The 57,671-nt window shown below is 31.9% G+C and carries 49 protein-coding genes and 9 pseudogenes (1 of these 58 running past the window's edge); 43 read left to right on the forward strand and 15 right to left on the reverse strand.

The genetic code is table 11. The features are described from left to right. The 5 genes and pseudogenes from U860_RS0113880 to U860_RS0113900 all read left to right on the forward strand — a co-directional run. Window positions 1-257, forward strand: a pseudogene (locus U860_RS0113880) (hypothetical protein); the annotation flags it as partial. A 91-nt stretch (window positions 258-348) separates the two neighbouring features. After that, window positions 349-876: a GNAT family protein gene (locus tag U860_RS0113885; protein WP_025148997.1), complete on the forward strand. Its 528-nt coding sequence runs from the start codon at window positions 349-351 to the stop codon at window positions 874-876. A 60-nt stretch (window positions 877-936) separates the two neighbouring features. Then, window positions 937-1,497, forward strand: coding sequence for an AAA family ATPase (locus tag U860_RS0113890; protein WP_025148998.1), 561 nt, complete (start codon window positions 937-939; stop codon window positions 1,495-1,497). Further along, window positions 1,490-2,254 (forward strand): alpha/beta fold hydrolase, encoded by a 765-nt coding sequence (locus U860_RS0113895; RefSeq protein WP_025148999.1) that lies wholly within the window; start codon window positions 1,490-1,492, stop codon window positions 2,252-2,254. Before U860_RS0113890 ends, U860_RS0113895 begins: the two co-directional genes overlap by 8 nt. Next, window positions 2,232-2,690 carry a DinB family protein gene (locus tag U860_RS0113900; protein ID WP_025149000.1) on the forward strand — a complete coding sequence of 153 codons (459 nt, stop codon included), beginning with the start codon at window positions 2,232-2,234 and terminating at the stop codon, window positions 2,688-2,690. The genes U860_RS0113895 and U860_RS0113900 overlap by 23 nt, the downstream gene beginning before the upstream one ends. Before the next feature lie 54 nt (window positions 2,691-2,744). Here U860_RS0113900 and U860_RS0113905 read toward each other — a convergent pair whose 3' ends face one another. From U860_RS0113905 to U860_RS0113915, 3 genes are all read right to left on the reverse strand, one after another. Next, the gene (locus tag U860_RS0113905; RefSeq protein ID WP_025149001.1) at window positions 2,745-3,761 is read right to left on the reverse strand and encodes a D-alanyl-D-alanine carboxypeptidase family protein; all 1,017 of its coding nucleotides are present in this window, start codon (window positions 3,759-3,761) and stop codon (window positions 2,745-2,747) included. A gap of 181 nt (window positions 3,762-3,942) precedes the next feature. Continuing rightward, window positions 3,943-5,100, reverse strand: a complete 1,158-nt coding sequence (locus U860_RS0113910; RefSeq protein ID WP_025149002.1) for a HAMP domain-containing sensor histidine kinase — start codon at window positions 5,098-5,100, stop codon at window positions 3,943-3,945. Further along, window positions 5,090-5,785: a response regulator transcription factor gene (locus U860_RS0113915; protein WP_002172052.1), complete on the reverse strand. Its 696-nt coding sequence runs from the start codon at window positions 5,783-5,785 to the stop codon at window positions 5,090-5,092. Before U860_RS0113915 ends, U860_RS0113910 begins: the two co-directional genes overlap by 11 nt. Before the next feature lie 198 nt (window positions 5,786-5,983). Between U860_RS0113915 and yqeK the strand changes: the two genes are divergently transcribed. The 13 genes and pseudogenes from yqeK (at window position 5,984) to U860_RS0113975 (ending at window position 17,849) form a co-directional block, all read left to right on the forward strand. Then, window positions 5,984-6,538 carry a bis(5'-nucleosyl)-tetraphosphatase (symmetrical) YqeK gene (gene yqeK, locus U860_RS31515; protein WP_025149003.1) on the forward strand — a complete coding sequence of 185 codons (555 nt, stop codon included), beginning with the start codon at window positions 5,984-5,986 and terminating at the stop codon, window positions 6,536-6,538. Next, window positions 6,505-6,996: pseudogene (locus U860_RS35115) on the forward strand (DUF3885 domain-containing protein); the annotation flags it as partial. The gene yqeK and the pseudogene U860_RS35115, both read left to right, overlap by 34 nt. A gap of 18 nt (window positions 6,997-7,014) precedes the next feature. Then, entirely contained in the window at window positions 7,015-7,725 is a 711-nt protein-coding gene (gene mtnN / locus U860_RS0113930) for a 5'-methylthioadenosine/S-adenosylhomocysteine nucleosidase (RefSeq protein ID WP_025149005.1), read from the forward strand. 36 nt (window positions 7,726-7,761) lie between these two features. Next, a pseudogene (locus U860_RS35120) lies at window positions 7,762-7,842 on the forward strand (NADH-flavin reductase); the annotation flags it as partial. A 14-nt stretch (window positions 7,843-7,856) separates the two neighbouring features. After that, window positions 7,857-8,597, forward strand: a complete 741-nt coding sequence (locus tag U860_RS0113935; protein ID WP_025149006.1) for a class I SAM-dependent methyltransferase — start codon at window positions 7,857-7,859, stop codon at window positions 8,595-8,597. Window positions 8,598-8,624: 27 nt separating this feature from the next. Then, a complete protein-coding gene (locus U860_RS0113940; protein WP_025149007.1) occupies window positions 8,625-9,473 on the forward strand; it encodes a GNAT family N-acetyltransferase in 849 nt (282 codons plus the stop codon). Between the two features lie 53 nt (window positions 9,474-9,526). After that, the gene (locus U860_RS0113945; RefSeq protein ID WP_025149008.1) at window positions 9,527-10,264 is read left to right on the forward strand and encodes a hypothetical protein; all 738 of its coding nucleotides are present in this window, start codon (window positions 9,527-9,529) and stop codon (window positions 10,262-10,264) included. Between the two features lie 98 nt (window positions 10,265-10,362). Further along, complete coding sequence (locus U860_RS0113950) at window positions 10,363-10,845, forward strand: SRPBCC family protein (protein WP_025149009.1); 483 nt, start codon at window positions 10,363-10,365, stop codon at window positions 10,843-10,845. A gap of 76 nt (window positions 10,846-10,921) precedes the next feature. Continuing rightward, window positions 10,922-14,092, forward strand: coding sequence for an ATP-binding cassette domain-containing protein (locus U860_RS0113955; protein WP_025149010.1), 3,171 nt, complete (start codon window positions 10,922-10,924; stop codon window positions 14,090-14,092). Between the two features lie 556 nt (window positions 14,093-14,648). Next, window positions 14,649-14,954, forward strand: coding sequence for a PadR family transcriptional regulator (locus U860_RS0113960; RefSeq protein ID WP_327909238.1), 306 nt, complete (start codon window positions 14,649-14,651; stop codon window positions 14,952-14,954). Then, a complete protein-coding gene (locus tag U860_RS0113965) occupies window positions 14,951-15,466 on the forward strand; it encodes a hypothetical protein (RefSeq protein WP_025149012.1) in 516 nt (171 codons plus the stop codon). Before U860_RS0113960 ends, U860_RS0113965 begins: the two co-directional genes overlap by 4 nt. Before the next feature lies 1 nt (window position 15,467). Next, window positions 15,468-16,919, forward strand: coding sequence for a serine hydrolase domain-containing protein (locus U860_RS0113970; RefSeq protein ID WP_025149013.1), 1,452 nt, complete (start codon window positions 15,468-15,470; stop codon window positions 16,917-16,919). A 117-nt stretch (window positions 16,920-17,036) separates the two neighbouring features. Further along, a complete protein-coding gene (locus U860_RS0113975) occupies window positions 17,037-17,849 on the forward strand; it encodes a MerR family transcriptional regulator (protein WP_025149014.1) in 813 nt (270 codons plus the stop codon). Between the two features lie 118 nt (window positions 17,850-17,967). On the opposite strand, the gene U860_RS0113980 is transcribed toward U860_RS0113975, so the two are convergent. Beyond that, complete coding sequence (locus tag U860_RS0113980; RefSeq protein WP_025149015.1) at window positions 17,968-19,194, reverse strand: MFS transporter; 1,227 nt, start codon at window positions 19,192-19,194, stop codon at window positions 17,968-17,970. Window positions 19,195-19,480: 286 nt separating this feature from the next. Here U860_RS0113980 and U860_RS0113985 point away from each other — a divergent pair. From U860_RS0113985 to U860_RS31525, 4 genes and pseudogenes are all read left to right on the forward strand, one after another. Then, window positions 19,481-19,909: pseudogene (locus U860_RS0113985) on the forward strand (NUDIX domain-containing protein); the annotation flags it as partial. Between the two features lie 48 nt (window positions 19,910-19,957). Then, a pseudogene (locus U860_RS31520) lies at window positions 19,958-20,296 on the forward strand (helix-turn-helix domain-containing protein). Between the two features lie 292 nt (window positions 20,297-20,588). Beyond that, window positions 20,589-21,341, forward strand: a complete 753-nt coding sequence (locus U860_RS0113990; RefSeq protein ID WP_025149016.1) for a class I SAM-dependent methyltransferase — start codon at window positions 20,589-20,591, stop codon at window positions 21,339-21,341. A 228-nt stretch (window positions 21,342-21,569) separates the two neighbouring features. Continuing rightward, window positions 21,570-21,812, forward strand: a pseudogene (locus U860_RS31525) (IS4 family transposase); the annotation flags it as partial. 199 nt (window positions 21,813-22,011) lie between these two features. On the opposite strand, the pseudogene U860_RS31530 reads toward U860_RS31525, so the two are convergent. Then, window positions 22,012-22,959, reverse strand: a pseudogene (locus tag U860_RS31530) (nucleoside hydrolase). A 440-nt stretch (window positions 22,960-23,399) separates the two neighbouring features. Between U860_RS31530 and U860_RS0114005 the strand changes: the two are divergent. From U860_RS0114005 to U860_RS0114020, 4 genes are all read left to right on the forward strand, one after another. Continuing rightward, window positions 23,400-24,194: a glyoxalase gene (locus tag U860_RS0114005; protein WP_025149018.1), complete on the forward strand. Its 795-nt coding sequence runs from the start codon at window positions 23,400-23,402 to the stop codon at window positions 24,192-24,194. Between the two features lie 116 nt (window positions 24,195-24,310). Then, window positions 24,311-25,063, forward strand: coding sequence for an aminoglycoside phosphotransferase family protein (locus U860_RS0114010; protein ID WP_025149019.1), 753 nt, complete (start codon window positions 24,311-24,313; stop codon window positions 25,061-25,063). Between the two features lie 118 nt (window positions 25,064-25,181). Further along, on the forward strand, window positions 25,182-25,982 hold the full coding sequence (locus U860_RS0114015) for an ABC transporter ATP-binding protein (protein ID WP_025149020.1): 801 nt from the start codon (window positions 25,182-25,184) through the stop codon (window positions 25,980-25,982). Continuing rightward, entirely contained in the window at window positions 25,967-27,850 is a 1,884-nt protein-coding gene (locus U860_RS0114020) for a hypothetical protein (RefSeq protein WP_025149021.1), read from the forward strand. The genes U860_RS0114015 and U860_RS0114020 overlap by 16 nt, the downstream gene beginning before the upstream one ends. 76 nt (window positions 27,851-27,926) lie before the next feature. On the opposite strand, the gene U860_RS0114025 is transcribed toward U860_RS0114020, so the two are convergent. Continuing rightward, window positions 27,927-28,874, reverse strand: a complete 948-nt coding sequence (locus tag U860_RS0114025) for a phosphotransferase (protein ID WP_025149022.1) — start codon at window positions 28,872-28,874, stop codon at window positions 27,927-27,929. Between the two features lie 297 nt (window positions 28,875-29,171). Between U860_RS0114025 and U860_RS0114030 the strand changes: the two genes are divergently transcribed. Beyond that, window positions 29,172-30,248: an AraC family transcriptional regulator gene (locus U860_RS0114030; RefSeq protein WP_025149023.1), complete on the forward strand. Its 1,077-nt coding sequence runs from the start codon at window positions 29,172-29,174 to the stop codon at window positions 30,246-30,248. A 69-nt stretch (window positions 30,249-30,317) separates the two neighbouring features. Here the strand turns inward: U860_RS0114030 and U860_RS0114035 are convergent, their stop codons facing one another. Together U860_RS0114035 and U860_RS0114040 are read right to left on the reverse strand one after the other, a co-directional pair. Then, a complete protein-coding gene (locus tag U860_RS0114035; RefSeq protein ID WP_025149024.1) occupies window positions 30,318-32,009 on the reverse strand; it encodes a M3 family oligoendopeptidase in 1,692 nt (563 codons plus the stop codon). A gap of 17 nt (window positions 32,010-32,026) precedes the next feature. Next, window positions 32,027-32,965, reverse strand: a complete 939-nt coding sequence (locus U860_RS0114040) for a DMT family transporter (RefSeq protein ID WP_025149025.1) — start codon at window positions 32,963-32,965, stop codon at window positions 32,027-32,029. Window positions 32,966-33,092: 127 nt separating this feature from the next. Here U860_RS0114040 and U860_RS0114045 point away from each other — a divergent pair, with 127 nt between their 5' ends. The 4 genes from U860_RS0114045 to U860_RS0114060 all read left to right on the forward strand — a co-directional run bounded on the left by U860_RS0114045 (window position 33,093) and on the right by U860_RS0114060 (window position 36,067). Next, window positions 33,093-34,463 carry a PLP-dependent aminotransferase family protein gene (locus tag U860_RS0114045; RefSeq protein WP_025149026.1) on the forward strand — a complete coding sequence of 457 codons (1,371 nt, stop codon included), beginning with the start codon at window positions 33,093-33,095 and terminating at the stop codon, window positions 34,461-34,463. A 20-nt stretch (window positions 34,464-34,483) separates the two neighbouring features. Continuing rightward, entirely contained in the window at window positions 34,484-34,831 is a 348-nt protein-coding gene (locus tag U860_RS0114050; protein ID WP_029952986.1) for a hypothetical protein, read from the forward strand. Between the two features lie 10 nt (window positions 34,832-34,841). Continuing rightward, the gene (locus U860_RS0114055) at window positions 34,842-35,720 is read left to right on the forward strand and encodes an SDR family oxidoreductase (protein WP_025149027.1); all 879 of its coding nucleotides are present in this window, start codon (window positions 34,842-34,844) and stop codon (window positions 35,718-35,720) included. Between the two features lie 143 nt (window positions 35,721-35,863). Beyond that, window positions 35,864-36,067 carry a hypothetical protein gene (locus tag U860_RS0114060; RefSeq protein WP_002172077.1) on the forward strand — a complete coding sequence of 68 codons (204 nt, stop codon included), beginning with the start codon at window positions 35,864-35,866 and terminating at the stop codon, window positions 36,065-36,067. A gap of 35 nt (window positions 36,068-36,102) precedes the next feature. Here the strand turns inward: U860_RS0114060 and U860_RS0114065 are convergent, their stop codons facing one another. Then, window positions 36,103-36,345: a hypothetical protein gene (locus tag U860_RS0114065; RefSeq protein ID WP_025149028.1), complete on the reverse strand. Its 243-nt coding sequence runs from the start codon at window positions 36,343-36,345 to the stop codon at window positions 36,103-36,105. A gap of 122 nt (window positions 36,346-36,467) precedes the next feature. On the opposite strand from U860_RS0114065, the gene U860_RS0114070 reads away from it, so the two are divergent. From U860_RS0114070 to U860_RS0114080, 3 genes are all read left to right on the forward strand, one after another. After that, entirely contained in the window at window positions 36,468-37,394 is a 927-nt protein-coding gene (locus tag U860_RS0114070; RefSeq protein WP_025149029.1) for a zinc-binding alcohol dehydrogenase, read from the forward strand. An 81-nt stretch (window positions 37,395-37,475) separates the two neighbouring features. Continuing rightward, window positions 37,476-38,333, forward strand: a complete 858-nt coding sequence (locus tag U860_RS0114075; RefSeq protein WP_025149030.1) for an NAD(P)-dependent oxidoreductase — start codon at window positions 37,476-37,478, stop codon at window positions 38,331-38,333. Window positions 38,334-38,399: 66 nt separating this feature from the next. Further along, window positions 38,400-38,897, forward strand: coding sequence for a YetF domain-containing protein (locus U860_RS0114080; protein WP_025149031.1), 498 nt, complete (start codon window positions 38,400-38,402; stop codon window positions 38,895-38,897). Window positions 38,898-39,894: 997 nt separating this feature from the next. Here U860_RS0114080 and U860_RS0114085 read toward each other — a convergent pair. After that, on the reverse strand, window positions 39,895-40,095 hold the full coding sequence (locus U860_RS0114085; RefSeq protein WP_025149032.1) for a DUF2187 domain-containing protein: 201 nt from the start codon (window positions 40,093-40,095) through the stop codon (window positions 39,895-39,897). A gap of 256 nt (window positions 40,096-40,351) precedes the next feature. Here U860_RS0114085 and U860_RS33330 point away from each other — a divergent pair. The 3 genes and pseudogenes from U860_RS33330 to U860_RS35130 form a co-directional block, all read left to right on the forward strand. After that, window positions 40,352-40,516, forward strand: a pseudogene (locus tag U860_RS33330) (SAM-dependent methyltransferase); the annotation flags it as partial. Between the two features lie 325 nt (window positions 40,517-40,841). Further along, entirely contained in the window at window positions 40,842-41,477 is a 636-nt protein-coding gene (locus U860_RS0114095; RefSeq protein ID WP_025149033.1) for a type 1 glutamine amidotransferase family protein, read from the forward strand. Between the two features lie 152 nt (window positions 41,478-41,629). Then, a pseudogene (locus U860_RS35130) lies at window positions 41,630-41,722 on the forward strand (HAD family hydrolase); the annotation flags it as partial. A gap of 157 nt (window positions 41,723-41,879) precedes the next feature. On the opposite strand, the gene U860_RS0114100 reads toward U860_RS35130, so the two are convergent. Further along, the gene (locus U860_RS0114100; RefSeq protein ID WP_025149034.1) at window positions 41,880-43,310 is read right to left on the reverse strand and encodes a PLP-dependent aminotransferase family protein; all 1,431 of its coding nucleotides are present in this window, start codon (window positions 43,308-43,310) and stop codon (window positions 41,880-41,882) included. A gap of 148 nt (window positions 43,311-43,458) precedes the next feature. Here U860_RS0114100 and U860_RS0114105 point away from each other — a divergent pair, with 148 nt between their 5' ends. Beyond that, window positions 43,459-44,376, forward strand: a complete 918-nt coding sequence (locus U860_RS0114105) for an EamA family transporter (protein ID WP_025149035.1) — start codon at window positions 43,459-43,461, stop codon at window positions 44,374-44,376. 71 nt (window positions 44,377-44,447) lie between these two features. Here the strand turns inward: U860_RS0114105 and secY are convergent, their stop codons facing one another. Continuing rightward, window positions 44,448-45,752, reverse strand: a complete 1,305-nt coding sequence (gene secY / locus U860_RS0114110; RefSeq protein ID WP_002172094.1) for a preprotein translocase subunit SecY — start codon at window positions 45,750-45,752, stop codon at window positions 44,448-44,450. Window positions 45,753-46,248: 496 nt separating this feature from the next. Here secY and U860_RS0114120 point away from each other — a divergent pair, with 496 nt between their 5' ends. Continuing rightward, window positions 46,249-46,563 (forward strand): hypothetical protein, encoded by a 315-nt coding sequence (locus U860_RS0114120; protein ID WP_162791000.1) that lies wholly within the window; start codon window positions 46,249-46,251, stop codon window positions 46,561-46,563. Between the two features lie 575 nt (window positions 46,564-47,138). Continuing rightward, window positions 47,139-49,709, forward strand: coding sequence for a type I pullulanase (pulA, locus tag U860_RS0114125; RefSeq protein WP_025149037.1), 2,571 nt, complete (start codon window positions 47,139-47,141; stop codon window positions 49,707-49,709). A gap of 717 nt (window positions 49,710-50,426) precedes the next feature. Here the strand turns inward: pulA and U860_RS0114130 are convergent. Beyond that, the gene (locus U860_RS0114130) at window positions 50,427-51,428 is read right to left on the reverse strand and encodes an alpha/beta hydrolase (protein WP_025149038.1); all 1,002 of its coding nucleotides are present in this window, start codon (window positions 51,426-51,428) and stop codon (window positions 50,427-50,429) included. A 659-nt stretch (window positions 51,429-52,087) separates the two neighbouring features. Here U860_RS0114130 and U860_RS0114135 point away from each other — a divergent pair. After that, entirely contained in the window at window positions 52,088-53,512 is a 1,425-nt protein-coding gene (locus U860_RS0114135) for an ABC transporter permease (RefSeq protein WP_025149039.1), read from the forward strand. Between the two features lie 11 nt (window positions 53,513-53,523). After that, the gene (locus U860_RS0114140; RefSeq protein WP_025149040.1) at window positions 53,524-54,201 is read left to right on the forward strand and encodes an ABC transporter ATP-binding protein; all 678 of its coding nucleotides are present in this window, start codon (window positions 53,524-53,526) and stop codon (window positions 54,199-54,201) included. A gap of 296 nt (window positions 54,202-54,497) precedes the next feature. Here U860_RS0114140 and U860_RS0114145 read toward each other — a convergent pair whose 3' ends face one another. Next, complete coding sequence (locus U860_RS0114145; RefSeq protein WP_025149041.1) at window positions 54,498-54,680, reverse strand: hypothetical protein; 183 nt, start codon at window positions 54,678-54,680, stop codon at window positions 54,498-54,500. A gap of 326 nt (window positions 54,681-55,006) precedes the next feature. Continuing rightward, the gene (bla, locus tag U860_RS0114150; RefSeq protein ID WP_025149042.1) at window positions 55,007-55,942 is read right to left on the reverse strand and encodes a class A beta-lactamase; all 936 of its coding nucleotides are present in this window, start codon (window positions 55,940-55,942) and stop codon (window positions 55,007-55,009) included. A gap of 469 nt (window positions 55,943-56,411) precedes the next feature. Between bla and U860_RS0114155 the strand changes: the two genes are divergently transcribed. Further along, window positions 56,412-57,671: the 5' portion of a hypothetical protein gene (locus U860_RS0114155; RefSeq protein ID WP_025149043.1), read on the forward strand. Its footprint extends 33 nt past the window's final position; 1,260 of the gene's 1,293 nt are visible here — the first part of the coding sequence; its start codon is at window positions 56,412-56,414; its stop codon lies beyond the right edge, outside the window.

The raw sequence follows: 57,671 nt of genomic DNA on the forward strand, positions 1-57,671 counted from the left end.
GAGGTCAGTTTTTATATTTTTCTCGCTTTGCAATTAATACAGAAGGACGTACTTATGTAGGTACTTTTTCTTCGGTAACTTGTGATGTTGTGAAACTTGCTGCTATACCTGGTTCAGTTGCAGTAATTATTTCTGTATGTAAAATTGAAGCAATTTTACCACCTGCTACAACTGATACTGCGGAGTTTGATTTAAATGGTGTTGACGTAGCGAATAAAGCATATTTATGCTTTATTTATGTAAAGCCATTCTTGTGAATGGCTTTTTATTTTATACAAGAGGAAATATATTTTTTATATAGAAATAAGTTTGAGGGTATATAGAAGGGTGTACGAAAGGAGAATAGGAATGATTAAACTAGAAAACTTTACAAGAAATGATTTTAACCAATTAATAAATTGGATCGATTCCAAAGAATTTTTAATACAATGGTCAGGAAATGCATTTACATATCCATTAAATGAACAGCAATTAAACAGATATATCGAAAGTGCTAATTGTGAGAATGCAAATACGCTCGCTTTTAAAGTAATAGATGAAGAAACTAAAAACGTTATTGGGCACATTTCGCTTGGACAAATAGACAATGTAAATAAGTCTGCTAGAATTGGAAAAGTATTAGTCGGTGATACAAATATGAGAGGACGTTCTATAGGGAAGCAAATGATGAAGGCTGTAATATATATTGCTTTTAATGAATTAAAACTGCATCGAGTTACACTTGGCGTTTTTGATTTTAATACTTCAGCCATTACATGTTATGAAAAAATGGGATTTGTAAAAGAAGGGTTATTAAGAGATGCTAGAAAAGTAGGAGATACGTATTGGAATTTATGGGAAATGAGTATGTTAGAATATGAATGGAACAATAAATAACAATAGTTTTTTATAATTATATTATGTTAACAATGATGAAAAGGGTTTGGTGGGAAAATTATGAACGGGAAAACAAAGATAATTACAATTGCAGCTGTTTCAGGGGGTGGGAAAACAACAATTACAGAAAGATTAGCTCGGGAGTTAAAAAATTCAAAGGCTCTATATTTTGATAGTTATAAGTTTAATAACTGCCCGGCAGACATTTGTAAATGGATAGATGATGGGGCCGATTATGATGAATGGGTACTAACACCATTGATTACTGATATTCAGCAACTCCGACAAAATAGTAATATAGACTATATTATTGTAGATTATCCGTTTGCCTACTTAAATAGTAGCATGCGGGATTTAATTGATGTAACTATTTATGTTGACACTCCTTTAGATATTGCGATGGCTAGACGGATTATAAGGGACTTTAAAGATGAACCAATTATTGAACTGCATAAAGATTTGAATCATTATATAACGCATGCGAGAAAAGCTTATGTAGAGGCAAGTAATACTGTTAAGCCAAATTCGGATATCGTTTTAGATGGATCATTATCTGTAAGTGAAATAATTGATCGAATAGTAGAGGAACTTAATCGAAGAGAAGTGATTGTGAATGGTTAAGTGTATAGAGGAATATGTAAAAGTTGATGACTTTAAAATATATACGAAAATATTCCAAGGAGAGAAGCTGCAGCCTGTTATTATAATGGAAGCAGGTTATGGTGATTATTCAAAGGCATGGGATCATATTGCGGAAGGGCTGACTGAATATGGGACGGTACTTACATATGATCGAGCTGGATTAGGGAAAAGTGGGAAGAGTTCCAAGCAACGTATTAGTTCTGAAATGGTAAAAGAATTAAGAGATTGCTTAAAGCAATCACAACTTAAGCCACCCTATATTTTTGTAGGACATTCCTTTGGGGGGATAAATGTACGTTTATTTACGGCTTTTTATCCTGAAGATACGATGGGAGTAGTTTTAGTTGATTCGACACCAGAAAATTATAAAGAGGATTTTTTGCCAATAATGTCTTCTGAATTTCAAGAAGCTTACTATAAGCAATTTATATATGAAAGCCCATACGAAGAGTTCATGTATAGTTTAGGTGAAGCAGGTAAACATTGTAAGTCAATGAGAGATATTCCACTTGTCGTGTTAGCTGCTGGTAAAAAAGCTTTTTATTCGCAAGATGCACAAATGAAATGGTTACAATTGCAAGAAGAATTATTACAATTATCAACCAATAATAAATTTATAATTGCAGAAAATAGTGGTCACCATATTCAAAAAGATGAGCCACATTATGTAATAGATGCTGTAAAGTGGATAATAGATATGGAGAGTGATAAATGTGCTAGTTTTATTTCGGTATAACTGGCAAGTAAGAGAGGATTGGTTTAAGTGGTGTGAGCAACTTACTGAGGAAGAATTGCTTCGCAAACGTGTTGGTGGTGTAGGGAGTATTTTAGAAACACTATTTCATATTGTAGATGTAGAGTATAGCTGGATTAGTGCTCCTCAAGGAAATGAAGATAGAGTACCGCAGTTTAAAGATTATCAATCAATCCAAAAAGTGAAAGCATTATCTGATTTATATCGACGTGAATTAGAAGAGTTTTTGCAAGTATGGTCTGTTGATTTAGAATGTAAAATATTAAAAGCTTCATGGACAGACAAAACATATACATACGGAGAAGTTTTACGACATGTAATTGTACATGAGATTCATCATATAGGGCAAATATCTGTATGGGCAAGAGAGTTAAACCTTCAGCCCGTTTCAGCAAATTTAATTGGAAGGGGATTATAGATTTAGAACCGACTTGCTAAATGCAAGTCGGCTTTTTTATATAAAAGAGAACTTTTAGTTGAAATCCTCTGATTTTTTTTGACGTATATGTAAAAACATTAAAATTGTAATGATGAAAAAGATCATAATCGTTTGTATAATTAAATTTTTAAACTGAAGCAATATTGTCCAAGATGTAACAGCGTCTTTGAAAGCTTGTAGTGCAGAATAGGAGGAAGGTTCAAAACCGTATTGAAGTAATTTTTTTGTTTCAACAAAAGCCGTGTTTTCTTCATTAGCGTCTAAAACTATAGAAATAAACCTTGTATCTCCTTGTTTTGCTGTGCCGACAAAACTATAATTACCGTTAGTTGAAAAACTTGTTTGTAAGCCATCAACACCTTTGAATTTAATGTTTTCATCAAGGGAATAAATCATTTTATTTGTGTTGAAAACTTGGAAATTTTTGAAGGTAAATTGGTAAGAGGTTAGTTTAGTAATATTTAATACATCTGGATAATCTTTTATTAATTGCGCTGTTATTTCAGCTGCGTCTATTGCTGTTGTAATCGATTGTTTATTATTCTCGTTATTTATTCCAGTAGAATTTAAAAATGGAGATTGTTGTGATACCTTTAGCTGTTTTGCTTTTTCATTCATTAACGTTGTAAAATTATCCTCATTTCCAGCAATGTGTTCTGCTAGTGCAAGTGCAGATCGATTATTTCCTGTTAAAAGCAATGCATGAAGTAAGTCACGAACGGTTGTTTTATCCCTCGATGTTACTTGTATGGGACTTGTTTCTGTTTGAAAAACTTCGTTACTTATTTTCACAGATTCATCTAATTGTATTTTGCCGTCATGAAGTTGTTCCAATACGATATACTCTGTCATTAGTTTAGTTAAAGTGGGTGACTGAATAGGAGTTCTTTCATTTTTTTTATAAACAACTTCACCTGAATTAGCATCTATTAAAATGGCTGATTTAGCCTGGATAATTGGACCATTAACATATAAATAAAAATATAAAACAATAATTGCTGTGATAAGAAAAGATAAAAATAAAATTGCTATTTTCTTAAAGAATTGCATACGCGATCCTCCTTCAATTACATCAATAACATTATTGTAAGTAGGAATGCTTAAATAGGAAGAAAGAAAAGGTAAAGAATTTCTAAAGAATTTTAAGGAATTATTAAATTTTGGATATTGATGGAAAATAAAAGGTTCAATTTCTTATCATATAAGAAATTGAACCTTAAAAGATGTAGTATTAACTTTTATATGGAAGTAATTTTACAGTGAAAGTTGTCTTTTTATCATCACTATATACTTCAATTGTTCCTTTATGCAGTTCGACAATACTTTTCGCAATTGCTAATCCGAGCCCAGATCCGCCTGTGTTTGTTGAACGTGATTTCTCTACGCGATAAAAACGTTCAAAAATATGAGGTAAATCAGTACTTGGAATAGGTTGCCCGTAATTTGTAATATCAATTGCAATCATACTATTGCTTTCATAAGTTGTAATGTCTATATGATCTCCATCATTTCCATAAGTAATAGCATTTATGATTAGATTTTCAAACACACGTACTAATTTATCTCCATCAGCTTGTACCATTAGCTTTTGCGATGGGAAAGATGGGCGACATTCAATATTTGCTTCTTGGAGCTGTATCCGGAATTGGACAGTTAATTGCCCAAGTAGTTCTACAATATCAATGGGAACAGAATTTAAACTTAACTCTTTATTTTGAACACGTGTATATTCAAACAAATCATTCATTAATGTGTTTAGACGAGTTACTTTATCGTAAATGACTTGTATATAATGACGTAATTCCACTTCGTCCCTATAATTATCATGCTGGATTAAATTCACATATCCAACTATAGATGTAAGGGGAGTTCGTAAGTCATGTGATACATTTGTAATAAGTTCGCTTTTTGCTTGCTCTGCCTGTCTTTCTTCATCAATTGACACTTTTAACTGTTCAACAATTTGATTGACCCCAGTAGCTAACTCTTCTAAATAATTATGATGTACAATCGATACTTTATGATTAAAGTGTCCGCTCGCAATATAACGAATTTCCGCAATCATTTTTTTTATACAAGTTTCATAGTAAAGCTTCTTTTCGTGACGATAAAAAACGTAAAGGTAGGATGTGAAAATGGAAAATAAAAACAAATAAGAAACGATCATCATCCATAAAGATTCCTTTAATCCTTTATATTTTTCATACCCAAAGATTCTAATAAATTCTTTGCCAAGTTCACTTAGAGTAAGTGAACTATCAATTACACTTGTAACGAGGCGATATATAATTAATTCGGTAATAGGTGTTAGTGTAATAGCCAATGAGAGCCAAAAAATTATTTTCCATTTTGGAACATCTTTCAGAATATCAAATGCTTCATTTCTCAATTTTATAGCCCACTCCCCAAACAGTATGAATAAATTTATCTCCATTCATTACAGTTTCAAGTTTATCTCGTAAATTACTAATGTGTACCATTACTGTTTTATTAGAACCATAACCATCTTCATTCCAAACGCGTTCAAATATTTCTTCAGAACTAAATACTCTTCCCGTATTACTTGCAAGTAAATATAAAATATCAAATTCAATAGATGTGAGTTTAATATATTCACCATTTACCTTAACAGTATGATTATGTTTATGTATTTCAACTGTGCGAATACGAATGTTGCCGTCTTCTTTCCTTTGTGTAGAGGCGTTTTGGAAAGAGGATCTTCGTAACAAAGCTTTCACTCTAGCGACTAATTCTAGTGGATTAAACGGTTTGATCATATAATCATCTGCACCGGTCATTAGGCCCAATATTTTATCCATATCTTCAGCTTTGGCACTAAGCATAAGAATAGGTACAGTATTATTTTCTCTTACCTCCTGGCAAACTTCTAATCCGTTTCGTTTTGGCATCATAATATCTAAAATCATAAGGTCAACTTCATATGTAGAGACCATTTGTAATGCTTCATCACCATCATAAGCTTTATAGATGTTGTAACCTTCATTTCGCAAATAAACTGCAAGCAATTCTACAATTTCTTTATCGTCATCAATTATTAATATGTTCTTATTCATTATATAGTTAATTCCTTTCCTTACAATTAATCAACATTACTATAATATCAAACATTCATGTGTTTTGTAGTAAAGATTCCATATAAAATTTCATGTAACGTATTAAAAAGGTATAAAAACATTTATAACGAATATAAAATAGAAGGGTTATTTAAATTTCACATTATATTGAAAAATAGTAATCAGGAGGATATTAACGTGCTATATAATGAAATATATACATTTACTCCAACTGGAAAAATAGAAAACGATATAAATTCATTTCTATTAAAATATAATAAAGAAATTACATATAAACACTCTATTCGTGTAGCAAATGAAGCACGAAAAATTGCAGAAATGTTTCATGAAAACGAAGAAAAAGTAGCTATTGCAGCATATTTACATGACATTAGCGCAATCTTTCCGAATGAGGAGCGGATAGCAGTTGCTGAAGAATTTGGAATAGAAATTTTACAAGAAGAACGAAAATTCCCGATGATCATTCATCAAAAACTATCGAGATTAATCGCGAAAGAGGTATTTAAAGTGGAAGACGAAGAAGTATTGAATGCAATTAGTTGCCACACTACTTTACGTAAAAATGCAACGAAGATGGATTTAATACTGTTTATTGCGGATAAAATTGAATGGGATCAAAAAGGAACGCCACCATACATATTAAAAGTGAAAATGGACTGGAAAAATCATTGGAACATGCTGCTTCCGCATATATCTCATATTTATGGGAAAGAAAAGATACACTGCTTTTAGTGACAAATGTTTATCGATTTAAAAAGGAAAATATAAAAAACCCGCAGAAAATAAATGTATACAACCGATTTATTAAGAATATGGATTTGAAGTTCCATATAAGACAAGAAACATTACCTTTTCTATTTGAAGATGAAGAAGCTGACTTGTATTGTACATATCAATTTTCTTTAAAATGCCTTGCGGAGGATATAAAACCTGTACCACTAATTAAAGCTGCTAATCATGAAGATTTTCCAGGGCTTTATCCACGTTTTGGGCGTAAGAAAGAAATTTCTTATCCGGATGTATTTCTCATAAACACAACGAAAGATATTGTCATGTTTATTTATGATGATAGAGGATGTGGAGTAATTACGAAGAATAAAGAAATGACACGGGATTTATATGAGAAATATAAAGAGTGGATTCTAGATTATGAACGAGAAAGTATAAATGATTTATTTAGACGAAAATAGGAGGAAGTGAAGTATGTAATGAAACGTATTGCAATTGTATCTGCATGGGAACCAGAACTTACGTATTTGCATCAACATTATCCAAGTGAGCGTGTAGAAAAGAGAGCAGCTTGGGAGTTTCATTTTCATTTTATTAATGAATTAGAAGTGATTTCAGTCGTAACTGGCGTCGGTAAAGTAAGTTGTGCTAGTTGTGTGCAACTATTAATAAGCGAATTCAAACCAGACCAGTTATTTATGACAGGAATTTGCGGAAGCTTATCAGATAAAGTGAAAAATGGGCACATCGTTGTAGCTCTTAATACTTTACAGCACGATGTTACTGCGGCTGGTTCAGGAGAAGATATTTTTAATCTATATGATGGTAGAACAGCACCTATTGAAACAACTAAATTGCTCGTAAAACGAATGAAGAAATTGCGTTCGTATGACCCAGTTCATTTTGGTACTTTTTTGTCAGGGGATCAGCGTATTCGTAGTTCAGAAATGAGATATTTACTGCATACTGTATACGGAGCTTTAGCCGTTGATCAAGAAGTGGCAGCATTCGCTTATGTGTGTCATGTAAATAAAAAACCATTTTTATGTTTAAAAGCTGCTTCAGATCAAGCGAATGACAAAACGAAAGAAGAACAAAAGATTTTTAAAATGTTAGCATGTGAACGGGCATGTGAGCATTTAATTGCTTTTTTACGTGTTTATGAAATTACTGTAGTAAACAATGGATAATAAGAGGAGTATAGTGATGGAAGCTACAAATAAAATAATGGGGATATTGCACCGTTTGTTATAAAACAAATAAATAGTGAGAAATATGTAGGGAAATGTCCACGTATTTCAAATTAAGAGGTGAATTACAAGTGCTTACGTATTATGGTGAACTTTGTACAAAGATTTATGAAAGTGACAAATCAATTGCGAGTGGAAAAGAATTGGATTTTTATCTTTCTTTTGCAAAAGACAAAAACATGACAGTGTTAGAACCGATGTGCGGAAATGGTAGAATGTTAATTCCTTTTATGCAAAATGGTGTGAATATAGAAGGATTTGATATTTCGACAGATATGCTTAAGGTGTGCAAAGATAAAGCAGAAAAACTAAACTTAAAACCGGTTGTGTTACAAGGAAGAATAGAAAAATTCCATAGTGATAACAAATACGATCTTATTATGATTCCTATTGGATCATTCTCTCTTTTACCAAATAATTTAGTAGATATTAGTCTTCAAAATATGAAAAATAACTTAAAAGAAGATGGAAAATTACTTCTTACTGTTGTACAAGGTGGAAATGAAACAGAACAAATTCTAGATTGGATAGAGACAAATAGAAAAGAAATTAACAATGAATTAATTGTTGAGTATAGAAAAGTATCATATGATGAGGCGCAAAAACTTCTAAATATTAAACTGAAATATGAAGTCATTCAAGATGAGAAAATAGTAGAAACTGAGATTATGGATTTTCCCATAAGACTATATAATTTAAAAGAATTTGAAAATATACTAATTACTAATGGATTTAGTCAAATTGTTGTTCATGAAATAAAGGATGGATATGGTGAAGGGAATTCATTTCATGTGTTTGAATGTAGTATATAACAAGTCATAGCGGAGGATTATACTTATATGATTCAATACAAAAGATGTAGTGAAGTAAGTATAGATTTAGTATATGAAGCTTTTAAGGACGGATTTTCAGATTATATTATTAAAATGGATGTTTCAAAAGAAGATTTTATAAAAAGGTTTTTTGGACCAGAAGGGAATTCACTGAAGCACTCCTTTCTTGCTTTAGATGATGATAAATCTGTTGGGGTAATACTTGGTGGTATAAAGATTTACGAAAGTATAAAAACAATGCGCTGCGGAACGTTAGCTGTACATCCAAATTATCGCGGCGTTGGTATTAGTCAAAAGTTATTTGAACTTCATAAAGAAGAGGCGATTCAAAATGAATGTAAGCAACTTTTTCTTGAAGTCATTGTAGGTAACGATCGAGCAATTAATTTTTATAATAAATTAGGTTATGAAAAAGTGTATGACCTTTCTTATTATAGTTTAAATGATTTTACTATAATAACTAATAAAGACTTTAAAAATATTGAAATAAAACAATTGAAATTTCAAAAATTTAAAGTTGAAATTCAGAAATGGCTTAACTTCCATATAAATTGGCAAAATGATATTGATTATATCGAAAAAACAAATAATACATATTACAGTGCATATGTTGATAATGATTTAAAAGGTACTGTATGTATAAATGAACAAGGTAAAATTAGCTTTATATTCGTAGCCAAGGAATGTAGAAATATTGGTATAGCGACGAGATTATTACAAGTCGCACGTGAAGAATTGAAATTATCAAGTTTATCAATTGGGTTTCCTAATAATAGCTCACTTCAGGGGTATTTGAAGAAATGTGGATTTGAAAAAAACTCTTTAGCACAATATGAAATGTACCATTTATTATAAAAGCAGAAGAATAATTCTTACTGCTTTTTATTTTGTCAGGAGGAGAATATATTATGGAATCTGTAAAACAAGTAGCATTAACATGTATTACCCATGATCCATCAGGGGGCTTGTTACCTACTATAAAAGAACTAAAAGAGGAATTGCTAAATTTAAATTATGACCAAAAATATATAACAATCAGTAATGTAACTCCAAGAGAGATTGTAAAAGAACTAGAGGAATGTAATTTTCATATAAATATAGTCGAAAAATCAGGAGTAGGGAATGCCCGAAGAGATTCTCTAGGATTTGTTGGTAACTATGATCATGATTACTATCACTATTGTGATTTTGATCGTTTACTAACTTGGATTACAGAATATCCAGAGGAGCATTATGCTTTCATCCAGAATATAGTGGATGTAGATTATTTAATCATCGGAAGAACGGAGGCAGCTTTTCATACCCACCCTGAGGAATGGCAAGTTACAGAAACAGTATCAAATAAAATTATGTCATTACAATTAGGTAAAGAAGTAGATATTACGGCTGGTTCATGTGTGTTATCAAAACGAGCAATAGATTACATAATAAAACATTCTAAATGCAGAATGACTGATGGAGAATGGCCGATGATTATAAACACTTTTACAGATTTTAATATTGATTACGTAGCAGTGGACGGTTTAAAATATGTGAACAAACTTAATCAAGACAATATTATTGATCCAATAAAATCATGGTCAATTAGATTAGAGCTCTCGTATATAATAAGTCAATCAATTTTGGAGCTAACAAAAACTTCTTAAATTAATTGAAGTGTAATAGAGATTTCTTTTTCAAATGAAATCATGTAAAATAAATACAGAACGTACATTCGTTTTGGTGAAAAGGAGGTTAATTAATAATGTTAGCTGTAATAAATAAACAAAGTAATGAATACGTAGTACAATTTGATCGTCATTTTCCATATACGATAGAAGAAGTTTGGTCTGTATTAACAGATAATAATAATTTAAAAAAGTGGATGTCTAATTTGCAAATAGAAGACCTTAGTACAGGTGGAATTATAAAGTTTGATATGATGGATGGCACATTTATAAACATTGATATTTTAGAATGTCAAATAAATTTAGTACTAGAATTCACATGGGGTAAAGATCGTGTCCGATTTGAAATACATAAAAAAGAAAATGGATGCCTTTTACTACTTAAAGAATTTATTCATGAATTAACAGATCATACACCGAAAGATATAGCAGGATGGCATATTTGTTTTGACCTTTTTTCTTCTGTTTTAGAAGGGGAAGAAAAAGAGTTTTCAAAAGATGAGTGGGAATATTGGTTTAATAAATATAAGGTGAAGATCGATGAATTGAAAGGGTATTGATTATGCAATTCGAATTTATTGTGTAATTATTATCTTATAAAAGTGGTTTTTAAAAACGATAGGAATAGAGGTTAATATGAAAGTAAATCAATTAATTGCGAACAATATAAAAAAATTAGACGCAGAAATACCAGTAAATAAATCGTTTGGAATTGCTGGTTTATCTGGATCTGGTAAAACAACTTTTTGTCAAACAATTGGTGAAGAATCCAAGAAGCGTCTTGTTTCGTTATTGCCAAAAGCTGAATATCAATATTTATTTCCTAATATTATGAAAACAAATTTTAGTGCTATTAAAATGGAAGAAATGCCTTTAGTACTTTTTCTAGGTAAATCATCGATTTCTTCCAATCCACGTTCTACAATTGGTACCCATACGGGCGTATTTAAAGAGATTCGTGAGAGGCTTGCTGGAAAATTTGATCTTTCTCCAGAGGTCTTTTCATTTAATAATCCGTTAGGTTGGTGTCCTGGTTGTAAAGGACGCGGTACTACTAAAAATATTGAGTGTAAAAAATGTGAGGGCAAACGATATAGTCAAGAGGTTGAACAATATACAATTGAATTGTTTGATAATCCACATACTATTTCCGATATTAATGATTTAAGCATTGAATCTATTCTTTCGTTAGCAGTGGTTTTAAATATTAGTGAAGCGAAACAGCATATTCTTCAAAACATTGTCAATATGAATATTGGTTACTTAACATTAAATCGAATAATGGGTACACTGTCAGGTGGAGAATTAACACGACTTTACTTGGCTGAATTTATGGCAGTAAGTGAAAATACAGTAATAATTATTGATGAAATCTCAGTAGGGCTTGATCATCAAACACTATTGAAGATATTAGAAGAGATTAAACAATTAGGATGTAAGAATCAAATTTGGCTCATTGATCATTCAGATACAGTGCTTGATACAACTGATGAACAATTGTTCTTTGGACCAGGTAGCGGGAAATATGGCGGGAAAATTGTTGAAGAATCACCAAGGCCAGAGCCAATACATTGGGAACGTAATCAGGAAATGCCAACAGAATATTATGCATTCCGTGATTTATATTGCCGTAATATTCAAATGGCTGAGTTTCAGATTCCTAAAAATAGACTAGTAACTGTTACGGGTGAATCCGGTTGTGGTAAATCTACACTTGTCAATGAATGTATAGCTAAAGATTTCTTGAAACGATATCTAAAAGATAAACTAGTTATGGTAGGTCAAGATCGAAACCAATCAATTACAAGTCGATCAACTGTTGCAACTTTTCTTGATATTAAAAAGAAACTTACGAAATATAGTGAAGATATCGATGATATTTTTGAGCGTTCGATTGAAGATATTATTGATGAACTTCCAAATGAAGATATCGCTTATAAACGCTTGAGTCTATTAATCAAACTTGGACTTGGCTATTTGACATTAGAAAGAAAAACACAAACTTTATCAACTGGTGAGTTTCAATGTGTTCATTTAGTTTCAGAGCTTTTTGCGAACTCAAGAAACCCACATACACTATTTATTTTTGACGAGCCTTCAAAAGGTTTATCACAAAATATTTTAAATCAATTTATTGATAGTGTTAGAGGTATTTTACAAGATGATTCAGTCTCAATCATAATGATTGAACATAATGGTTATATGCTTGAAAGCTCTGATTTTATCGTTGATTTTGGTAAAAGACAGCTTGAATCTGTAGAGTACCTTGATGTTGTGAAACATGATGAGTATTATCGTCAAAAAAATGATGTTGAGAAAGTTGCTCCATTGCAAATTCCTTCTACACTTAATCAACAAAATGGAATTAAATATTTAGAAGAAAATCATATTGGTTATTTTAAAAATGCAGAAAACATCTATAAGGGTGGCATTTTAAAAAGTTTATCTTCAATGGCACGATTAATTTACGGCGAATACGAATCTGATATAATTGCACCTGTTGTCGCTATTGATCTTGAAAGACATTTATATAGTCAGTATAGCTTCCTATATGAAATTGGTGGATTGATCAATCATATTGTGGCTGCACATCCAACTAATAAAGATACGAAAAGCTTCGATTTCTATTCTCAAGATAATTATTGTCCATCATGCTCAGGACGACTTAAAATTGATATCTTTGATAAAGAGACTGTAATCCAAGATAAAAACGTTCCATTTTGGGATGGTTTATTCTATCCAGAAATAATGAAAGTTTTAAAATTTTATCAATATGAAAAAGTAGAGTTTTTATTTGAAGAAATTAAAAATGAGCTTGGACATGATTTGACGAAAAGTTATAATGATATGTCTGATGAAGAAAAACATACATTTTGGTACGGGTATTTTGAAAAGTCATTTTATGATAAGAAAGGAAAAACACGTAGAACATGGGTAGGATTTAATACGATTATTGGTGGATATATTGTTATTTCAAAAGCACCTATTAAAGAAGATATTAAAGCTTCTAAAGAAATGATCGCATGCCCAATTTGTGACGGGACGGCTTTAAACCACCGTAAACAGCTGAAATTTGAAAATGCAGATATCCGTGAAATTATCAATCAGCCGCTTAACAAAGTTTTAAAATTAGTAGGCGATTTACCTGTACTCGTTAAATTGAAATCCATTGTGGGTGACGATATGGTTTTAACCGAAGATGTTTCGTTACTACCTAGAAAAACACAAGTTGCACTGAAAATGTTTGAGTTGGAACAAGCGAGCTTCTCAAACTATGAAATGGTATTACAAAATGTCTTACCATTCTGGGAAAAAATTAAACATAATATCGAATCAATCAGCAATAAAAATAGAGTAACTATATGTGATTTCGAAAATATCGATGAAACAAGAGAAGATATTATAGAAAAGTATTTCACAAATGGGAAATATAAAAAGCTAACATATGTCTATGAAGCTTTTGGATACAAAAAATTAGTTACCCAAATTAATAAAATAAAAAAAAGTAACCCATGTCCATTCTGTAAAGGTAAGAAAGTAATAACAGAAGATAATCTACATGATGGTGTATTTAAATTAACAATTCCATGTGTAACTTGTCATGCAAGTGGTATCAATGATGAAGGGCGTAAAGAAATTGTTGATGGCATAGACGTGCAAACATGGTTAACTGGAAAAGTAAGTTATGTTGTGGATGAAAGCTTACGAACGGAGGATGTTGCAGACATTCTAATATTTAATCGAATTCGTGAGTTGAATAAACGAGAAATGATGGCGGTTTATGAATGTCTTGAACAAAATAATTAGTTTGAAATTATTAAATCAAGTTCTAATAAAAAGCTAGCTGTCAGTTAAGGATAGAAAACTCATTTGCAATAATCTGCAAATGAGTTTTTATTTTGAATAAGAGCTTGTTGGTTTAAAAATGTTTATCCAGATAGATAAAAGATTAGGGGAAATATACTTGTATCACTTAAATAAATTATTCGCAAATTAACAAATTATAAGCTGAAGGAAACAACAAATTGGTATATATGATTAGATCTGTTCTTTCTAAGTTTTATTAAATCCTATATCGGTGAGATGAAGTGTTAATGTTTTAATAATAATTATTTATTATATAATAATTATTGTATAAAAATGCTTTTTCTGGATGACAAATAATAATTTGGGATGTATGGTAAAAAGAATATGGAAATTTTTTTGGAGTAAAGCAACATAATTAAATGTGCTACTTTTTTAGTAATTGCATTCTTTTTTTCTGAATTTTAAAATTTAACAGAAATATATACTTGAATGAAGTATATATTTCTGTTAAATTTATCCTATGGATAGAACAAGTTTAATTAAAGGTCATTTGGAAATGTGTGTATTGTCTATTTTGTCTAAAAAGAAAAGTTATGGTTATGAAATTATGAAAGAGCTTGAAGTACACAATTTAAAATTGAAAGGAGTAGGAAGTATTTATCCAATTTTAACTAAGTTGAAAAATCAAAAGTGGGTTAATACTTATCAAGAAGTAACAGACAGCGGCAAAGTTAGGATTTATTACGAAATTAATGAAAACGGAAAAATACGTCTTGAGAAGAAAATTAATGAGTGGTTAGAGTTGCAATCTGATATTAAAACTTTATTAAAAAGTGGTTTGAAAGGAGACCTTTTGAAATGAGGAATGAAATAACCGCTAAGGAACAGCAATTTTTAACTGAAGTACTTGAGGAATTGAAGCGATACGATATAAGTTTAGAAGAAAGGGGAAATATTAAACAACAAATATTAGAGCATATTCAAGAATGTCGTGAACATGGTGAGGAAAGTATAGATGACCTAGGAACGCCTCAATTATTTGTTCAAGATTATTTTGAAATAAATAAAATCGATTTGCGTGTAAAAATGAAACAACTTCAAAATGTAAATAAAAAATCTAGTACATTGATTTTAAGTGGTATATTCATCGCAGTTATTACTTACCTCATTTCACAAACTACACTTTCAATATTTTTAACTGAATCATTTAATACAACTCATAGTGAAAATTCATTTAATTTTAATCTTTTATATCGAATAGCAGAGAATCAATGGTGGAATTCTATATTAATAATGATTAGTTTATCGATTTCTTTATTAATATCTATAATCTTAGTAGTTTATAAAAAAAGAAAGTTATCTGAAGTAAGTTAAAATGAAGATGTTGAAACATAAATTGTATTTAATTTGTGTAGTTTGTAATATATTAATGTTATGTATTGTACATCCAAAAGCTTACGCTCAGCAAAATATTAAAGTTACTTTAGATAATTATATTGAAAAGTTTTTAAAGCAACAGAACATTCCAGGAGCTTCCGTTGCAATTGTACATAATAAAGATGTATTTTATACAAAATCATGGGGGAATACTGGAGAATCTGAAAAAAAGGTAACTAGTAAAACACCATTCTCAATCGGATCGATAAGCAAATCTATAACAGGTTTAGCTATAGTGAAATTAATAGAAGATAAAAAGATAAAATTAGAGGATTCAGTTCAACAACATCTTACTTGGTTTAAGGTTAAAGATACTCAATTTTCCTCAATTATAACAATCCAACACCTACTAACTCATACAAGTGGAATAAGCACATATGAAGGCTTAGCATTATCAGATAAGCAATCAAAGAGTTCTACAGCATTAAAAGAGAATGTAATGAAACTTTCAAATGTAAAATTAACTGCTCCGCCAGGAGAAAAGTATCAATATAGTAATGCGAATTATATGGTTCTTGGTGCACTTATTGAGGAAGTCACAAAAGAAAAATATTCCTCATATATGGAAAAACATGTTTTTCAACCTTTAAAGATGAATGGTGCAGCGGCAAATAATGATAGCGCATATGAAAAAGGATATTTAAAAGGTTACCAATCATGGTTTGGCATACCAAGAAAAAGTGCAGTGTCCTATGATAACTCTGGGGCACCATATGGCTACATTACTGCGAATTTAGAGGATATGATTCAATTTATTATGCTTTTGAATCGTCAAGAGCACACCCAATTTTTAAAGAAAGAAAACATCGATCTTTATCTATCACCACTTTATAAAATAGATTCAGAAAAAAGTTATGGGTTTGGATTAAGAACAACAAATTTATATGGAAATGAAACGATGGTTTGGCATTCAGGATCAACGCCCGATGCGCATGCAGAGATGTTTATTTTAAATAAAAGCGGTTGGGGCGGTGTGATTTTAACGAATAAAAATCACGTATTAGAAGAATCAGCACTACCGGTATTAAAAAGAGGGATTATTAGTATTTTGAAAGGGGAAAAACCTGTTGATACCCCAAAAAATATACCATTTATACAATATGTTATGACAATGATCATACTTGCACTTTTCATTACCTCAATATGGCTAATGAAAACGTATAAACGTAAGAAAATTTGTAAAAAGCGGACCTGGTTGTTTGTTGGGGTATTGTTTTTAATAGTATCTACTACTATAATTCCATTACTTATTTATAGTACAAGTTCACCATGGCAAACAATTAAAATATATGCAGGAGATGTAGCTTTACTCATTAGTATTATAGTTACTTTACTAGCCATTAACGGTCTAATATCAATGTTTATTGCGTTGAGGAGTAAGAAGGCATAAGTGTAGATAATTAAAATAATATAATTTAAGCTGTTATAAATTGTTGACTCTCACACAATGTCATTGCTTAAGCTATAGTTGAGCTTCGAAGTAGATGTAATTTTACAGGAGGAAATCATGTTTAAAATAGGAGATTTTTCAAAATTATCTTCCATTAGTATACGTATGTTGAGACATTACGATAAAGTGGAATTATTACAACCTGAAAAAGTAGATGAACAAAGTGGTTATCGCTATTATTCCGCTGCACAATTAAAGAAAGTAAATCAAATTCAAACGTTAAAAGATATGGGATTTAATATTGCCACTATAAAAGAAATAGTAGAGAGTGAAAATATCGAAGTAATAAAATCACAATTTGTAAATCGTAGCGCTCAAATAAAGGAAGACATGAACAATCTCGAAAAACAATTACGTCTCCTCGAAGACTCAATGAAAACGATGAGAGAGGATGTTATAGAGATGAATTATCATGTTTCATTAAAAGAAATTCCAGAAAGAAAAGTAGCAAGTGTTCGGAAAATTATTCCGTCTTATAATTGCGAAGGAGATTTATGGAGTATTTTAATGCAAGAAATTAACGCGAAAAAAATTAGTATAGTTAATCCAAGTTATAGCATTGCTATCTTCCATGATCATGAATACAAAGAAAATGATGTAGATGTAGAAATACAGCTAAATATTTTAGATGAGCACGAAAATACAAAAGATGTTAAATTTAAAAATATAGAGTCAACTAATGTAGCTTCTATAACAGTTAATGGAAGTTACGAACAAATGACGGCTGTAAATGAAGCAGCAGCAAAATGGATTGAAACGGAAGGTTATGAATTAGCTGGACCAATGTTTAATATTTATCACGTTAGTCCAGCGATGGAATCAGATCCTTCTAAGTGGGTTACTGAGGTTTGTTATCCAATTAAAAAATGATAAAGAAAAAAAGGCATAATTTATATGCCTTTTTTCTTTATCTAAACTTATCTGTAAATATCAAGATTGGCTTTTCTATTTCAATTAACCAATCATACATAAATATAACTTCCTTCCATCATAGTTTTCGTATCGGACTACATAATGCAATAAAAACTTCAAGTAGCTTCGTAAAAGCAGCTAAAGCAAATACAAACACTGGATTATAAGCTGAAATAATGCCACCTACTAATGCCCCCAGTGGCATAGCTAATCGAGTAAGTACACGTGAAAATCCTAATACCCTTCCTTGCATATTTGATGGGATAGTTTCCTGACGAACCGATGCAATAATTGTATTCCATGCAATATTACAGGTCATTGCGATACCGAAAGCGATGCCAGGTGCTATCCAATATGTACTCCATAGTGCAATAGTTAAGCCAAGTGTCCCCAAAAATAGAAGTAAAGGAATAAGAACGCCGCGCCGTAACCTCTTTTCTAAAGGAACTGCAATCAAGCTACCTAAAAGACCACCTATTCCAATTAACGTATAATTAAAACCACTTTGTTCTGGGGAAAGATGCAATGTGGATAGTAAATAATACATGAGTACACCTAAAACCGCACTTGCTCCAAAGTTTCCTACCATAGCTTGAAAAGATAAAGCTATATTTAAGCGATCATTTTTGAGCCATTTAAACCCAACTAACAAATCAGCTAGTACATTTTGAAGTGTATTCTTATCATTATTTTTACTTTTTAAAATTTTAATTGATGGTAATAACATCACAGCAATTAATGTTGTTATAAATGAAAGAACATTTATCCAAAGAACTTGAAAACCACCAATAAAAGAAATGCAAAGACCGGCCAACATAGGTCCCAAAAGACTAGATAGTTGATTTACCATTTGATATAGAGAATTGGCCTTTGTTAATGATGCTCCAGCAATGTGCGGAATAACTGTAACCGTTGTTACATCAAAAAGCATAGACATAACAGCTAAAATAAAAGTAATTACGTATAAGTGCCATATTTCTAATAGATGTAATGAATGTAGAATTGGTACGAGACTTACTAAAATAATACTGATTGCATCTGCAATCCATAGTAATCTTCTCCGATCATATCGATCTACAATAACGCCAACTATAGGACCAAATAAAACGATTGGTAATACGTTAATAGCAAATAAAGAACTCATGATAACTGCTGAACCGGTTAATTGATAGGCGATCCAAGGTAATGCAAAGGTGTAGAGTGAATCCCCAATCCTTGAAATAAGTAAACCAAAAATGAAAATCTTGTACTCTTTAGAAAAAGCTGTGCTTACAGTCATACTTCTTTCTTGTTTCAATTTCAAAATTGTATGTACCACCTTTTTATCGAGGAATTTGAAAATACTCCGTCCAATACTTATTAAGTATAGATTTCTGTAAAAATTTGTTGAATCCTACTTTTATAAGTTTAATTTTGTAAATAAGAAGGGGAGATAGAAATAAAGGCAGTTTTCCTAGATTGGGAGTTATGGCAAGAATGCTGTTAATTGGACTGTGAGTCAAAAAAAGATAACCATAATATGATTATAGTTAATCATTTCCAAGTTAATATAGTATTTAAAAAATAATTGTGAATTTGGAGGGGAAAGTTTGATACATATTAATAGAAATATACGAACATCTGAAGCTTATGTTCTTTATAAAAATCTATTTGTTTTTCAAGTTGGTCCAACGAGTAGAGGCGATACATTAGGTGTAGTAAGGTTGGGGGGACATAAAGAAAACAATGAAACAGCAGTAGAAACCGCTAAAAGAGAAGTGAAAGAAGAAGCTGCTATCGATATTACTATATTGAATTCACCATTTACATTTTATAAAAAGAATTGGAATGCACGATCAAAGAAAATAAAAGTAGAGAACGAAGTGGATCCACTATTAATTATTGATAGTTCAGATGAAACTTTATCTATTATGTATATTGCACATTCAGAAAATGAACCAAAGCCATCGACTGAAACGAACGGACTATTATTACTTGCATTTAGGGATATCAGGCTAATTTGTAGTAGGGAAATAACATGAAAAATTATTTATTATGATTTATGATGTGATGGGTGAGGTGAGAGAATGGATTTACAAGAACCGAAATTAAAAGGAGTAATAGCGACATTACAAATAATCGGTGGGAAATAGAAACCACTTATTTTATTTATTTTACTAACAGATGGAACGAAACGGTTTGGTGAATTAAAGCGACTAATACCAGGCATATCTCAAGGGACATTAGCGAAACAACTTCGAGAATTAGAACAAGATCAATTAATAAAACGTGAAATTTATCAAGAAATACCACCTAAAGTGGAATACAGCTTAACGGAACATGGAAGAACAGTCAGTGTTGTGTTAGATAGTATGTGTGGTTGGGGAAGAGGACATTTAGAATATATTGATAAAAAGAAACTATAAAATTATTATGTAAACTAAATGAAATTGTTTGGGAATTTAATGTTTTAATAATTTGTATTTTATGATATATAATTAAATAATGTTACAGGTTATTATACGTATAATCTTCCAAAAGAGGTAAAATTGATGAAATGTCGTATTGTTCGAAGTAACTAGTTATTCGGGGCTTAAAAATGCGTACCAGATATAAAAGGAGACGTATGCCCTTTTACGAAAATAACAACTTTGACTCTATTTCGGGAATTACCAAAATTAGATATTTAATGCTTTTCTACAAAGGGGAAATAATAAAATGAATGAATTAGAGTATAAGAATTTTTATAATAAAGTGGGACGAGCAAACGGGTGGGACTTCAGTAAGCTGAAATGTGAAACTGTAGGTGACACTTGGGACTTTTATGGCGAAGTGAAAGAAAGATGCAAACCATCAGATATTCTACTGGATGTTGGTACAGGTGGAGGAGAAAATGTACTGAAAATAGCATCTTCAGCTGCATTACTAATTGGAATAGATAATTCTAACGGAATGATTGAAACAGCACATTCCAACTTGAAAAAAGTAGGTGTACAAAACGTTAAGTTTCTCCAAATGGATTCTGAAGCTTTAACGTTTCCAGATTTTTATTTTGATATTGCTTCTAGTTGCCATGCTCCATTTGTGGCACCTGAATTGGCAAAAGTAATGAAAAAAGGTTCTTTTTTCTTAACACAACAAGTTAGCGAAAATGATAAATTAAATCTCAAAGAAGCATTTGGTAGAGGCCAATGCTTAGGTGAAAGAGATGGTACTTTAAAAGAAAAATATATGAGTGAACTGAATAGTGCTGGATTTGAGCTTGTGCAAGTACGTGAATATGATGTTACCGATTATTACAGTACTCCTGAAGATCTTATTTTCTTATTAAAACATACTCCTATTATTCCTAGATTTGGAGAAGAGGAAGAGGATTTCAATATTTTGCAAAAGTTCATTGATACTAATAGTACTGAAAAAGGGATTCGCACGAATTCAAAAAGGTGTATGATAATTGCTGCTAAATCTTAATTATAAATTACTTATTTTAAAGTGAGAGCTGATTTTCTTTTAAGAGAATCGGCTTTTTACGTTGAAAAGTTTAGTTCATGTAAGGCAGGAGATGTTTGAAAGTAATAGAAATAAGTACAGTATAAATCCGAAAATCAAAATATGGAGGATAACTATTGTGAAACGTTACTTTATTAATAACGAAGGGATAAACGTACATATTACCGAATGGGGAAATCAGAACAAGCGCTCCTCATGAAGAAAAAACGAGAGCTTAGTGAGTATAAAGCCATATATATGATTAAAGACTATTTTCTTCTTCTATTCCAAACTATACAAAAAAAACACCCAAGAGCTATCAAAGGTTTTACTTGGTCTGTTCAATCTCCTACAGCAAAACGGGCGGAAATCTCATCGATATGAGGAAAAATGGTCTTTGATATATTAGGTGTCGTTTACAATTGTACCCTGTCTTATAATCAAGCCGCTTAATTCAAAAAGTGAAACCCGCTAGGGTTTATTTCGTATGCAAATCTTTCAATCAACTACAACTTGCCCTTTAGAAAAAAGAAACAATCTCGTTTAAAATTGACTTTGCATAAGCCTAGCTTGATAGCGATGTGGCGGGACCCCTATATACAAAAATCACAGTTAAATAAGCTTAGAAAAGTTAATTTTATTTTGAAATAACTTATCTAATTTTTAGGAATGTCCTTAAAATATCATTTGTAAATTCAAACTCATTAAAGTTAAGAGCCACTTTATGCTTAACAAAGCCTGGGGTAGGCTTACTCCTAAAATCACCTAAACTTTGCCCGAAAGCCTCTCCACGATCAACTACAATTTTAATAGGCAATTCCCTTATAGTTACCTTGTTTCTATTTAATAAATATCAAATTGGAAATACATCATGTAAGGGGCTTCCTAGAATTCCAGGTACGCTTTGTGAATAAAATTGATAATAAAAATTTAATAATGGTTTAATAATTAAACCTATTGGATCTTTTGTTTTCTGATGAAAATGATCAATCTGTTCGACTTGTTGAGGTGTAATAAGAGCTCTTTGTGTGACATTCAAAGGGATAATTGTTAAATTTTTGGCATAAGTAATGATAATGTTGGCTGCATACGGATCACTATGGAAATTAGCTTCTGCAGATGCTGTAACATTCCCTGGGTAAAAAATAGCCCCTCCCATTAATAAATATTCTTTAGCTTCTTGCATAAGTTTTAGCCCTAAAACAAACGTTGTAGCTAAGGAGGTAAGTCTTCCAACATTAACAATTGTTAAATCGTTTATGTGTTGCTCTACCAAATCTAAAACCATATGTAGAGGATAAATTTGATAATTTATTGAAGGGGTAATAATTGGCCCTAAACCTTCTGGACCATGAACATCTGGATAATATTCTGCTGTAATACCTGTCAGGGTACAGGATGCTCCTTCATAAACAGGTATATCTTTGTTTCCTGATAAATACTTTAAGTAATTTATATTTTTAAGCACCTTTTCTCTCGGGACATTTCCATAATCCGCTACAATACCGACTATTTCAATTTCTTTAGTAAAAAAAGAATATATAAGTGCTATTGCATCATCAATTCCAAAATCACCAAAAAGTAAAATTTTTTGTTTCATCATTTTCCCTCTTTCATTATATTATATATGATATTACGATCCTCTTCTAAGCGATATATATTTCGTTATAAATAAGTTATTCTTTACAACCAATAAATATTAATGACACATAGTAATATGTAATGCTTTTATCTTTTCTAATAGGCAAATACTATTAACCTAATATACATTGTGTAAGTATAGAAAAAATTTTGAAATCTTTATATAATACAAGGATTGCCCTTGTTTTATAGTTTTTATTTTTAATGATGATAGGTGATTGGAAAAAAAGGTATACAGAAGGTGAAATTAGATTACTTAAATTCATGAAAATGTTAAAGCAAACAGGGATGTCTTCTAGCAAATAACTTATTAGACGATTAAAAACGTATAATACGAAAGGGGGATAGATTTAGTAAGGGTTTTGTCCATATGAGACACCCCCTCACTAAAGATAAATTGTGATTACACATATAGCAGATATAAAACTACAAACGGTTTCTATAGAAGGGGTAAAACAAGTTTATAAGGATATATTATCTTTTCCGATAAAAAAAGAAACTACATCATTTATTCAATTTGAAGTAACACCATACACAACAATTAGTTTCCAGGAAGTGTATGAACCCATTGCACCTGCGCATTTCGCTTTTGAGATTCCATATTCAAAATTTCATGAAACAGCAAGATGGCTTGAAGGGTCTGGATTACTCATTGCAAAATGGAAAGATGGTCATACGATTGATGAGGAGAGCGGTCTTTTCAATTTATACTTTAGAGATGGCGATGGAAATCTTCTCGAAATTATCGCACATAGCTATGTTGAGGAAAATGTATTAGTTCCGCATTCACCGTTAAATATTTTATACGTAAGGGAAATTGGTCTTCCGGTTAAAAGTGTACCTGTATTTACAGAATGGTTGAAATCAAATCTAGACATGAAAACGAAGGAAGATGGGGATATTTTCAACTTTGTTATTGGTGGAACTGCATATATTGTTGCAACTTGGTGGCAGCGACCTTGGATTCCAATTGCGATGAAAGCTTTACCACCGAAAGTACACGTATCTTTCGGAACATCTGATTACGCATTTTTAAAACGAATTCAAAATAATTTTAAGAAAAATAGTGTTCCATTTGAAAGCAAACATAATGAAGTATTATTTATTCAACAGGGGTATACATTTTCTGTTTTGCATACACCAGATTTTCATTCCGATATTCCTAGAAAATTAAACTTACCACTTTCTATATAATTATAGGAAGTGGTAAGTTTTTTGCATTTTCATGAAGAAGGGATTCAGCATAATTACACTGAATTTATAGAGGAGTGTAGGGTGTAATACTAATTTACTGTAAGGAGAGAAATGAATTGAATTTAGGAAATCCGATAGCAAAAGGAAATACGGCTGAAATTTATCTTTGTGATAATAAAGTTGTGAAATTATTTAAAGAATACCTCCCTAATACAGAATCTCTATATGAAGCACAAAAACAGAAGTATGCATATTCACGTGGTTTACACGTTCCTAAAGTATTCGAAGTTACAGAGATACAAGGTAGACAAGCTATTATTATGGAATATGTAAAAGGGAAAAGTGTTGGTGAGCTTCTACTAAATAATTTAAGTGAAGCGGAGCATTACATAAGTATGTGTGTTAATGAACAACAAAAGATTCATGCTATTTCTGTAAGCTCGGATGAAATAGAACAGATGGAAGAGAGACTTTATCGTCAAATTCAATCTGTTCAAAATCTAGATGAGAAACAAAAGAAGAATATATTGAGCAAAATGGATTCAATCGTGTTTGAACCTAGATTATGTCATGGTGATTTTCATCCGTTTAATTTAATTATGAGTAATGATAATGTGAAAACTATAGATTGGGTTGATGCTAGTTTAGGTGATATTCGTGCAGATGTGTTTCGAACATATTTGTTGTACTCACAATCTTCGGTAGAATTAGCTGAAATGTATTTACATATATATTGCAGGAATACCGGAATATCAAGAAATGAGATTTTTCAATGGGCACCTATTATTATTGCGGCTAGAATATCTGAAAATGTATCTGCTACAAACATTAAATATTTGAATGATCTGGTAGCACAGTATTGTAATTAAAGAAAAACTTTCGATATTTTAATTTTTAAATTAAATACGTTCTAACAATACAAACAGATGAGTAAAGGTATTGAGATTTACAATCAGATATTAAATTTGCAAAGAAGGAGTCCATTTTATGAAATCTTTTGAATCGATTTCAGGGGAACCTGAATGGGAGGAATCTGCTCCCGCGCTACAAATTTCGAAGCTGTATAAACAATTCGGCGAGTTTATTGCAGTCAATCATATTGATTTAACTGTTCCGAGGGGATCTTTTTATGGAGTTGTTGGCCCTAATGGGGCAGGAAAAACTACTTCGTTGTCCATGGCTGTTGGTTTATTACGACCAGATGGCGGGAACGCTAAAGTTTTTGGGGTTGATGTTTGGGGAAATCCTGCACAAGCAAAGACATTGATCGGGGTATTACCAGATGGATTGGCCTTGCCGGAAAGACTTACTGGTCCCGAATTATTAACATATATGGGCCTGTTAAGGGGAATGAGTGCCAAAGAAGTTAATCGACGAACAGAAGAATTACTTACAATACTAGAATTGAATAATGCTGAAGGAACGCTAGTTATCAATTATTCTACTGGTATGCGTAAAAAAATTGGTCTTGCACTTGCACTCCTCCATGCACCGAAATTACTCATTCTCGATGAACCATTTGAGGCAGTAGATCCTATTTCTGCAACTACTATTAAAAAGATTTTACAGAAATTTGTTAGTTCTGGTGGTTCAGTAGTATTTTCAAGTCACGTCATGGCGTTAGTTGAACAACTTTGTGATCACGTTGCAATTATTTCCAAAGGAAAAGTGGTATCTTCAGGAACAATGGTAGATGTTTGCGGTGAAGAAACGCTCGAAGACATTTTCGTTCAGTTAGTAGGCGTCCCTGCTGTTAAAGGAGGAGAACTGTCTTGGCTAGTGTTTTGATTCGAATGAAGTTATCAATCCTAAAAAATTCAATGAATAGTGGTAAAGCAGTTCTTTTAATTATTACAGGAATAGTGGGTTTATTGATTGCAATTGGAACCATCTTGCTCTTTTCTTTCTATCCTACGGAACATAACGATTCAAAAAGTATTCTATATGTGATATTCGCTCTGTGGACAGTAGGGTGGATTTTGGGCCCACTTCTTACTGGGGGAGATGGAATGTTACGTCCTGAATATTTCGCGCTTCTTCCACTCACTTCATTTAAACTTGCTAGGGCGTTACTCGCTGTAGCTTTTATAGGATTAGGCCCACTTGCTAGTCTTATAGCATTCATAGGATTATTAATTTACGCAGCTAGGGCTAGTTTAACTGCAACTATAGTTGCAGTTCCAGCAATTATTTTACAGTTAATATTTGTCGTGCTGTTATCAAAAGTAGTAGTTAGTATAATTGGTGAGACGATGAAATCAAGGATCGGTATGGAATTTGGAGCAATGCTCTTTGGTTTCATCATTGTGTTTTTAAATGTAGGCTGGTATGCACTTCCTGCTATTAATGGGATAACACTTAACGAACCTACATTTCTCTACATGTTTCCGTCTAGTTGGGCGATACTTGCTGTAGAGTTTGCTATTCAATCTAATTGGTTATTAGCTTTTGTTTTATTAATTGTTCTAACAATATTATGCGGACTGCTTTTATTTATATGGACGACATTACTGATGAAAAGTACAGTGAAGGATACTAAGAAAATCCAAAATACGATTACTATTATAAAACATAGAAAAGCTCTACGAATCTTTTCAGAAAAGAAAATTGGAGCAATAATAACTAAAGAATTAAAAAGTTGGGGAAGAGATCCACAACGAGGTCGTTTCCTCCGGATGGGTATTTGGATAGGAGTGTTTTATGGTATTTTAATTACAAGTGCTCATATATCGTATTTAATGCCTTGGGCAGGGGTAATTATGATTGTTTTCACAAGTATGTTTGCCTGCAATATATATGGGTTTGATGGGAGTGCATTATGGTTAACATTAACGACACCTGGCGCAGAACGGATTGATGTGCGTGGTCGCCAATTGGCTTGGTTGATAGCTATTGGCCCGATTGCAATTTTAACAACAATTATTTTCACTATCTATAGCGGACTTACTTTCGTTTATCCTTGGGTATTTGCGATAATTCCGGCATTACTCGGTGGAGCTGCAGGTCTTATTATGTTGTTTTCTGTATTTAACTTAATCCCAATAACTGATCCTCATCGCCGCGGAAGAGGAACCGTTATCTCAGGTGATGATATGAGTGCCAGTAAAATGTTTATAACAACGTGGTTAATGATGGTGATGGTATTAGCAACAGCTATACCCGCTTTGTTAGTTGTATGGATTGGGACATTACTACATATAGAGCTCTTACAATGGCTAGGTGTACTGACTGGCATTTGTACAGGAGTGTTTTTAGCTTGGTGGCTTGGTCGAATTGCTTACTTAAAACTTGAAAAAAGTGGCCCTGAGTTGCTATTTGCAATGAAAAGTGGCATGAAAATATTGCGCGATGATAACAAAGAGAAAAATAACAGAATGGCGGCTGAATTACCTAAGAAAAAACTTGCTGTTGTTGTTCTATTAGTATTTATGGGTATCTTTTTTTTGATTCATCAAAGTATAATACCGTTAATTTTTGAGATATTTAGTGTAGATGAAAAAGTTCGTCTTTTCTTTCTCCCACGCTACTTTTCGCATATTGTTCGTATTCCTATAATCGTCGTATTTGCTGTATTAGGTATAGCATCTTTGTATAAAGCTATTTTAATTAAGAAAAGACATGGGAAGGAAGATCAATTTATAAAAGATGAAATGTAGAATATACCTAAAAATAAACTAGTAATTACATGATGTTGTTCAACTATGATAACCGTGTAGTTGAACAACATCTGTGTTATATGTTAATGAAAGAATGATTATTTTCGATCTTCATTCTATAAAGATTCATTATCCGTACTTGTTCCTCAGTTAATTCTTCTTTATCCCAATACATATGCATTAAGCTATATTCGAATATCTCCTTTAATTTAATAAACAATGGTAGTTGGTCTAGCATCTCTTTAGGTAAATCATGTTCCTCTTTGTATCCTTCAACTATTGCTTTTGTAATAGAGTTCTCATAGTCAACTATGTTACCATTCCCAACGAATGAATATTCTATCGCACTATAGATTGGAACTGCCAAATCGAATATATAAAAATGTTTTTCACAGTCTTGAAAGTCAATCATTGTTAAATTCAAATCATTTTCCACTAATATATTTTCTAGCCATAAATCTCCGTGTATTAACCCGTAATTTGAAGGAGATTTTGAAAGTTCCTGTATAGAAGTTAAAACATCAGATGCAATTTCTCTTATAGTAGTTTCTTCTATAGGGATATAGTGAAGAAAATTATATTCTTCATTTTCATACCAATCGTTTATATGTATTACCGGTTCAATACTTTCAAAGTTTTTAGATATACGATGTAATTTGCCGATTTGTTGTCCTAATTTTTTAAATACATTGGAATTCCATTCGCTTTTTGGCAAATGAATACCGGGAGCAGCTTTATATAATACAGTAAAGAGTTCTTTGTTTAGTGTTATTTTTTCTACTAAATTCCCCGTTAAAGAAGGTATTATTGGAGGTACTCCTAATCCTTCTTTATATAAAAAGTCCGTATATTTTACTTCTTCCAACTGCTCTTCATAAGTTTTATAGTTAGTTATTCTAACGAAATAATTTCCTTGTTTCGCGAGACATTGATACATTTCATTTGTTACTGGTGTAATGTTAATAAAATCCAATGGATATAGCTCGTTAATTCGTTTAAGTATTTCTTTTTCTATATTCTTCATATTAACTTCCTTTCCAAACATGGCTTTTCCATTTACAAAGCTACTAGTTTCTTAACTTACAAAATTCGTGTTTTATTTTACAGAATCCTTTAAAAAGTATTTCTCAGACTGATTAAGTTTGAACTTTATTGGAAATTTAAGTAAATGTATGACAAAATAAGATAGCTGAAAAAATATGAAAATAAAAGTTACATATAGTATTTAAAGATTTTAGAGGATATTTAACGTTATAAATCACAAGAAATATCAAAAGAAAGAAATGGATAGCTCGTATAATTTTATTCAGGGGTGAGGTTAATGAATGAACATATACAACTTATGATCGATTGGATTGAAACAAATTTAAATAGTGAATTTTCATTAGATGCATTATCTAATTATATGGGTTTTTCTCCTTATTACTGTTCTTTTAAATTTCACCAAGTAACAGGTATAAGTATTAGACGCTATACTCTTCTTAGGAGATTGTATTTATCTACGGAAGATTTGATGAATGATAGAAAGATAATTGATATTGCATTTGAATATGACTATTCTTCACAAGAGGCTTATAGTAGAGCTTTCAAAACTATTTTTGGTATAACTCCAAGAGAATTCCAGCTTAAGCAAATGCCTGTTCAATCATTTAGTAAACTCTCAATCAATAATGGTAAGGAGTGGTGTAGAATGAATATTTCTAGAAAAATTGAGGTAGAACAGTTAAGAAATAAAAAGAGTGGGTTGTTTGATAGAGATGTACTTAACATATTAAATGGTCAAGTTATGTATGAAGAATTTGAAAATGAGAAACTAATGGGAGAGTCTGATTACGCTCCATTTAATGAAGCAATGTGTGTAAACGCAGCTACTACACAAGTTTTTGATGATGAGTTTATTAAAATGAGGGCGAAGGGGCATAATAGCTCAGTAGAAGATTATATAAAAAAGGTTATTGATCCATTAGAGAATCTTTTTAAGAGAGAGTATAAATGTATCGTTTTATGGTTTGGTGAAGATATGTTTTGCCAAATAAATCTACTTACATTACTTTCATACCTTGAACAGTCTGGTTATGAGGGGAAGGTATACATCAATAGCTTCAGAGATGATGAATATAAAGTAAGTCAGATGGAACTTGAGTTAGGAAACTATGATGCTATTTACAATGAAGTAGTAATAAATCATAAAAAGCCATCTCATGAGGTATTACCCGTAATGTATCAAGCAATAGATGTGTATTTAAATATGCTAAAAGAAAAAAATGCAGTAGTAAAGTATATCTCCAAAAATAAAGATTTACCAACACAAGAACTATTAAAAAGGTTATTTAATCTTTTTCCAACAATAGGATATGGGGATCTACAATATATAAAGCTTATTAATAAAGTGAGATAAAAATTGAAAAAAATTAGGATAGAATACGGAAAAAAGATGCACCTAAAAGGATAAGTGCATCTTTTTTTCTTATATTTGTTTAAGTAAATTTAATTCTGCTTCTACAAATGCCATTAATTCTTTTATTGTTTCACTAGAAAAATCAAAACGAATTCCAGCTGCTTCATATACATCTGTTAAAGATTTAGAGCTACCTAATGATAAAGCTTTTTTATAATTTTCTAGTGCTTGTTTTGGATTTGCTTTATATTGTTTATACATTTGAAGCGCACCAAGTTGTGCGATTGCATATTCGATATAATAGAATGGCACTTCAAAAATATGTAGTACAGGTAACCAGCCAGTTGCTATCCAATTCTCATAACCTTCAATATTTACCACATTCGATTGGTAAGTGTTATGTAATTCTAAATATTTTTCATTTCTTTCTTTAGCAGTATGATTAGGGTTTTCATACATCCAATGTTGGAATTGATCAACGATAAGCATTTGTGGTAAATACTTAATAATATCTTTAAAGAAATCTAATTTTGCTTTTATAAATTCTTCTGTATTCTCATAAAACGCATCCCAATACTCCATCGAAAACAATTCCATTGTCATGCTAGCTAGTTCGGCTGATTCTGAAGGGATTTCTAAATATTTTTGTAGCTCTAGCTGCTTCATACATTCATTATGAATACTATGGCCCATTTCATGGAGGAAAGTAGTAACATCATCATGTGTATGATTGAGATTCATAAAAATAAAAGATAATTGAGAAGCAGGTAAGTGTTCGCAAAATCCTCCGGGTCCTTTTCCTTTACGACTTTCTAAATCTAAGCAATCATTTTTATGCATACGGCTCAATAATGCAGAAAATTCAGGGTCTAATTTGTGTAAAATGTGAGAACTTTTTTCGATTAAATCCTTCTCGTCTTCAATAGGTCTTAATACTTTTTGATTTGGTGCGGCTGCTTTTAGATCCCACGGACGAAGTGTATCTACTTGAAGCTCAGCTTTTTTCTCATTAAATATGTTATCAATAAGTGGTACAACGTATTTACGAACAGATTCTGCAAGTTCGTAGCAATCTTCCGCTGTATAATCAAAACGTTCATATTTTTTGAACATATAATCACGATAATTATCTAATTGAATGTTTTTTGCCTTTTGATGGCGTATTTCAACTAATTTATTTAAGATGTTTTGGAGATCTTTTTCAACAGACAAAAACTGTTTTGAGATAAGTCTTTTTGCTTTTTTACGTATATCTCGATTTGGATCTTGTAAATATGATTGTAATTCAGTTAGTGTTTTCTCTTCGCCATTCCATATTGCACTTAAACTTCCTGTGATTTCAAAGTACTCTGTTACGAATTTATCTTCCCTTATTTCTAGTTCAATATTTTTCTCGCAAAATAATGTTTGAGCATTTTGTATCTTTTTATCCAACAAACCATATTCTTTAGAATCTAATTCCATTCGAAAAGGTGATTCTAAATATTTATTATCAAATAAATTTTGATAACGTTTGATAAGTGGTCTTACGTGCTGCTGATCATATTCAAACACATCTTTAACCTCTTGATTATCAGTATTACATTGAAAAGCGATATAATGAGATCTTAGCTGTTCTTCGATTTCCCAAATTAAACTAGATTGCTCTTTTAACCAGTTTTTAAGGTCTAGTTTTGAAGAAATGTGTATATCTACTAAAGTGGAAAGAGCTTTTTCTAATTCTAGTACATTACTAATATCAATCGTGTTTAAGCGCTGCATTATACATCCCTCACTTTTTATTTATTCATGGAGATATTCTTCTTTTGCGCTATAATTCCTTTTTTACCCAAAAAGTTTGTACCTATTACACCAAGAATAATCATAATTGTACCGATGATATGATAGTAGGCAATTTGCTCGTGTAAGAATACAACGCCTGCAATTATAGTAATAAGTGTGGATAAGTTGCTAAAAACACTTATTTTAGCTGCTTCAATATAAGATAATGAATAGTTTAATAATAAGGCCGTTAGTAAGGATGATAGTAATCCTAAATATAAAATGGATATAAGAAATGTTCCGTTTGTAAATGGCTCAAAATATATAGTTATTGTACCTTTATTTAAATGATCGACGATTGCGATGGAATTAAAACTAATAAAACCGAGCGCTGTCATTGTGTAGGTTAAATCCATTAACTTGAATTTCTTTGTCATTTTTCGAGCTAGCACATTATAGCAAGCAGATGATAATGCTGATAACAGGATGAGAATAACACCGATGAAGCTAGTTTTATGGGCAACGATACCATTCATGATAAATATATAAATGACACCGATGACAGAAATGAGTACAGATGTTTTTTGCCATATATTCGTATACTCTTTTAAAAAATAAGAAGCGAGTATCATTGTAAATATAGGGATAGCAGCCTGTATAATTCCAGCTTCAGATGAACTTGTATATACTAAGCCAAATGCTTGGAAAGCAAAGAACAATGCTGGATAAAATATTGCAAGTGGCAAAAGTGCAAGTATGTTTTTGAATGAAATATTCAACTTTACAAAACCAAAAATAACTGGAATACTTGCTGCTATGAAAGCAACTGTAAAACGATGAGCAAGGGTATCAAGAGGGTTCGTAATGGTTAATGCTAGTTTCACAAACATAAATGAAAATCCAATAATAAATGAATAGAGTAACGCTGATATATATGCTTTTGTTGTATTTTTCATAATTTCACCTCATAGTAGTTGATTTCTTACTGGCCAGTATACGTACATAGTAATCTTTCTGATCTAGTGCTACAATGTGAACAAATACAAACTGTACCGGTACAAATTAAATGTTGGGGTGGTAATGATGTATAAATATTTACATGTTTTAAACGACTTAGAAAGTATGATTCAAAATGGAGAGATAAAAGAAGGAAAGAAATTACCGTCAATACGGTCACTTGTTACGCAATATGAATGTAATAAGGCTACAATTATACGTGCGCTTCATGAACTAGAAAAGCGTCATATTATTTATTCTGTACCTCAAAGTGGATACTACGTTGTTAAGAAATCTGAGAATTACATAGAAAATAACGAGATGATTGATTTTGCTTCCTCAGCACCAGATCCAGATGTTTTTCCGTACTTAGATTTTCAACATTGTATTAATAAAGCAATTGATACATATAAAAATGATTTGTTTGTATACGGAACACCGAAAGGCTTACCGTCTTTAATTCCAGTTATTCAAAAACAGCTGGCAAACTATCAAGTCTTCACAAAAGAAGAAAATATCTTTATAACGTCAGGTGTGCAGCAAGCACTTGCAATATTAACTTCTATACCATTCCCGAATGCACATAGCACAATTCTAATTGAACAGCCAAGTTACCATTTATATATTGAATATATAGAAACAAATAACGTCCCTGTAATCGGAATAAAGCGTACGCATAAAGGGATAGATTTAGATGAACTAGAGAGGATATTCCGAACAGAAAAAATTAAATTCTTTTATACAATACCAAGATTGCATCATCCGCTTGGAACTTCTTATTCTAAAAAAGAGAAAGAGAAGATTATTCAACTTGCGAAGAAATATAAAGTGTTTATAGTGGAAGATGACTACTTAGCGGATTTAGAAACTGATTCAAAAGTAGATCCGTTTTACAACCAAGATAATTGTAATCATGTTATATATTTAAAAAGTTATTCGAAGATTATCTTCCCAGGCTTACGAGTCGGTGTTGCAGTCATTCCGCAATCTATTGGAGAGGCATTTTATAAATATAAAAAAATATTAGATATAGATAGTCCTATGATTTCACAAGCTGCTTTAGAAATTTACATAAAGAGCGGGATGTTTGAACGGCATAAACATAAAATTAAAGCATCTTACTACAATAGGTCAAAAAAACTAGCGGAAGTAGTAGAAGGTGTTCAAAATGAAAATCCACATTTGTTTACTTATAGAGCAGTAGATCCAATTGGAATACACACGTGTTTACAGCTGAAAAGAAACATAGTTACCGACACATTTATTGAAAATGTAAGCAAGAGTCAAATAAGCATAGATTCTATTGATAAAAATTATTTAAGTAACTTTCATAAAGAAAGATTGTTAAAGTTAAATGTATCAAATGTAAAAGAATCCAATATTGAAGAAGGTATTTGTAAGATAATTGAGGAAATAAAACGAATGAACCGTGTAGATTTTCAGTTCAAAAAAGAATAATGTTTTTTAGGAGGCTTATTATGAAAAGAAAAATAATAGCCTTGTTTGTATGTATTGCTGTAGTAATCGGAGTGATTACAATTACTATATATAATAAAGAAAGTGATAAATGTATAGCAGTTGCTATGTATTCGAAAGGTGTTGTAGTGGATCATAATAACGAACCTATATCTAATGTGAAAATTTACGAAAGTTCCATTAAAAATAAGGAACGCACTATTTCAAATCTACAAGGTGAATTTGAAATTATTAATGGCGTGTGTGATAAAATTACGCTAAAATTTATTACTCCAGATGGAGAAATCTATACGAAAAAATATGATAGTAAGAGTGTACCCAAAATAATAAAACTTGATAATGAAAATTAAGGAGAATGATATGAAACCATTACAAGGTAAAGTAGCAGTTGTAGCCGGGGCAACAAGAGGTGCTGGTAGAGGTATTGCGATGATGCTCGGCGAAGCGGGCGCAACTGTCTATGTAACAGGAAGAAGTACAAAAGGTAATCTATCCTCTATGGGAAGAACTGAAACGATTGAAGAAACGGCAGAACTTGTAACAAAACAGGGTGGGACAGGAATTGCTGTCCGTGTTGACCATACGGTTGAAGAAGATGTGAAAGCACTATTTGCAAAAATTCAAGACGAGCAAAATGGACAGCTTGATATTTTAGTTAATGATGTTTGGGGCGGTGACCCTTTAACAGAATGGGGCAAAATGTTTTGGGAACATGATTTACATAACGGATTATTGATGCAGCAAAGGGCAGTCCATTCTCATATGTTGACGAGTTATTACGGCGTGCCATTAATGGTGAAAAATAAAAAAGGACTCGTTATTGAAATTACAGATGGCGTCGATTATCAATACCGTGGTAATTTGTACTATAGTTTAGCCAAAGTCTCCACAATTCATTTAGCAGAAGCGATGGCGAAAGATTTAGGGAAGGATAATATTACAGCAGTTGCAGTTAGTCCAGGATTTCTTCGTTCCGAAGCGATGTTAGATATATTTGGTGTAACAGAGGAGAACTGGCAAGAAGGAGCAAAAACGGATCCTCATTTTATCGCATCAGAAACTCCTTTCTTCATTGGAAGAGCTATTGCAGCTTTAGCAAGTGATCCAAATGTTCATGAAAAAACAGGCCGTGCGCTTAGCTCATGGGAATTGGGAAGAGAGTATGGTTTTACAGATATGGATGGAAGACGACCGGATTGGGGAAAATATTTTGAGGAGAATGTTTTAAAGCAAAATTAATATTTTTTTAGAGCACTCATTTGTAGGAGTGCTCTTTTTAAAATTTAAGTATAATAGATTTTCTGTAAAAACAATGGTAAATAATTCCTGTTTAATGATATCCTTAAAGTATAGTTTATTTATTTTATATGGGGGTGAAGTATATGGCAGTTCTTTTAGTGGAAAATTTATATCAAATGTCTATAGTTTTACTGCTCTTATGCTCATTTTGTTTTTATAGATATTTAAAGAAGATGAAAAGAGAAAGAAAGCTTACAGGTTTTGAACTTACGATGTATATCGTAACACAACTTGCGTATTTCATTTGGGCATTCACTTCTTTTATTAAATTATTGTCTAAATCATAATTTGTATTAAAACTATCTATTTTAAGTGGTTCCTGTTACCTTCTAGGAAAATATATATAGTCTGTGTCTAAATCAATTACAATATCACTTAAAATATCTTTTAAATAAACCTTTGAAATGCGTTGGTAATTATTTTTAACGCAAAATAAAGTAACAATTTCGTTATAAGATAGATCATCTTGTTTTATGCTTTGATACTTTTTATTCAAATCAGCAATAGAACAGTTACTTCCAATAATATATTCATTTATTTCAAATCCTTCAAATTCAACAATCACTTTATCACTGTTGGTTGCTAGCCAACTCTATAGCTTTAATTTTGGATGAGACATCCATATTGGTTATTATATATAGTTCAAAAGTTAGTTTGAATATATTTCCATAAAAAGAGAGGATAACAATGAAACAATATAAGTTAGTGTTAGAAGGACCCAAACAACTTAAATGGGAAACGGATGAAGTCAGGTTATTACAGGACGATGAAATAATCGTTAAAACAATAGCTGGTGCAATAAGTATTGGCGCTGAATTACTACAATGTAATAATTCTGATATTTCGGATTTCAATCCGTTATATCCGAAAGAAACCGGATATGAAAGTTATGGTGAAGTTGTACAAGTAGGTAATAAAGTAACCAATTTAAACGTAGGTGATAAAGTAGTTTCTTTTTATGGGCACCAAACATTAGGTGTTGTTAAGAGCCATAAAGTAATACGAGTGCCTAATTACATAAAACCTAAAACAGCGTTATTATCAATTCTTTCATGTGATGCCGCAAAAGGAATATTGAAACTAAATCCACGTAAGGATGAAAAAGTACTTATAGCTGGAATGGGAGTTATGGGGTTACTCACAAGTTATTTCTTAAAATACTATGCAGGTGTTGATCATGTGGATGTTATTGAACCTAATAGTAGCAGAAAAAAATTTGCAAAGAAATTTAGTGCAAAAAACATATATGATTCAGAAGAGCAAATATTAGAAACATATAGTTACGGTTTCGAATGTTCAGCTACAAATAGCGGATTTCGTACATTGCAAAAAGCTCTTAATAATAATGGTGTAATATGTATACTTTCTGATGGTAATAAAGAAGAACTAACATTAACCGCCGACTTTTATGGGAAAGAATTGCAAATCATTGGGTCAAGTGATGGATACGATTATCAAAAACATGCAGATTGGTTTTTTAGACAAATAGAATACACAACATTTATAGAAGAAATTTTTCAACATGAAGTACAATATGCTAGACTCATACAATGTTTTGAGGAATTGAGTCAAGGTATAATTAGCCCTTTAAAAGTGTACGTTTCATATGAATAATGAAAAACTAACCAAATATTTGTCACATACCTTTCATATGTTTCGTCTCAATTATGATATTCATAACGAGGAGGAACATATATGAAAATTTTCTTAGCAGGTGCAACAGGTGTAATAGGACGTAATTTATTACCGATGTTAATAAATGAAGGGCATACGGTATATGCAATGATTCGGAGTGATTCACAAAAAGAGTCATTGAAAAATCTGGGGGTATTACCGGTAATAGCTGATGTATTTAATCGTAAAGAAGTATTCTCTGTTTTAAAAGAAACATTTCCAGATGTAGTCATACATCAATTGACAGCGCTATCAACTTGGAATTTAGAGGACAATGCAAGGATTAGAATTGAAGGTACTCGTAATCTTGTCGATGCTGCTAAAAATGTAGGTGTAAAGAAAATAATTGCTCAAAGTATTTCGTGGGCGTATGAATCGGGGGATAAACTTGCGACAGAAACAGACCCGCTAGATTTTTACGCTCCTATGCCTCGTCAAGTTACGATAAATGGTATTGCTAAATTAGAAGAAGCAGTTTCTGAATTACCCGAAGCAGTTATACTTAGATACGGTACGCTATATGGACCAGGAACATGGTATGCGGAAAACGGAGTGTTTGCGAATCAAGTTCGTAATAACGAAATTATTGCAACTGATGGTATGAGCTCTTTTATACATGTGGAAGATGCCGCTAGAGCAGCTGTGTTAGCTCTTGATTGGCCTTCCGGAATCGTAAATATTGTAGATGACTCTCCAGTAACTAGTAAAGAATGGTTACCGATATATGCAGCTGCAATAGGGTCACCTAATCCTAAAGTTCAAGCGGGGAAGAATAGCTGGGAAAGAGGGGCTTCAAATAATAAAGCACGTAAAGAGTATGGATGGATACCTTTATATCTCTCCTGGTCTGAAGCGTTTAAAGATTTGATGAGTGTGTAGAATATCATAAAAGTAATCCTTTAATGGGAATACTAGTAACATTCACTATTAAAGGATTGGGCTGTAATGAATATTCTTTTTGAAAGCATTATTTTAATCTTCACTGGAATTACTGTCTTAAAATTGACAGGTAGTAAATCTGTCAGCCAAATGACTCGTGCAGAAATAATTATCGTTGTTTCTATTGGACGTATTATTGTAGAACCAGTATTGAGTAGGAAAGTGATTCCATCTATTTTTACTGCCATTATATTTTCAATCGTGCTACTTATTATTCATTTCTTAGAATTGAAATCACGAAAGGTGGAACAGTTCTTAAATGGAAATAGTATTGTAATTGTTGAAAACGGAGAGATTGTAAAAGAGAATTTGATGCGGGCAAAAATGTCGGAACAACAACTATTTATGCAATTAAGAGAAAAAGGGATTCATGATTTAAAGAGTTTACAGAAAGTTACAGCGGAACCGAACGGGCGTATTGGGTATCAACTTAATGCATTAGCGCAACCAGTTACTTTGGAAATGCTAGAAAAAATATTAGATCAGCAAATTAGGAAAAAGTGATTTATCATGAGAAAGGCCAATACTACATTACAAGTATTGGTTTTTCTCATGTTTTACTTAATGTGGTATACATTTAGAAATTAAATAATAACCCCAAGGCGCCTTATAAGACTGTCTTGGGGTTATTATTAGTTAAAACGCTCTTTTTTTAGCATGTAAATGAGAGTCCATTTCATCTAAAAGGAGTAAAAAGTCGGGAGTTAAATATTAATATATTGGTTCAAAACCTAATTAACATTTAAACGATTTAAAATAAAAATTCGAATTTATTAACGCTGATAAACTGTCAAATAAACAAAGCCCCTGTAATAAATACAGGGCCGGATACAGGCTTAAGGGAACACATAGTTTCTTAGCAACATAATAGCATATGTTTTTTGGGGAATTACATATGAAATTTGACAACTTTAAGAACAAGATAGAAGGTTTTTAAGAGAACAAATATAGTACTGGAATTCGATTAGATTAAAAAAGAAAAGACATCTTTTTGGTGTCTTTTCTTTTTTAGTATACAGCTCACACGTTGCTGAATTAGATATGAAACCATAATTCGATTATGAAATAAACAACATAAGAAATTCTAACATAATTTGGACTATAAAGAATATGTAATACTGCATTCTATAAGTTTTTATTTACTTTATTGGATATAGTACAGCAATGTAAGTAAAAAGGGCATGCAGTTGTATCTGCCGCCCTTTTTAGGAGGAATTTATTCTGGATAAAAACTACGAATAACCAGAAAATGTGCTTATAATTCTTGTCTTCAGATCTGTAAAATCCAAATATTAAAGAAGCTAAGGAGGAATTCAAGACACCAATAGGACACGTATTGGTAAACAGGTTCAAAAATAGTATATGTGAAAAGGAAAAGTCTATACAAGTAATTGTTTCACAGGATACTTTCCACCATGCGGTACCCTTAAGTGTGGTAATCTGTCCAACGTTAGATAAAAAGATCCTAGTGGGTACTAGGATCTTTTTATCTAGTATAAGTTCACTTCATTTTGTGATAACAACCATGTTTTACGACTTGTCTAGTTTCGTCTATAGCATGTGTTTCTGCAATCTCTGCAATATCAACTACAATCGTATTTTGTAAGATATTCACTACATAACCTGTTAATTGTAAGGAGGAGTTATTACGATAGGGAAATTGTACGAAAGAACCAACTGTAACGTTATTTTTTGTTTCCATAGGATACACCTCATTGACACTAGTTTTCTTCTTGTGAAGTTTCTTTCATCATATAATACATGAATGAATAAAAAATACAAGAGCGAAAATCAAGTATACGTGGGGAGAAGTACCTTTGACTAAGGGTGTTATAAATAGTTTTCACATGATGAAAACAATGAGAACTAGGGTATTTGTAAAGCTTACTTATTTTATCAAATAACGTTAAATAATCGTACAATATAAAGCTGAAATTAATAAAAAGAAATAATATTCACTAATGGAAGGCGTGAAAATGTACTTCTATGATTCTGAATCCGTAAAACAAGATTTTAATAGGCATGGACTGGTACAAGTTTCAGAAATTGACGAACCAAATAAGAACGCGAAAAATAAGCCTTCAATAAATTTTTTAATGATTAAATGTAAGAAAGAACAATAAGGATAAATTTGTAGATAATAATTACAATTGTTATATATAGATTACACACAAATAAAAAGGACAAGCATTTATTGTAAATATCCTATTAACTTTAAGTAACATTAACATTCGTTATTAAGGTATCTCAAAATCCCTGAAAAGAGCACTTGCGGAAACAAGTGCTCTTTTATTCCTTTATATGGATTCGAGGTAATAATAAATGTTTTTGTTTAGTTTATTTGGAATTTTAAACCAAAATCATAATATAAAATGTTAAACTTAATGTATAGACTTGTTGAAATTAATAGTTATTTTGTAATAGAGGATATGATTGGAGTGTTATTCGATGCAAACAAGAAAAGCTTATCTATATGTATTTAATACTATGTCAGATTGGGAATATGGACATTTAATTGCTGAACTAAATACAGGAAGATATTTCAAAAAGGGTTTAGGGCCTTTAAAAGTAGTTACAGTAGGAATAAATAAAGAAATGGTTATTTCAATGGGGGGCTTGAGCATAAAACCAGATATTTCCTTAGATGAATGTACCCTTGAGAGTAAAGATCTTTTAGTTTTACCAGGAGGAAATACTTGGAGCGAAAATATACATGAACCTATATTGAAAAAAGTTGGTGAGGCTTTAAAGCTTGGTACTATTGTGGCTGCAATTTGTGGTGCAACTGAAGGTCTTGCAAATTTCGGATACTTAGATTCTAGAAAGCATACTAGTAATAGTTTAGAGTACATTAAAATGGTTTGTCCTAATTATAATGGAGAAAAATTTTATGAAATGGGACCTGTAGTATCTGGTGAAAATTTAATTACTGCATCAGGAGTAGCTCCTTTGGAATTTGCGATGGAAGTATTGGAAAAATTAGATGTATTTGCACCAGATACACTTCGTTCATGGTATAACTTAAATAATACTCATAAACCTGAATATTTCTTCCAGTTAATGAATTCAATAAATAATGAGTAAACAAATTAGTAGTTTTATAGTAGTTTGAACAAAAACCATGCTTTAGACGATGTCAAAGCATGATTTTTGTATTTTGTTTAAAAATATTTTAACTTGGAACACCGCCAACAAGGATTATTTATATAATGTGAGAAAGGCTGTGAAGTTATTTGATAGGTTATAAAGCGATACTATTTGATTTAGATGATACCCTACTTAATAGGGATAAAGCAGTAGAAAAAATGTTTTTAATTATTCTAGAAAAGGATATTAAGTTGTTGAATTAAAATGTCTGTATAACAATAACTGTATACCAATAGTTTAATATTAGTTTCCGAACAAATCGCTACATTAGGACTTTATAATGCCTCAAAACAAAGAAAGTGTACATTTGCTTTTCTGAGTATGTTGGAGAAGTGAAGGTTATTTAAAGTTGTTTATTGTATCATGTAATTTCTCTAAACCAATCAACATATCTTTTTCATTTAACATTGAATAACTAATTCGCAAGTGATTACATTGAGTTTCATGATTTAATAGACAAGCTGTGCCAGGTAAAAAAGAAACATCTACTTCATTAGCTTTTTGTAGTAATGTAAAGGGATCGATTGAATCTGGAAGTGTAACCCATAAATTAAATCCGCCATTTGGTATTTCAAACTGTATTTCTTTTAATGGCAATAATGTATCAATTGTTATATCACGTCTAATTTGTAAAGCTGTCCGTAATTTTTCTAAATGATTTTTCATACGCTCTGCACGTAAAAAGGGAAGGAGTGCTTTTTGTGTTAATAAAGGACTGCCAATATCCATTGAACCCTTTACTGCATAAAGCCATTCAAAAATAGGTCCTTCGGCTACAAGTGCTGCAATGCGAAGTCCTGGTGCTAACGTCTTACTAAATCCTTTTACATATATAACATGACCATTCGTATCAAAGCTTTTCATTGGAGGTGGTACTATAGCATCCTCAAAATATATTTCTCCGAAAGAATCATCTTCAAGTATAAAAAATTGGTATAACTCTGCTAGCTCTACAATCTCCATGCGTCTTTCTTTACTCATCACAGTACCTGTCGGGTTCTGAAAAGTAGGATTCACATACAACAAAACAGGATTCTTTCTTTGACAAATATCATCGATCAAATCAGAGCGAATTCCGTTTTCATCAAGACTGATAGGTATAATTTGAGCTCCTTTATTAACAAACACATCAAGTGCAGCGCCATAACACGGACTTTCTACTAACACTATGTCTCCAGGTTTTAATAATGTTTGAGCGATTAAATTGATTCCTTGCTGGGCTCCGCTTGTAATTAATAATTGAGATGGATCTGTAACTAATTGTTGGTGTTCTTTTAAATAATTTGCTATTTCACCTCGGAGCTCACTATCGCCTTGAACAGGTCCGTAAGTAGCTAGTATCATCTGGTCTTTATTAAGTAATTTGTGCATTTCATCATATAGAAATGGATTTGGTAATAAACGTGGATACAAGATCGCTTGTGAAAAATCATAATATTTACGATGTTGATTCATTACATATTGAGAACGCATAACATTGATGGATTTCGTTTGTTGCCATTGATATGGAATTGGTTTGAAATCTTTCTTTACACGTTTATATATATAAGCACCTTTTCCTTGCTCAATCCGTATATAACCTTTCGTTTCTAACTGTTTATATGCCTTACGAACAGTTAATAAGCTAATTTGCAAATCCACGGCCATAGAGCGTAAAGAAGGGAGGAAATCGCCATGTGAAAGCATCCCACTTTGAATTCTCTCAACAATTTGCATATATATTTGTTGATAATAGGGTATGTTGGATTCTTTACGTAGTACCATCTTCATAGAATCACCTGTTTTTCTTTTTAATTCAATTAAAGCGAAAAACATGGAGGGATTCAACTACATATTTGTTTAACTGTTATATACATTGGTACACTGTTATACACCGTATCCTCTATACTCATTTCAAGAGTGAAAAGGAGGGAACAAAATGGTCATTTTCAATTATATTTTAGTATGTATTATTTTTGGAACGACATTTTTAACGATAAAAATCGGAATAGAAGCGGGCGCACCACCATTATTTTCAGCTGGAATTCGTTTTTTTTTGGCAGGTCTTATTCTCATTACTATTTTTAAGTTAAAGAGAAAGGTTGTTATGCCTTACTTATTATCGAAACGTATTATATATGCTGGTTTTTGTTTAACTTTTATGACGTTTGCGACCCTATACTGGGCTGAACAATATATTTCTTCTGGATTAGCTGCTGTCCTTTCTGCCACGGGACCAATGATGATTTTGATATTGCAGTCAAGGCGAAATAAAACGAAATTACAAAAAGAACAACTCGTTGCATTAGTTATAGCACTTGTAGGTGTTTTTTGTATTTCTTTACCTGGACTGCATCAAGAACTAACATTTATATGGAGCATCGCTTGCCTCGTTATATTAGTAGGGGAGTTGTTTTACGGAATTGGTTCTGTTCATTCAAAAGAAATACTTTCAGATTCACCAGATGTATCACCATTTCTCATTAATGGTATTCAAATGTTTTATGGAGGAATCTTGCTATTAATTGTATCTATTGCATTTGAACAGCCAAATCTAGCAATCCTAATATCTTGGAATGTACAATGGCCGATTTTATATCTCATATTTGTAGGATCGATTGGTGGACACGGCTTATACTACTGGCTCTTATCAAAAACAAATCCAGTATTTCCATCAACGTGGTTATATGTATCACCATTAATCGCTTTTATTGTGGGATATCTCATTTTAGGAGAGCCTTTCAATCCTGCAATGGGTATTGGAGCTTGTTTAATCTTGATTGGTGTATTTTTAGCGAATCGTACTACACTTGGAGTTTATTTTAAGCAAGGGAAGTTGTTGAAGAAGGAAATGTAGTTTTGAAAAATAAGTTTTTATAATAAAAAACACACTAGATAACAATTGTGATGTCTAGTGTGTTTTTGTAATTAATTCACTTTTTTTATAAATCCTTTATAATGACGCTTCACAAGTTGGCTTTCTAACGTCTTCATCGTTTCTAATGCTACACCTACGATGATAAGCAAGCTTGTACCACCGATTTGAGCAGAAGGTGGTAATGTTGCGATTTTCGTAAATACAAGTGGCAATATTGAAATTGCTCCTAAGAAAATTGCGCCGATAAATGTTAAGCGATATAAAATTTTTGTTACATATTGTTCTGTAGATTTACCTGGACGAATACCAGGTACATATCCATTTTGCTTTTTCAAATTCTCAGCCATTTGTTCAGGGTTCACTTGAATGAATGCATAGAAATATGTGAAAGCAACGATTAGACCAACATAAAGTGTCATTCCAATTGGATGTGCGAAATCGAAGTTCGCAATTATCCATTTAGATACGCTTGAATCAGGGAAGAGCTGCGCTATTGTACGCGGCGTCATTAAAAAGGCAGAAGCAAAGATGACAGGGATAACACCTGCACTATTTACTTTAAGAGGTAAATGAGTATTTTTTGCTCCTTGATATTGATTGTTTCCTGAAACAGCTTTTGCATATTGAATAGGTATTTTCCGAACAGCTTGTTGGATGTAAATAACACCTACAACAATTGCTAAAATAACAAGTCCAATTAAGACAATTTTTATGATGTGCATAAATAACTGATCGCCCGCGTTTTGGAATTGTTGTAAATAAATTTGATTTGCGACATTTGGAATCGCTGCAACAAGACCTGCGAAGATAATCATTGAGATTCCATTACCGACGCCGTTAGCGGTGATTTGTTCACCTAACCAAAGTAAAAATGCAGTACCCGCAGTTAAAACTGTCGCAATAAATAAGTATGTAGTCCAGCTTGGATCTGTTATTAATTGTCCGCCTGCTATATTATTAAAGCCAATAGACATTCCAATGGCTTGTATGAATGCGAGAATGATTGTAAAGTATCGAGTGAATTGAGCTGATTTCTTGCGGCCCATTTCTCCTTGTTTTGCCCATTCTGTAAATTTAGGTACAACGTCCATTTGTAGTAATTGTACAATAATAGAAGCTGTAATATAGGGTGTGATACCTACAGCAAAGATTGAGAAGTGTTGCAGTGCTCCTCCGCCAAATACGTTCAGCATGCCTAAAACGTTGGCTTGATCTTGTACTTTTAATACCTCTGCGTTAGTATGAGGAACTGGAATAAACGTGCCAATTCGAAAAACAATTAACATCGCTAGTGTAAAAAGAATTTTGTTTCTTATCTCAGCCACTCTCATAAAGTTTGAAATCGTACGAAACATCATGTCGCCTCCTGTATTTTTATCAGTTCAATAAAACCGATTATTATATCCCGATGAAATAACCACAAACCTCCTTCCGCATTAAATTCATTTGACAAATGGAATTTCATACATTTTGTAGTTTTCACGGATATAAAAATATAAGGTGTTATATAAGCGACCTATAAATTTTTCGTAATCATTCAATACCCATAATATATCGAATAAATTAACAAATGTACATACATACGCATTAAAAATGAATGAATAGGGTGATTTTTTACATTTATTTAAAGTTTGATTGATAGAAAATGTTCTTAATTGTTATAATTTTCTTAACGAATAAAAGGAGGTGAGTAGATCGGATGAAGTCTTTAAAAGAGAAACATGTGGAAATACATCTAGATTTTTCTCACATAATTGATGGTGTATACATTAATAAGTAATAAGCAGTATTTTATACATCATACATAAAGTACATTTCCACATTGTTTAAAAACGTGATGAGGTGGATTGTATGATGAAATTAAGTACGATTTTAAAAGTGGTCGTAACTGTTGATGAAGAATGGCGAAGTTCTTTTGCTGAAAATATTTTAACAAACTGGGAATACGATGAAGGTACTCTTTATTACATGCGTGCTAGTTCAAATTTTGTATTTATTTTTCAAAATAATGGTGAGCATTTTTCCCTTAGATTTGTAGAAAAAGAAGAAAAAAGTACAGAAGCTATTCAAGCTGAAATTCATATTTTGCAATATTTATCAAGTTGTTCATTGCAAGTGAATGTACCAGTTTTATCGAAAAATCAGTGCTATATTTGTACCGATTAAAAAAATACAAAATAACAAATAACTTCATATCCGAAATATAAGTTTAAATAAGTTGTATAATTAAGTAAGTTAGAAATATAGTTTTTATTCATTTATTAATACATTACAAAAAAACAGCTAATATCTTGATAGGGTATTAGCTGTTTTTTTTATAACGTACCAAGGCATTAGCGGAAATAAACTTATTTTGTCTAGAAGATAAGACACATTCTCGAATTCAAACAACTATCTTCAATAAGTTGTGACTTTAACCATAAATGAAATTAGTAAAAACAGAAAATTAATAATATATTGACCTCTTAGTAGTAAGTGCTATAGAATGAAAGCGATAACAAACGATTGCTTTAAAATGATTTCCCTGATCTTTTAGTATTTACAAATATAAGAAGGTATAAACAAATCTATTTTTTTAATTTTTAATGCAAACGCTTTCGTATTAAAAGATCATTGAAATACGTATGTGAAAATAGCAAATATGGAGGTGAAGTAAAAGAGATTTCTAGATTAATTTAAGCAGTGTTATTTAGTATGAGTATAATAAATCGCTCGTAATATTTAAAGAAAGGGTGTATGTGGTGCGAATTACAAAAAGATTAATTAACAAATCGTTTTTATTACTTACCATTATCGTTATGTTATCATCTGTTTTCTCTTTTCAGAGTGTGAAGGCAGTTTCAAATTCGAAAACTACTGAAATTATCATTCATTACAAAGAGAAGTCTGGAAATACAAAAGACTGGAATCTTTGGATATGGGGAGAAAATGCAAATGGGAAATCTTTTGAATTTACTGGTGAAGATGAATTTGGAAAGTACGCTAAGATAAAAATAGATGGTGACTATAATCGTGTAGGATTTATAATTCGTACGAATGAATGGGAAAAAGACGGTGGTGATCGCTGGATTGAAAATATAAAGGACGGTCGTGCTGAAGTATGGGTCCTTTCAGGCGATGAAAAAGTATATGATTCTAAGCCTTCTTCTGAACTCTCTATTCAAATAGCTACTATTGATAGTTTCAATGAAATCACTGTAACTACTAATGTTCCATTTAATATTAAGGAACAGAAAATTGAAATTGAGGGCATTAAAATTAAGGGAATTAGTCCTCTTGATACAAATGGTGGAGATATTACTAATAAAGTTAAAATAATTACGGAACAGAAAATTGATTTAAAACAAACATACAAAGTTAAAATAGAAAACTTCGCTGATGCGAATACTGAAATAGGTAAAGTCATTCGTAGCGAGGAATTTGATAATTCATTTTATTATGGTGGTAATGATTTAGGGAATATATATACTCCACAACATACAAAGTTCCGTTTATGGGCTCCTACTGCGAGTGAAGCGAAGTTAGTTACATATAAAAAATGGAGCGATAAAATAGGTACTGAAATAAACATGCAACAAGGTGAAAAAGGAACTTGGATAGCAGAACTTAAAGGGAACCAAAAAGGTCTCTTTTATACGTATAAGGTGAAAATTGGTGATAAGTGGACTGAAGCGGTTGATCCGTATGTGCGGGCTGCTTCTGTAAATGGAGATAAAGGTGTAGTCGTTGATTTAAAAGAAACAAATCCGAAAAACTGGAAAGCGAATAAAAAGCCAAAATTTAAAAATCCGGAAGATGCTATTATTTATGAATTGCATGTACGCGATCTTTCCATCCAACCTGAAAGTGGTATTAAGCATAAAGGAAAATATTTAGGTGTAACAGAAAAAGGAACAAAAGGGCCCGAAGGTATAAAAACAGGACTTGATCATATGAAAGATCTTGGTGTTACTCACGTTCAGTTTTTACCGATATTTGATTATGCTTCAGTAAATGAAGAGAATTTAAATGAACCACAATATAACTGGGGATATGACCCGAAAAATTTCAACGTCCCAGAGGGCTCCTATTCTACAAATCCATATGAGCCGACTGTTCGAATAACTGAATTAAAGCAAATGATTCAAACACTGCATGATAATAATCTTCGTGTTGTGATGGACGTAGTATATAACCATATGTATAATGCCGCTGAATCTAATTTTCATAAGTTAGTTCCAGGTTATTATTATCGTTACAATGAAGATGGAACATTTGCAAATGGAACTGGAGTAGGAAATGATACTGCTTCAGAACGAAAAATGATGAGGAAATTTATGGTGGATTCTGTCACATACTGGGCAAAAGAATACAATTTAGATGGGTTCCGTTTTGATTTAATGGGTATTCATGATTTTGAAACGATGAATGAGATACGTAAAGGTGTTAATCAAATTGATCCTACAATTATTCTGCATGGAGAAGGCTGGGATTTAAATACACCTCTTGCCGCTGAGTTGAAAGCAAATCAAAAAAATGCGGAGAAAATGAAAGGGATTGCTCATTTTAACGATAATATACGTGATGGATTGAAAGGCAGTGTATTTGAGGATAAAGATAATGGTTTTGTAAATGGAAAGCAAAACATGGAAGACCGTATTAAAAAAGGCATTACGGCAGGTATTGACTACGATACAGATTCGTCTACCTATCAAGATCCGGAGCAGGTGCTAACTTATGTGGAAGCACATGACAATCATACATTATGGGATAAACTTGAGCTAACTAATCCAGGTGAAAGCGAAGAAGTGCGAAAACAAATGCATAAATTGTCTTCTTCTATTTTATTAACATCACAAGGTATTCCATTCTTACATGCAGGACAAGAGTTTATGCGCACAAAATATGGTGATCATAATAGTTACAAATCTCCTGATTCAATTAATCAGATGGACTGGTTACGTCGTGCAGCATTTAATAATGAAGTAGATTATATGAAGGGCTTAATAGATTTAAGGAAAAAGTACCCAGCTTTTCGAATGACATCTGCAGAGCAAATTAAAAAGCATGTATCTTTTATTGATGCTCCAAAAAATGTTGTAGCTTATACAATAGATGGAAAGGGAAATGGGAATAAAAGCGAATACTTTATGGTGGCTCACAATGCAAATAGAGAAGCGGTTGACATAACGCTCCCATCGAAAGGTCCATGGAAAGTACTAGTAGACGGTAAGCAGGCGGGAAGTAAAACACTTTATGTTGTCCATGACAATAAAATTAACGTTCCTGCATTAAGTTCATTTGTTTTAAAATCAGAAAAGCCGATTAAATAAAAGCAAATAATGTGAAAGTGTATACTGAATTGAGCAAATTAAATAAGGATTGTAAATGCAAAAAGCGAAGTGACGGTTGTTTTCACTTCGCTTTTAAAGTTAAATTAGTATAATTTCACATACTGTAATTATATGACACAATTTAATAAGAAAAATAAACAAGAGATTGTTGCTATTGTAACAGTAAGGGGGAGATATTTTTGTATTTATTTATAAAATACATTTTTCCTTTTCTAGACTCATGAAGAAGTATGAAAATCAGAACTTACAATTCAAAAGCCAGCTTAAAGTAATTGTAATAATCACTTTATATTGTAATCTTAAAAAATAAACAAAAAGAGAAGAACTCACCAATGTTCTTCTCTTTTTTATGTGTAATTAGGGTTTCCATAACTGTAGATATGGATGGTGTAAATTAATGGATGAATAATTTACTCTTAAAATTATAACAGAACAAATAAAGATTTTTATATGTAATATTGCATATAAAGGGTAAACAACAATAATTTCTTTTGATAAAAAGGAGCCACTGGTGAAAATGATGAGTAGCGCTTTTCCATATGGCGAGTTTGTTTCTTAGTTATTTCCTATACTTTATTTCATTTTCCAATCGTGTAAGGTTAAGGGAGATACCAGTAGAAAGGAAGATTTAAAAATGAGCTTGGTATAAAATGAAACATTGCAAGTTTAAAATTCTGTACTTAGTAATCTCTCGCTTTATGGCATGTCATTGGGTAAGTGTGGGGAGTTCAATCGATTCCGAATAAAATTGATAGTATCAGTTGCAATTTCTTTACGTTTAAGAACAATCCCGGTATGTCCACATGTATAAATATATCGTGTAGGTCTTTCCCAGGATTCCCACAAGTAGTCCGTATCCTCAGAGTGCACATATAGATCGTGCTTGCCTGAAATTAATAAAATATTTTCTTTTTTTACTTTTGGTAATGCTTGACTCGGTTCAGTGATTTTCCAATAATTTATTAAATCATCATACGTTACACCATGATGTTCCAAGTCTTCTCTAATAAATTTACCTGGATTTGTCTTCCAAATTGAATAAGATAGTCGATTCGCGTAGAAAATGGATGCTAAAACATTAATCTCTGGTTCAACAAGAGCTGTTAGGTTAGTAATAACCCCACCTAAACTGATTCCTATTAGAATCAGGGGACCATTTTTATTTGCTTTAACCCATTTGATCAAAGTTCGTAAATCAGCTACCGCTTGTCTAGTTGCTTGTACAGTTCGTTCAATATTGGCACTTACCATGTACTCTCCACTGAAAAGGGATTGTTTGGGTTTTCTTTCAAAGTGATATGGTAGAGTGAAATAATACATATTCCACCTCAAGTTGGTCATATGGTCGTGAAATATTTTTTTTACACGTTCGTTAGAATCCATTCTCCAACCATGAACAAAGATGACATGAGGTGCACCTTCATTTTTATGTAAGAATATTTCTCCAGTTACAGAGTCGTTGCGTGAATCACCAGATTGAACCGAGCTTTTATATTTGAATTGTCCAACCATGTATTCCTTTTCCTGTTTTGAATGCTTAATGTTAAAATGAATATCAGATGGTTTTACTTTATAAAAAAAATCTATGTCCTTTATATCTAGTGAAGTGTTAGAAAGAGAAGCATACTGAAACTCTACACTTCTTTTTTTGTGCAAATCATACAAGGCGTATCGATCAATGAGTTTTGAAAAAATCAAATTAACCTCCTCCAAAATACATATTGTTTAAAACATGGGCAAAATTTATGTTTTATTTATGCTGTAAATTAATTATAAAATATTAAAAGGATTTTAGATTATTCATCATGAATAATCTAAAACTATAAAAAAGCCTCCTGAATGCATGCACTTGTTACTTTTATTTTACTTGTTTAAATACAATAGGTTAAATTATAAAATATTATGAGTCTCTATAACTTTTTCTTATAGATAGCATGAAAAAGCCTAACTTATAAAATTATAAGTTAGGCTTTTTAACACAATATTATTATTAGAAAATCTGACCAACTGTAATTAAACTCCATGTTTTTTAATGAATTTTCATACATATAACCATCCAAATAGGGTGCTTTTTCTTTGTTGTATAGAAATTATGTAATAAGCATGAATTTGTATGCTGTATACAATAAATAAAAGCTTAACTTTTCTCTATACTCTATAAATCCCTTAAATAGACGGACTCCTTACCAATATTCAAAAACGATTGCATTTTTGAATTTGTGTTCCGGTTTTTCTTGACCTGGTCAATGAATAACTACACATAAACTCCTTATATCTCTAGATAAACTACCGATTAGCTCCATATAGACTCTAGATAACTTATATAGAATACAAGTTATCAAGGAGGTAAGAAAAAAATGAACTTTATGAAACGAGCAATTCTCAGTATGAAAAAAAGAGTAGGAACATCATTAATTTTGATGGCAGTCTTCCTAATTGTTACAAATTTAGTGTTGGCAGGATTCACAATCCAAAATGCATCAAAAAAAGCTGCTGATGCAGCAAGAAAAAAACTGGGTGCAGATGTTACTTTAGGTCTTGATTTTGACAAATTAGGTCAACAAGCTAGGGAAACTGGAGAGATGCCTAATCCGCCGAAGCTCAACACAAAAGAAGCAGATCAATTAGCGAAGTCAAAGTATGTAAAAGACTATAATTATATAACCAATACTTTCGGAATTTCGGATGGGTTGAAACTAGTAGGAGCTTTAGAAGAAGAAGGAAAAGGTAAAGCGGGAATGGCGGGTGTACGAGGCGGTTCAAGCTCAGGTACAGAAATAGATATGAATGCTTCATTTATGATAGAGGGAGTTCGCAAGACTGCATTACAAGAAAGCTTTAAGAACGGAAAAAGTAAAATCATTGATGGGAAATCAATTACAGAACAGATGAAAGATCAGAATGTAGCTTTAATGGAAAAACGATTAGCGGAACAAAACAATTTGAAAGTAGGAGACAAAGTTAAAGTTCAATCAGGCGATAAGAAGGAAACCCTTGAAGTTGAAATTATCGGTATTTACGAAACGAATGAGCAAGCAATGGGACAACATGCCCCTCCTATAATGGATCCAGCTAATAAGCTATATATGCCTTACTCTACTATGAAAAAATTAGAAACAGATGAAGGTATGGGTAGCATTCAAGTCGTGTATTTCTTGAAAGATCCACAAGACATTGATGCATTTAAAAAAGAAGCGAAAAAATCTAATATTGATTTTAATTATTTTAAACTAGATGCACATGATTCATTGTACAAACAAATGATTGGGCCTATCGAAAATATCTCATCTACTTCTCAAATGATTATTTATATTGTATCAATTGCAGGTGCGATTATATTAGGGTTAATCATTATGTTATCGATTAAAGCACGTCGTAAGGAGATGGGGATTCTATTGTCCATTGGAGAGAAAAAGTGGAAACTGATGGCGCAGTTCGTAGTAGAAGTAGTATGTATCGCTATCTTAGCATTTGGATTATCCGTATCAACAGGAGCTAAAGTTTCTCAATATATAGGGGATAATTTACTTTCGAGTGAAATTGCTACAGCAAGCGAAGAAACAGACATCCCACAAAATGGTACTGTAATGATGCCTGGACCTGGTGGTACTCTACAAAACCAAAAAGAAGATCCAATTGATAAAATTGATGTAAGTGTAACAGGAGAAGATGTAGGGAAAATGGGGGGGATTGGACTAGCTATTGCTATATTAGCAACGCTTCTTCCAGCATTATCTATTCTACGCTTAAATCCAAAACAAATTCTTTTAAAAGATGAATAAGGAGGATCGATATGGAAACGATTTTACAATTTAAAAATTTGGATTATTATTATGAAAGTAATGGGAAAAATGTAGCGATACTAGATAATGTTAACTTTTCTTTTCAAAAAGGGCATTTCTACACGATTTTAGGACCATCTGGATCTGGTAAAACCACAACTCTGAGCTTAGGTTGTGGACTGGATGTCCCTAAAAATGGTTATGTACTGTATAATGGCAAAGATATTCGAAAAATTGGTTTGGATCGATACCGTAATCAAAATGTATCTGTAATTTTCCAATCTTATAATTTGATTACCTATATGACTGCTCTTCAAAATGTCCTAACAGCAATGGAAATTACAGGTGTTAAAGTGCAAAATAAAACGGCAAGGGCATTAGAATTATTAAAGAAAGTAGGACTTACAGAAGTAGAAGCGAAACGTAACGTTCTGCAACTAAGTGGCGGGCAACAACAGCGTGTAGCAATCGCTCGAGCGTTATCTTGTAATGTTGATTTACTGATTGCGGATGAGCCGACAGGAAACCTCGACGAAGAAACGGCAATGGATATAATAGAGCTGTTTCAAGAACTTGCACATAAAGAAAATAAATGTATTATTGTTGTGACGCACTCACAGGAAGTTGCTAAAAAATCAGATCGTGCAGTTTATTTAAGTAAGAAGAAGTTGGTAGTAAACGAAATTTAATATAAACACCCTAGCTTTTTAATTCACATAATTTTCGAAAATCGGTTTCTTCAAATGTTTATATTTGATATACAATAAAACCAAGCCATAATCAAAATGGTCTCCCTGTATTGAATGTTAAGATAGTTTGTTGTTCCCTTTTTAACAATATTTGAAAAAAGAACTTGTAGGATATTCTACAGGTTCTTTTTGTTATGATCGGTTAACTATATGATTGAGTAATTACATATAAAAAACGGGACATTACCTAGATGTATGATCTAAATACTGTCCCGTTTAACTGTTTTTCTGTATAGTTATTGAAGAATTAAACCTACAATCATAATTAAACTAAATACTATCATCCAACCAAACGCACAATAGCCGAAAATTCTAATCCATTTAGGTAATTGATTCATGTTAACTTTATTTGTGAGAACTCCTTGCATAGAAAATATCATTTTTTGATCTCTATCCCTATTATTTTGTTGTTCATACATAACATCATCACCTTTCTAGAACTATTGTATGTATAATCTATCAGTCTGGAGATAACTAAGTACAGAATATTAGACGAAATAAAAGTGATTTGACAATTATAGTGGAGGATTCTCTTTTCCAGTACTGTATACTATATTTCAAAAAACTAAAATTTGATTACTCAAAAGCTATATATACTAAAGTATTTGCTCATTTAAAACATAGTAAACCTTTTAACAAGAGATGCTTATTATTCGGTATTGAATAATTTGGATAAATTCACTTGTACTTCTTAGCGTTTAGATACGTATATGTGCAATAAAGTAGGAGCAGCTTAAATTCATTACTATGATTTATTCGTTACTTTTAAAGAATCTAACACTATTTTGGTTGCGTCTGCAATAAGTTTATCATCGTATTTCGCATCCTCTTTAGCATGATTAGAAAGTATCGCAAGAACAATTGGCTTTTTATTTGGTGGCCAAATGATTGCGATATCATTCCTTGTTCCATAAGACCCAGAGCCAGTCTTATCGGCTACTTCCCATTCTCCTGGAACTCCAGCACGAATTAAGTTGTCCCCCGTAGTATTCTTTTTCATCAAATCTATTAAAAAGTTCTTTTTCTCAATTGAAAGTATATCGCCTAGCGCGTATGCTTGAAGACTAGTAGCTAATGCCTTTGGGGTACTAGTATCACGAGTGTCTCCTGGCTGCACTTCGTTTAATTCTGGTTCAAAACGTTCAGGATTTGTGACAGTATCTCCTATTTCTCTCAGTGATTTTTTGAATTCGCTTGGCCCACCTAATTGTTTAAGAATCAAATTTTGTGCAGTATTATCGCTATATCGAATGGAAGCATCCGCAAGCTCTTTCAGAGTCATACCTGTATCTACATATTTTTCAGTAATTGGATTGTAATTCACAAGATCTTTGCTAGTATACTTAATTCTTTGATCTAAATCTTCTATTGATTTCTTTTGTAACAGTGCTCCCACAGCAAGGGCTTTGTGGGTAGATGCGTATGCAAACCGTTCATCTGAACGATAAGTAACAGTTTGATTCAGACCTGTGTCCAGTGCATAAATACCAAGTTTAGCATCATATTCTTTTTCAAGTTTAACAAAAGATTGATTACTTATATGTTCTTGTTTGGTTTGTTTGGGGGATTCAGATTGAGTATTACTATTGGAACAACCTAAAAGCGTTGCACATGAAAGTAATACTACAGGTAACATCTTTTTATAATGTGAAGTGCGAAAAAACTTCTTTGAAACTATCATACATTTTCAACCTCTTTCAAGAATATATGGATTTTGTTTAGGTATTTTACATACCGATACAATTAACAAATGTACAAGGTAGCACTCCTCTTGTATCTCTTGCATTACAAAATGAGAGAACTATAAAGAACACCTTTTTTATACGTAATAGACAATCTAAGTAACACATTTGTTCCATTTATGATTAAGATTTTGAATATATCCATTAATTTTGTTTTTAAGAATCACAAAATCCTCCTTTTTTAAACTCCACTTAATTTAATATGGATTTAGATTGAGTTTCTCTCGTAACGGGAATTTCAATTGGATAGCGCATATATAACAACCTTGTTTCGGATAGAATAGGTAATAACAACTACTGATTTCATGTTAAGTGAGGTGTTATATGATACATACGACAAAACAAAAAAGACTTGTGGTGCAAAGTATAACTACATTTAGTCTACTAATAACGACTATCTTTACACCCATGCTTATTTACATTGTTTATGGATTACAGATCTCGAAAGGCTTTGAGGGATACTGGCCATCAATCTTGTTTTATACAACCTATATGACGGGTGTGTTTATCTGGATACCTATTGTGAATAAGGCTGGGATTCAACGCTCCTTATATTGGGCTGTTTCTATTCTGATAGTATCATTACTTAGTGTTACTTTCTTTGGATGGAGTTCAAAATGGCTAGAAATAAGTGCGTTAGTTTCTGGTTTTGCAGTTAGTACAATTTCTACCATGACGAGTACTTTATTGTTTCTACATGTTGAAGGCGGGGGAAAGATTTATAATAAAAATCAACAAGCCATTATTATTGGTATCGTTTTTCTTTTACTGATCATCGTATTGTTAGCGATTAGTTTTCTATCGCCGCCGCTGATAACATGCATATATGGGATTTGTTTAATCAGTATCCTGTTTGCTATAAAAAAGATGCCGAGAGCGGAGTTAGCCAAAGGGTTTTTACCTATCTCCATCGTATCGGTAGTAGGAAAGTTTCTTTTTGTCTCAATGCTTATTCTTTTGATACGAACAAGTCGTAACATAAATAATGAACAATATATTTTCTGTTTTTTTCTACTCTCTATAGCGCTTATTTGTTTCATGTTTTTGAGTTTGTTGAAAGGAAAGTTCTTTCATAAACTTTCATCTTCTTTACCAATTCGATTAAAGGCAGAATCATTTTTACTTGGATTAGGAAATGGATATTTATTTTTGATAGGTATTTTTTATAGTTTTACTTTCTATAACATGTTAACCTGTATTTTCATTGTAGTTGGCCCATACCTATTAGGGATTTTGATGTCCATATTTTTAGATATCAAAGCTGCTAAGAAAGTTAATCCAACCTATTTGTTTTTAGTAAGTACCTTAATCATGATATTCGGGTTTTATTCTCCACTATTTATAGTCCTTAGCGTTACATTTGGGAGCTATGCCATTAATAGTATTTCTTCTCAAAATAATATGAAAGTATATATGGTGAATGCTACACACAGAGAGCTTTCTTTACTCATTTACACAACATGGAGAAATATTGGGAATATATTTTTACAATTTTTTATATTGATTGTGATTGTGGGAGTAGGGGTGTTTTATGATGTCGAATGGTCGCAACTTTTCCAAACAATTGTTGGGAAGAGTCAAATGCAGATTGAAGGGTTATCCGTACAACGATTGATGTTTATGTTAGGAATTTGCTGTTGGCTTGGCATGGTGGGCTTAGGTATGTGG

It is taken from the genome of Bacillus sp. H1a, assembly GCF_000633475.1.
Classification (GTDB): domain Bacteria; phylum Bacillota; class Bacilli; order Bacillales; family Bacillaceae_G; genus Bacillus_A; species Bacillus_A paramycoides.

Coding starts and splice junctions, on each gene's coding strand:
- mtnN (WP_025149005.1), top strand. CDS start 7,015: ATGAAACGTATTGCAATTGTATCTGCATGGGAACCAGAACTTACGTAT.
- U860_RS0113965 (WP_025149012.1), top strand. CDS start 14,951: ATGAGGAATGAAATAACCGCTAAGGAACAGCAATTTTTAACTGAAGTA.
- U860_RS0114135 (WP_025149039.1), top strand. CDS start 52,088: ATGAACTTTATGAAACGAGCAATTCTCAGTATGAAAAAAAGAGTAGGA.
- U860_RS0113885 (WP_025148997.1), top strand. CDS start 349: ATGATTAAACTAGAAAACTTTACAAGAAATGATTTTAACCAATTAATA.
- U860_RS0114025 (WP_025149022.1), bottom strand. CDS start 28,874: ATGAAGAATATAGAAAAAGAAATACTTAAACGAATTAACGAGCTATAT.
- U860_RS0114085 (WP_025149032.1), bottom strand. CDS start 40,095: ATGGAAACAAAAAATAACGTTACAGTTGGTTCTTTCGTACAATTTCCC.
- U860_RS0113905 (WP_025149001.1), bottom strand. CDS start 3,761: ATGCAATTCTTTAAGAAAATAGCAATTTTATTTTTATCTTTTCTTATC.
- U860_RS0113970 (WP_025149013.1), top strand. CDS start 15,468: ATGAAGATGTTGAAACATAAATTGTATTTAATTTGTGTAGTTTGTAAT.
- U860_RS0114045 (WP_025149026.1), top strand. CDS start 33,093: ATGTATAAATATTTACATGTTTTAAACGACTTAGAAAGTATGATTCAA.
- U860_RS0113890 (WP_025148998.1), top strand. CDS start 937: ATGAACGGGAAAACAAAGATAATTACAATTGCAGCTGTTTCAGGGGGT.
- U860_RS0113950 (WP_025149009.1), top strand. CDS start 10,363: ATGTTAGCTGTAATAAATAAACAAAGTAATGAATACGTAGTACAATTT.
- U860_RS0113975 (WP_025149014.1), top strand. CDS start 17,037: ATGTTTAAAATAGGAGATTTTTCAAAATTATCTTCCATTAGTATACGT.
- U860_RS0114105 (WP_025149035.1), top strand. CDS start 43,459: ATGGTCATTTTCAATTATATTTTAGTATGTATTATTTTTGGAACGACA.
- U860_RS0114040 (WP_025149025.1), bottom strand. CDS start 32,965: ATGAAAAATACAACAAAAGCATATATATCAGCGTTACTCTATTCATTT.
- U860_RS0113990 (WP_025149016.1), top strand. CDS start 20,589: ATGAATGAATTAGAGTATAAGAATTTTTATAATAAAGTGGGACGAGCA.
- U860_RS0114100 (WP_025149034.1), bottom strand. CDS start 43,310: ATGAAGATGGTACTACGTAAAGAATCCAACATACCCTATTATCAACAA.
- U860_RS0114095 (WP_025149033.1), top strand. CDS start 40,842: ATGCAAACAAGAAAAGCTTATCTATATGTATTTAATACTATGTCAGAT.
- U860_RS0114060 (WP_002172077.1), top strand. CDS start 35,864: ATGGCAGTTCTTTTAGTGGAAAATTTATATCAAATGTCTATAGTTTTA.
- U860_RS0114070 (WP_025149029.1), top strand. CDS start 36,468: ATGAAACAATATAAGTTAGTGTTAGAAGGACCCAAACAACTTAAATGG.
- U860_RS0114030 (WP_025149023.1), top strand. CDS start 29,172: ATGAATGAACATATACAACTTATGATCGATTGGATTGAAACAAATTTA.
- U860_RS0113945 (WP_025149008.1), top strand. CDS start 9,527: ATGGAATCTGTAAAACAAGTAGCATTAACATGTATTACCCATGATCCA.
- U860_RS0113895 (WP_025148999.1), top strand. CDS start 1,490: ATGGTTAAGTGTATAGAGGAATATGTAAAAGTTGATGACTTTAAAATA.
- secY (WP_002172094.1), bottom strand. CDS start 45,752: ATGTTTCGTACGATTTCAAACTTTATGAGAGTGGCTGAGATAAGAAAC.
- U860_RS0114075 (WP_025149030.1), top strand. CDS start 37,476: ATGAAAATTTTCTTAGCAGGTGCAACAGGTGTAATAGGACGTAATTTA.
- U860_RS0114015 (WP_025149020.1), top strand. CDS start 25,182: ATGAAATCTTTTGAATCGATTTCAGGGGAACCTGAATGGGAGGAATCT.
- U860_RS0113915 (WP_002172052.1), bottom strand. CDS start 5,785: ATGAATAAGAACATATTAATAATTGATGACGATAAAGAAATTGTAGAA.
- U860_RS0114120 (WP_162791000.1), top strand. CDS start 46,249: ATGATGAAATTAAGTACGATTTTAAAAGTGGTCGTAACTGTTGATGAA.
- U860_RS0113955 (WP_025149010.1), top strand. CDS start 10,922: ATGAAAGTAAATCAATTAATTGCGAACAATATAAAAAAATTAGACGCA.
- U860_RS0113940 (WP_025149007.1), top strand. CDS start 8,625: ATGATTCAATACAAAAGATGTAGTGAAGTAAGTATAGATTTAGTATAT.
- U860_RS0114035 (WP_025149024.1), bottom strand. CDS start 32,009: ATGCAGCGCTTAAACACGATTGATATTAGTAATGTACTAGAATTAGAA.
- U860_RS0114055 (WP_025149027.1), top strand. CDS start 34,842: ATGAAACCATTACAAGGTAAAGTAGCAGTTGTAGCCGGGGCAACAAGA.
- U860_RS0114140 (WP_025149040.1), top strand. CDS start 53,524: ATGGAAACGATTTTACAATTTAAAAATTTGGATTATTATTATGAAAGT.
- U860_RS0113960 (WP_327909238.1), top strand. CDS start 14,649: ATGTGTGTATTGTCTATTTTGTCTAAAAAGAAAAGTTATGGTTATGAA.
- U860_RS0114050 (WP_029952986.1), top strand. CDS start 34,484: ATGAAAAGAAAAATAATAGCCTTGTTTGTATGTATTGCTGTAGTAATC.
- bla (WP_025149042.1), bottom strand. CDS start 55,942: ATGATAGTTTCAAAGAAGTTTTTTCGCACTTCACATTATAAAAAGATG.
- U860_RS0114145 (WP_025149041.1), bottom strand. CDS start 54,680: ATGTATGAACAACAAAATAATAGGGATAGAGATCAAAAAATGATATTT.
- U860_RS0114080 (WP_025149031.1), top strand. CDS start 38,400: ATGAATATTCTTTTTGAAAGCATTATTTTAATCTTCACTGGAATTACT.